Source organism: Ruegeria sp. CDSC079, assembly GCF_059610505.1.
The window spans coordinates 168424-223290 of record NZ_JBXWNT010000004.1; the positions used below are offsets into that span (position 1 = coordinate 168424).

Sequence of the window (54867 nt, forward strand, 5' to 3'; positions counted from 1 at the left end):
CAATCTGTCGGCAGGCCAGAAACGTCGATTGGGGTTGGCGCGGATGTTGGTCACCGAACGACCGATCTGGATGTTGGATGAGCCCACTGTGTCGCTGGATAAGAATGCAGTGCAGATGTTTGCTGACGCGGTGCGCGCGCATCTGGGGCAGGGTGGGTCTGCCCTGATTGCCACCCATATCGACCTTGGTCTGGACGGAGAGGTCCTGGATGTGGGGCCCAACAAGGCTAAACCGAAACCTGTCGATGATCTCGACGGAGGTTTCCTGTGATCGCCCTACTTTTACGTGATTTGAAACTGGCCTTCCGTGCGGGCGGTGGGTTTGGCCTTGGCCTGGCATTTTTTCTTATCGTCACCGTGCTGGTGCCTTTTTCAGTTGGCCCGCAATCCGCGTTGTTGTCCAAGATTGCACCTGGCGTGCTATGGCTGGGGGCGCTTTTGGCCTGCCTTCTGTCACTTGACCGGCTGCTTGCGCTGGATTGGGAGGACGGCTCGCTCGACCTATTGGCGACGGCGCCCCTGCCGTTAGAAGCGGTCGTAACGATCAAGTCTTTGGCGCATTGGCTGACTACGGGCTTGCCACTGGTTCTGGCCGCGCCCTTCCTGGGCGTTCTGCTTAATTTGCCTTTGCCCGGCTTTTTCTGGCTTGTCGTCTCACTTTTGATTGGCACGCCCGCGATGAGTGTCATCGGAACCTTTGGCGCCGCTCTTACGGTCGGCTTGAAACGCGGCGGATTGCTGCTGTCGCTTCTTGTGCTGCCTCTTTATGTACCGACATTGATCTTCGGGGCCGAGGTCGCGCGCCGCGGCGCAACCGGAATGGAAACGCAGACACCCTTGTTGATGCTGGCTGGGATCACTGCGGCGACGATTGCCCTGTTACCTTTTGCCAGCGCCGCTGTGTTGCGCATTAACCTACGGTGACACAGTGTAACTTTGACGGATGTCAATTGAGAATGAACCCGACTCGGACTAGATAAGGCCCATGTCTATCGCAGCCAAAGCCAATACCCTCTGGGAATATGCCAATCCGCGCAAGTTTCTTGCCACCAGTGAACGGGTGATGCCGTTCTTCTGGGGCGCGGCTTTGGTTTGCATCGTCATTGGTCTGGTGTGGGGATTTTTCTTCACACCCGATGATTACAAGCAGGGATCGACCGTCAAGATCATTTACCTGCATGTGCCCGCCGCACTGATGGCGATTAACTGCTGGCTTATGATGCTGGCGACCTCTCTGGTTTGGCTTGTTCGCCGTCATCATGTCAGTGCGCTGGCTGCGCGCGCGGCCGCACCTGTGGGCATCGTGATGACATTGATTGCGTTGGCAACCGGGGCGATTTGGGGGCAGCCCATGTGGGGCACCTGGTGGGCCTGGGATCCACGTCTGACCTCATTCCTGATCCTGTTCCTCTTCTATTTGGGCTATGTCGCCTTGTGGGAGGCGATCGAAGACCCTGATACGGCTGCTGATCTGACCTCGATCCTGTGTCTGGTGGGGTCGGTCTTTGCTATCCTCAGCCGTTATGCGGTGAATTTCTGGAATCAGGGGCTGCATCAGGGCGCTTCTGTCCTGCGGGCTGGTGCCGTGACTGGAGCGGATACCGAAGAGAAGGTCAGCAATATCTATTTCTATCCTCTGCTGCTCTGCATTGTCGGGTTCGTGTTGTTGTTCATCGCCTTGGTACTTTACCGCACGGGTACTGAAATTCGCACGCGTCGGACCAAGACTCTGCTGGCGCGGGAAAGGGCAAACGGATGATCCCTGATCTTGGAAAATATGCCGATACGGTGCTCTGGTCCTATGTGGTTTCCATCGGGCTTTTGCTGGCGCTGGTTCTGGTCAGCGTGATGCGGGGCCGCAAGAGCCAGGCTGAATTGGAAAAAGTTGAACAGAGGATAAAGCGCAATGGCTAAGATCTCGCCCCTGATGATTGCGCCTCCGTTGATATTTGGTGCCTTTGCTGTACTTGCCGGTATTGGCATGTTCCGTGATGATCCAAACGCTTTGCCCTCGGCCCGTGAGGGCCAAACCGCGCCACCGGTTGTATTAACAGATTTTGCAGGCAAGCCACAATTTGACGACGCAACGCTGCGCGATGGACAGATCAAGCTTGTGAATTACTGGGCCAGTTGGTGCGCGCCCTGCCGGGTAGAGCACCCGAACCTGCAGGCCCTGTCGGATGAAGGCATTCCTGTCTACGGTATCAATTATAAGGACAAGCTGGAAAATGCCGAGGCATTCCTGAACGAACTTGGTGATCCCTATACGGGTATCGGCCGGGATGAACAGGGACGCATGGCGCTGGACTGGGGCGTTTACGGCGTACCGGAAACCTATGTGGTCGACGGCGACGGAACCATTATCCTGCGCTTTGCTGGGCCGATTACCCAGCGCGTCATCGAAGGAACTATTCGGCCCGCTTTGGAAAAGGCTAAGGCCGATTAACGCGGCCGGGTGAGGGAAGAAACACCAGTCTTCTGAATGATCTGGTCACAATCATCCATCTTGGTGCTGTCACCGTAGCCCCTCTGGTTGGGCAGACCCAAGTAGGAGGTTGGTGAAAACGCCAGGCACAGCATCCTGACGCAAATGGAACGTAAAAAGGGCGCCCGACCGGACGCCCTTTTTAGTTTGCTCAGAGATCTTAGTCGGCCTTGGCCAGGTTCCGCAGCACGTAATGCAGCACGCCACCGTTTTCGATATATTCGATTTCGGGCGCGGTATCGATGCGGCACTTAAGGGTTATGGTTTTCTCAGAACCGTCACCGTAGGTGATGGTGCAGGGCACCTCTTGCAGCGGCTGGATCGTATCCAGACCGTGGATCGAGACGGTTTCATCACCCTTCAAGCCCAGCGTTTTGCGCGAGTCGCCACCGGTGAATTCGAACGGTACAACGCCCATGCCAACCAGGTTCGAGCGGTGGATACGCTCAAAGCTTTCGGCGATCACCGCTTTGACACCCAGCAGAGCCGTGCCTTTGGCCGCCCAGTCGCGCGACGATCCGGCGCCGTATTGCTCGCCACCGAATACAACCAGCGGCGTGCCCTGTTCCTGATAGGCCATCGACGCGTCATAGATTGAAGTCTGCTCGCCATCGGGGCCTTTGGTGTAACCACCTTCGACGCTGTCCAGCATCTCGTTCTTGATGCGGATATTGGCAAAGGTGCCGCGCATCATGACCTCGTGGTTACCACGGCGCGACCCGTAAGAGTTGAACTCGCGCGGTTGAACCTGACGGTCGGTCAGATACTTGCCAGCCGGTGTTGTCGTGGCAAACGAGCCTGCAGGCGAGATATGGTCAGTGGTGACCATATCGCCCAGAATGGCCAGAACCTTAGCGTCTTCGATGTTCGAAATTGTGCCCGGCTCGGTCCCCATGCCCTGGAAGTAGGGCGGGTTCTGGATATAGGTCGAGGTCGGTGGCCAGTCATAGGTTTCGGCATCGGTGGTATCGACCGCTTGCCATTTCTCGTCGCCTTTGAAGACGTCTGCATATTTCGACAGGAACGCCTCACGGGTGACCGTCTGTTCGACCAATTCCGCAACTTCTTGCTGGGTTGGCCAGATGTCTTTCATGAAGACATCGTTGCCGTCCTTGTCCTGGCCAATCGGCTCGGACGTCAGGTCGATATCCATCGTACCGGCCAGCGCATAGACCACGACCAGCGGCGGTGAGGCCAGATAGTTGGCGCGGACGTCCGGGCTGATACGGCCTTCGAAGTTGCGGTTACCCGACAAGACCGACGTGGCTACCAAATCGCCCTCGGCAATCGCCTCAGAGAGCTCTTTCTGGATCGGACCCGAGTTGCCGATACAGGTCGTGCAGCCATACCCAACAAGGTTAAACCCGATCTTGTCCAGATCTTCCTGCAGGCCAGCGGCCTCAAGATAGGCAGATACAACCTGCGATCCCGGTGCCAGCGAGGTCTTGACCCAGGGCTGACGGTTCAGGCCCAAGGCCGCGGCTTTGCGGGCCACCAGACCAGCGCCGATCATCACATATGGGTTCGAGGTGTTGGTGCAGGAGGTGATCGATGCGATCACAACTTTACCGGATTCTAGGGTATAGTCTTCGCCTTTGACGGCGACTTCCTTGCCCATGGGTCGCTTGAACGTATCGGCCATTTCCCTGGTGAACGCCGCCTTGGCACCGGTCAGAGCAACATAATCCTGGGGTCGCTTCGGGCCCGAGATCGCGGGAACGATGGTGCGCATGTCCAGCGACAGGGTGTCGGTGTAGATCGGCGCGTAATCTGCGTCGCGCCAGAAGCCGTTTTCCTTGGCATAGGCTTCGACCAGCGCGATGCGATCTTCGTCACGACCGGTGTTACGCAGATAGCGCAGCGTTTCACCGTCAATCGGGAAGAAACCACATGTCGCGCCGTATTCCGGGGCCATGTTGGCAATGGTTGCCCGGTCGGCCAGCGGCAGACGGTCCAGACCTTCGCCGAAGAATTCGACGAATTTGCCCACAACACCCTTTGCGCGCAGCATTTCGACGACCTTCAGAACCAGATCGGTGCCGGTGGTGCCTTCAACCAGATCTCCGGTCAGCTCAAAGCCGACAACCTCGGGGATCAGCATCGAGATCGGCTGACCCAGCATAGCAGCTTCGGCCTCGATCCCGCCGACGCCCCAGCCCAGAACGGCCATGCCGTTGACCATGGTGGTGTGGCTGTCGGTGCCGACCAGCGTGTCGGGATAGGCAACCTCATCCCCGTTCTGATCCGTGTCGGTCCAGACGGTCTGCGCCAGATATTCCAGGTTCACCTGGTGACAGATCCCGGTTCCGGGGGGCACAACGCGGAAGTTGTTGAAGGCACCCTGACCCCATTTCAGGAACTGATACCGTTCCATGTTGCGTTCGTATTCGCGGTCAACGTTCATCTGGAACGCGCGCGGGTTGCCGAATTCGTCAATCATGACCGAGTGGTCGATGACCAGATCAACGGGGTTCAACGGGTTGATCTTCTGCGCGTCGCCGCCCAGAGCCTTGATACCATCGCGCATGGCGGCCAGATCGACCACTGCCGGAACGCCGGTGAAATCCTGCATCAACACGCGGGCAGGGCGATAGGCGATCTCGCGGGGGTTCTTGCCACCTTTGGCGCCCCATTCGGCAAACGCCTTGATGTCGTCGACCGAGACGGAAAATCCGTCATCTTCGAACCGCAACATGTTTTCCAACACCACCTTCAGGGCGGCGGGCAGTTTCGAGAAATCACCCAGGCCGGCCTCTTGCGCGGCGGGGATCGAGTAATACGAGATGGACTTGCCATTCACGCTCAGGCTGCGGCGTGTCTTGGCGGTATCCTGTCCGACTTTGATGGGCATCTGTGGCCTCCCTCTCAAATGACGTGGAATATGGGATTCGCTGAGGGCTATCTGCATCACCCAAGCGCGCGGTTCAAGGTCCAACAGACCAGGTGCGGCAATTTTTGTATACCATTGCACACATTTTTGCGAAAACCTTGTGTCACCGGTCTCAAGAAACCTTGATTGGTGCTTGATCAGCGTTCCGTCTAAACCAGTAATGCACCCCATGAAACCCGAGAGCAAACATGTTCAAATCTGCAACCGCAACCGCGTTGGCATCCCTGTTCCTGGCTACTTCGGCCATTGCAGAAAGCGGACCCGTAGTGGTGGAGCTGTTCACCTCGCAGGGATGTTCGTCCTGCCCCCCGGCTGACCGGATCATGCACGATCTGGCCAATCGGGATGACGTCATCGGGTTGGCGTTGCATGTAGATTATTGGGACTATATCGGATGGGAGGATGAATATGCCGACCCCACCCATACTGAGCGTCAGCGCAGCTATGCCGGAAATTCCGGGCGTACGGTGATCTATACGCCTCAGATGGTAGTTAATGGTCAGCAGGATATTGTAGGGGCAGATACGGCAAAGCTGGATTACCTGATCGGCGACCATTCCAAGGCCGCTCCGCTGGCGTCGGTTTCGGCCTCGCGTACAGGAGATAACGTAACTGTCGACGTTTCCTCGATCAGTTTGCCACCGGATCAGGTCTATGACATCCGGGTGGTGCAATACACGCCAATGCGCCATGCTTCGATCCGGCGCGGAGAGTTGGCCGGACAAGAACTGGATTATGCCAATGTGGTCGAGGCCTGGACAGTAGCCGGGCAATGGGACGGGACAGCGCCTAAGACCTATAAGGTATCTTTGACGTCAGGTTTGCCGGCCGTTGTGTTGGTGCAAGGGGTTGGCCATGGGCCGATTATTGCGGCAGCACGCGTTCGCTGATCAGGGCATGTCTTTGGCTTGGACGCCTAGCCCGTTCCAGGTTTTCCAGCGACGATGAATCCAGAACCACTGACCCATATGCTGTCGGACAACCGCCTCGAGGTCATCATTGGTGAACTGGGTCATCGTCTTTGGATCCGTATGTGGGACCGGTTCGTGCAGGATGATTTCGAAATCAACCCCATTGGGCTGACGCACTGCATAGCACGGAATCAGGACGGCTTTGTATTTCATGGCCAGTTCAGCATTCAAAACCGACGTCACGGCCGGTTTGCCGAAAAAAGTCAGCTCTTCCCCGCCATGTGCGTGCAGGTCTGACACAATAGCGATGATCCCGCCTTTTTTGAGCGTCCGCACCATTTCGACCATCCCGCGACGGCCTTGTTCGAACATCGGGGCGCCGGTTTTGTAGAACGCATCGACATACATGTCGTTGAAGTAGGGGTTCGCCATTCGACGGTAGAGGCAGCCAATAGGCTGACCGCTGCGTTCTTGAAGGGCGATACGCGCGGCCAGGTAATGGCCGAAATGCGCAGTGATCATCATCACTGGTCGCCCTTCTGCCAAGGCGGAATCAAAGGCAGCAAGGCCCGTACCCGTGACTTTGGCAAAGCGTTGGCGTTCTGTGAAATCCTTGGGCGAGAAGTGCTCCATGATCGCGCGTCCGGCGTTGTCAGGAACGGCCTTGCAGATGCGTTTCACTTCGGATTCAGTCAGGTCCGGGCAGGTGAGTTTCAGATTGCTGCGTACTCTTTTCGAGAACCCGACCAACGGTGCAAGGTTTCTCGCTATGGCGCCCATTGTGGCAATGCGTGTCTCATAGGGCAGCAACCGTAACGCTTTGATAACGCCTTTCAGGAACATGCCGGATACATAGTATTTGCCAAGCTCGGACCTGCTTAGTTCAGACTTTTCAACGGGCATCAGAAGGTCTCGGCGTCTGTTGTGAATTGCCGGGTCAGACATACAAGCCGATCGCGGTAACCACAAGCTTTCTGCTCGGCCAGAGATTTAGGCGCGCTTTCTCTCTTTATTCGTCGCCGTCATCATCCCGGAGCGTGATGGTTCCCTCATCGACAAGTGTCCGGATGGCGCCAATGATCTGGGTCATCGCCTCCTCTGCATCGGGTTGTTTGATTTTTCCGACCTCATCCATTTCTTCGCGCAGGTTTTCGGCCATACGCGACGACATGTTGGACAACAGGTAGTCAACCGATGCCCTGTCTCCTTCCGTTTCTGCACCGGCGAGCGCTGTAACCAGGACGGGTTGTTCCACACCGCGTAGAATGGTCGGTACATCGCGGGGCAGAATGCGAGACGGAATATGGGCGAAGGTAAAAATGGATTGGCGAACTATGGTGGCAAAATCGGCGTCTTCTTCTTCTAATGCGCTCAGCAGGCCGTCCCGGGTCGAGGCAGCGGACTGATTCAGTATCGCGCCAACGCGGGCACCCGGTCCGTCGGCAAACGCTGTGGCAGGGCGCTGATCCATCTGAGCCGCCAGCGACCATCCGATCCGCTCGACGGCCTCTGGGCTGACATTTGCTGTTTTCGAAACCGCATAGGTAATACGCCGAGCAACTGGGCCGGGAAGGTGCCCTAGCAGTTGCGCAGCTTTGGCGGTTTCAAGTTTCGATAGCATCACGGCCGCAATCTCAGTGCTTTCGGCCTGCGCCATTTCGGCCAGATCTTCTGTAGGGATCTCTCGCAATCGCTGCCAAGGATCGCCGATCTGGCGTATGCCGGCCACTTTACGCAAACGCGCCGCAGTTGCCGGGGCGATTTTGCCGTTCACCACATCCAAAGCGCCCGCCAGACCATGTGGAAAGGACAGGCCAACACTGTCCAGCGCATCTGCAAATTCACCGGCAACAGCGTCCAAGGTAACCCGGTCGACAAGGCCCATTTTGCCCAGTTGGTGGGTTAGCTTTTCCTGTAAATCGTCGGGGAGCTCTTCCAGCGGAATGTCCGCCCCATCATTCAGCAAGAGACGCACAACCACCGCCGCTTTTTGTCGGCTGCTGAGGCTGCGGGCCACCAAGCGAAGGTCGTCATCGTTTTCTTTGGCCAGCTGGGCAGAAGCCCCCGGGGCCACCTGTACCAATGTGTTTGTGTTCTGCATCTGCCTGCGGTGCCAAAGTTCCTGTTCCACAGGCAGATTACAGAGAGTCGGGTAAAGAAAGGCTGAAGCTTAGTAGTTGTAGGTCAGTCCGGTGCGGATCGCCTCGCGCAGGGAAACCTCTGCCCAGGTTCCTTCGCCGCCGCGCGCCTTGATTTCACGCCACTGAGCAATCGCCAGATCGGTTTTGCCCTCGGCAACAAAGCCTTGCGCCATATAGGAACGTGCCAGGATATTGTCGGGATTTGCGTTAATTGCACCTTCATAGAACAGGTTCGCCAGTTCCAGCTTGCCCATCTTCCGATAGGTAAAGCCCCAATAGGTCATGACGCGATCGTCATTTTGGTCCATCACGCGCAGCACGCCTTGGGCGTTTTTGAACTGCCCGTCATAGGCCAGTTCACGCACGGCGTGGTACAGCTGATCCTGAGTGAAATTGGTGTTGCTGGGCTTTACGCATTTGCCCGCGGCCTCATCATAGACCCGTCCGAACAGACATTTCTTGGTGGTGTTTGTTGTTTTTGGCGGCGTCGATCCCCCGCCGCCACCTGCGGCATGAACCATGGGGGCAAATGTAAGGGCCTGAATTGCAATAACCGAAGCTAGGATGAGGCGCATAATTGGTCTCCGTTCGTAGGGCTGCTCAGAATAAGCATAGCGCGTTCTATACAAAAGCTAACAACTGATCGCGCGAATTTATTCACAAGTTAGAAAGCGGGAATGATCCTGCCGTGATCAAGCAAAGAAAAACCCGCACAAAAATTTTGTGCGGGTCAGTATTGCAGAGTCTTTACGAAATTTTACTCGCCAAACACCCGGGCAAAGATCGTATCGACATGTTTGGTGTGATAGCCGAGATCGAATTTCTCTTCGATCTCCTCCTTGCTCAACGCGGCGGTCACGTCAGTATCCGCCAGAAGTTCTTCTTTGAAGTCTGTGCGGTGTTCCCAGACCTTCAACGCGTTGCGTTGAACCATAGCATAAGCCTCTTCCCGGCTGACCCCTGCCTGCGTCAGCGCCAGCAGAACCCGCTGGCTCATCACTAGACCGGGGAACTTGTTCATGTTCTCCATCATGTTCTCGGGGAAGATCAGCATTTTGTCGATCACGCCCGTCAGTCGAGCCAGAGCAAAATCCAGTGTGATCGTGGCGTCCGGCCCAATCATGCGTTCCACCGAGGAGTGTGAGATGTCGCGTTCGTGCCAGAGCGCCACATTCTCCATCGCCGGGATCACCGCCGCGCGCACCATGCGCGCCAGCCCGGTCAGGTTCTCGGTCAGTACAGGGTTCTTCTTGTGCGGCATCGCCGACGACCCTTTCTGCCCCATCGAGAAGAACTCGGCCCCCTCAAGAACCTCGGTCCGCTGCATGTGACGGATTTCAATGGCAACGTTTTCGATGCTGCTGGCGATCACGCCCAACGTGGCAAAGAACGCGGCATGGCGGTCGCGGGGGATGACCTGCGTGCTGATCGGTTCGGGCACCAGTCCCAGCTTGTCGCAGACATGCTCTTCGACCTGAGGGTCGATATTGGCAAAGGTGCCGACCGCGCCGCTGATCGCACCTGTTGCAATCTCGGCCCGTGCGTCGCGCATGCGGGATAGGTTGCGATCCATCTCGGCATAAAAGCGCGCGAATGTCAGGCCCATTGTGGTGGGCTCGGCGTGGATGCCGTGGCTGCGGCCGATGCGGACAGTGTCCTTATGTTCGATCGCGCGGCGTTTCAGAGCGGCCAGCAAACCTTCGAGGTCGGCGATCAGGATGTCGGCAGCGCGGGTCAGCTGAACGTTGAAACAGGTATCCAGCACGTCCGAGCTGGTCATGCCCTGATGCACGAAACGCGCTTCATCACTGCCGACATGCTCGGCCAAATGGGTCAGAAAAGCGATGACATCGTGTTTGGTGACGGCCTCAATCTCATCAATGCGGGCCACATCGAATTCCACATCCTTTGCCTTCCACACGGCATCGGCGTTTTCACGCGGTATCACGCCCAGATCGGCCATGGCGTCACAGGCATGGGCCTCGATCTCGTACCAGATGCGGAACTTCGTCTCGGGCGACCAGATGGCGACCATGTCGGGGCGGGAATAACGTGGAATCATTGGCAGCGGCACCTTTTTATGATTTGGCAGAGGTCGTTGCGGCGCGGTTTAAACCCAGCCGCCCTACGGAACAAGGCGCGAGTGCGGTGATGAGACGGTTTGCCCTGATTTTATCCCTTTGGCCTGGTGTTGCGGCAGCGACAGAGTTCTGGCCGCTGACGGGTGATGAAATTGCCGAAGCCTTGTCGGGCAAAAAACTAACTTATGGCGACGGCATCTGGCAAACATTCGACCAAAGCGGGGTGACCCATTATTTTTCGGGTCGTCCCAGCACCGGAAAGTGGGCCGTGCAGGGCGATCAGTATTGCTCGGTTTGGCCGCCTTCGGATATCTGGGCGTGTTACGATGTTCTGCAAAGCGGTGTCATCATTCGATTTATTGACGACGCAGGCGAGATCACAGACGGGTATTATCCCGAATGACCTTTCCAAACGAACTGACCGACTTCGAAGGGGACTGGAGCCTGTCACGCACCATTCGGGATGCGCGGGCCGGGCAGGTGGTTTTGGCCGATGGCTCTGCGCGATTCATCAGGTCCAAAGACGGTCTGATCTATGACGAGACGGTAACTCTGCGCATTCCGGGCCAGCCCGAAATGATGGGAACGCGCCGCTACCTGTGGCACGACAAGGGCGAAAGCGTTGCGGTGCATTTTGATGACGGGCGCTATTTTCACACGCTCAGGCTGGGTGTGACGCAGGCTGCGGACCATCATAATTGCTCGCCAGACAGCTATGACGCAGTCTATGATTTCTCAGGCTGGCCCTGCTGGAGCGTCCGTTGGACCGTGTCCGGCCCCCGGAAATCATACGAAATGAATACGGAATACATGCTGCGGTAGCGTAATCATCTTGCAGATGCGGCGCTGACAGGGCATTCCTGTTGCAGAATCTCGGTCCGTTTAGGGAGAAACAACATGAATGCGAACGTATTGGCCAATGCATTTGGCCCACGTGAAGGGACGGCGCTGCGCGTCAAACAGGTGGTTTTGGTTGCTTTGGGCATCGTTGCCTTGGCCGTCGCCGCCAAGATCAAAGTGCCGATGTGGCCGGTTCCAATCACCATGGGTACATTTGCGGTTCTGACTATCGGCACCGCCTATGGCGCACGGCTGGGTCTGGTAACCATGATGGGCTATCTGCTGATCGGCGCGCTGGGCTTTGACGTGTTCGCGGGCTCTTCGGCTGAAAAATTCGGCCTTACTTACATGATGGGTGGCACAGGCGGCTACCTGGTCGGATATGTGCTGGCAACCCTGATGCTGGGTACGCTGGCCGCGCGCGGCTGGGACCGTTCGGTCGTGAAAATGGCGCTGGCGCTGGTACTGGCCAACGTTCTGATCTATGTCCCCGGCCTGCTGTGGCTGGGCCAGCTCTATGGCTGGGACCAGCCGATCCTGGCATGGGGCCTGACACCATTCCTGGTGGGTGATGCGATCAAGCTCGCGCTGGCCGCGCTGCTGATCCCTGGCCTGTGGAAGCTGGTGGGCGACGCCCGCACCTAAACCACAGTCAACCTGGTTGACATGAACCGCGCCCGGAGCGATCCCGGCGCGGTTTTTTGTTGCGCCAACAAGAGGCTGGACAAAACCGGTCGACACAGTTCAAGCTGTAGCAATAGAAACAACAGGTTATTCAGATATGCCTAATCTATTGAGGGCTGTAACCCTTTCCTGCGCGGTTGTTTGCGCCGGGGCAGGGAGTGCAAAAGCCGAAACACCGATCACCTATACTGATGAAGGGCGCGCCTTGTTCAGCTTTGCGGTACCAGATTTTTGGTCGGTTCGTACTGGCGGCCCGCGTGAGGTCGATGACACCGAGCTGAACGATCCCCGCGCGGTTGCCCGGGTCATGGGGATCAAACCGGTAACGGATGACAGCGTATGGATTGGATTTGTCTCGCCATCTGGTGTGTCATCCATCGACGGTGGCCTGCGATACCTTCAGGATATCGACAAGTTTCTGGTCAAAGATCCGATCGTTTCGGAAACAGTCGCAACCCGGATCGGAGGTCTGCCAGCGCGGGTTATCCGCGGTACCGGCACCCGTGATCGGCGGGGGATAAATTTCACGGCCACAGTGATTGACTTGCCGCGTGATCGCGTGGCTGTCGCAGTGGCCGTATTAAGAGACGGCGCCGATCCTGGCTATGTGGACGACCTGAATGCCGTATTCGCGTCATTCCGGTCGCTTCAGTGAGGAGGTTTGGATGACTCGTAAGCTGATGAAACGGTCGATCGCCACGCTGGTATTCGGTTTGACCAGTATCACCTTGTCTGCCTGCGACGGCGTGACGGTTGGTGTGGGATACGGATATGATCCGTTCTATGACTCGATGCTTTGGAACGACTACTATCACGACGTTGATGTGGACATTGATGTAGATCGTCCACCGCAGGGTAAGCCTCCGGTCAAACCCAAACCTCCGGTCACCAAGCCCCCGGCGCGCCCACGCCCCCCTGTCGCCAAACCCCCGGCACGTCCACCGGTTGCCCGGCCACCAGTTGCCCGGCCGCCTATTCACCGCCCGTCACCGCGGCGGCGCTGATGCGGATCACGACAGCAATTCCGTCGTGATTTTCGCTGTTCCTTCAAGTGTCCTGTGAACAGGGCACTTGTCGGCGATTTCAAGCAGACGTGCGCGCTGATCCTGATCCAAGGGGCCCTCGAGCCGGATTTTGCGGCGGAACAGATCGACCTTGTTGTCTGTGATCAGACCCGCATCCTGTGCGTGGACCTTGTTATGGCAAACATCGACAGTGATGCCTGTTAGTGGCCAGCCCTTGCGCCGCGCATACATCCGGATTGTCATCGAAGTACAGGCTCCAAGACCCGATGACACAAAGCCATAGGGCGACATACCGCGGTCGGTGCCTCCATATGAGGCCGGTTCGTCTGCTACAACATGATGCTTGGGGCCGGACTGAATGTCTTGCTGGAATCCGTTGGGATCGGCCTCAGTCACCCGCACTACGCCTTCGGGCGCACCCGGTGGTGGGGCAGGCGGGCGCAGCACCACATAGCGCGTAACCCAAGCCGCTATTACATCTGCAGCATATTCCGCATCCGCCGCGCGTGTAATCAGGTGATCAGCGTCGTCCAGCGTCACGAAGCTTTTGGGATGTTTGGCTGCCAGAAAGATCGCGCTTGCATTGTCGATACTAACCGTTTCGTCGCGTGGCGCATGAAGTATCAGCAGCGCGGCCTTCAAATCCGCAATCGCAGGGGTTAGCGCGGATTGGGCGATATCTTCGACGAACGCTTTGCCAATACGGAACGGGCGACCACCCAAAGTTACCTCGGCCGATCCCTCTTGTTGGATTTCCGACAGTGCGGCGTCGAAATGGTGCGAGACATGCCCTGGATCGGCAGGTGCGCCCAGCGTCACAACGGCCTTAACACTCGAAATACCAGCTCGGGCGCGCAGAACCGCTGCCCCTCCGAGAGAATGCCCGACCAGCAGAGACGGGGACATGTTCCGTCCAGCCAGATACCGTGAGGCGGCAATCAGATCCTCAACATTCGAGGTGAAGGTGGTGTTTGCAAATTCGCCGTCTGAATGACCCAAGCCTGTGAAATCAAACCGCAATACCGCGATACCCATCGCTGCCAGACGGGCTGCGATCCTGCGCGCGGCCGGGATATCTTTTGAACAGGTAAAGCAATGGGCAAACAATGCCGTAGCAAGGACAGGCCCGTCCGGCAGGTCGAGGCGTGCAGCCAGTTGGTGGCCGTCGTGACCGGCAAAGGTGATGCGTTCGGTGGGCATGGCAGTTCCTTACGTCATGAGGTGCCTCAATATTGTGGCTGCCAGCGAGGGGTCTCAACCCCTATGTAAGAAGCGTCACGGGAAGGTGAGACTGGGTCAGGGGCCGGCGGAGCTCTGGTGCGATAGATTGCATCAACTTTTGTGATGCATTCCCAATCAAACATTCACTTTAATAAAGCGAACGCCACCCTCATCTTGAGCCTGTCGAACACAACCAGCCACGGAGGCAACAATGGTACATCTCACTTCTCAGCCACATGGCACAAATCTTCGAGTAGATTTACTGATCGCTATCGCCGTAACTGCGGTCGTCAGTTTTGCCGCGGGTCAGAACTGGACACAGCCGACATCTTTTGCCAGCACCGAAATCGAGGACTGGCATGGGAACGTCAAACGGTCAAACTGGCCGAACTGAAGGGTCAGGCCAGCCCCATAAGCTGTGGGTCAAAGGGATAGGTGGACAGGTTTTCATACCCATCCTCAGTGATCAGAACCTGATCTTCGAGTTTGATTGAGAAATCTCCACCTACCTCGCCAACCGCAGCTTCGACGCATAGAACCATGCCCGGTTCCAGCGGATAATCATAAGCGCCGGCGACGGCCTTGTCCGGATAGGCGACCAGAGGCCACTCGTCACACAGGCCAACGCCGTGCATCAGGCAGCCGTATTTCTGGTCCTGAAACTTGCTATCCAACCTATGGCTGTTGGCGGTCAGTTCAGGGATCATAACGCCGGGTTTCAGCATCTCCATATTTGTCATGATATGCTCATGCGCGTGCTGCATGGCATAGACCATATCCGGGCGGGGTTTCTCGTCCCCGATCCACCAAGTGCGCGAGATATCGATGCAGATGCCGTAAGACCCGATCAAATCGGTATCGAAGGCGATGATTTCATTCTTTTGCGTGATCCGGGGACCACATTCCTGAAACCAAGGGTTGGTGCGCGGGCCTGACGCCAGCAGACGGGTTTCGATCCACTCACCCCCTCGCCGGATGTTTTCGGCATGCAGAATGGCCCAAATGTCGTCTTCCGAGGTTCTTCCGTTTCCCACATTGGCGCGAGCGAATGCCTCCATCTCGGCGACCGAGGTCTCGCAGGCGTGATTGGCACAACGCATCGCCAGAATTTCGTCCGGGCCTTTCACGGCGCGGGACTTTTCAGTGACTTCCTCGCCTTCCATGATCTCGAACCCCTGGGCCTCAAGGGCGCGCAAACCGTGCAGCATGATCTTGTCCACAGCCAGCCGCTTGTTACCGCCGCCATGCGCATCAATCAGCGCCCGCATTTCGTTCGAGAGTACATCCGCGGCAACATCGACCTTGTCGCCGCGATCGAAATAGAACAGGTCGGCGCCCGACCGCTGTTCCTTCACTAATGGGTTGAATTGGCTTAGAAAAGGTGAGTTTTTATAGTCCCAGATCACCATATACCCGTCGGCACATAACAGCACTGCGCGGAAGGGGTTATGCGTGTTCCAGAGCTGCATGTTGGTGCTGTCTGTGGCGTATCGAATGTTCAGAGGATCAAACATCAACAAGCCACCATAGCCACGATCAACGATGGCCTTGGTCAGACGTTTCCACCTATACTCACGCATCCTCTCAAGGTTCGGCAAGGACAGGCCGGCGGCTTCCCATTCGGCGAAGGCCAGCTGTGTGGGACCGATCTCGATCCGGTCCAAATCATTGGGAGTGCCGTCCCCAAGCGCTGTGCCTTTGGTGGGGTCGATCTTGCGGATATCTCTATGGTGACGGTTCATAGTAGCCCTCCCTGCCTGTCTATCGAGCGTGAAGAAGCATTCTTTCAGCGTCTTGATAATTTGCGACCGCCATCCGTCGCTTTTTGACCGACAAGTCGAAGTACCGATGTTAGGTCGGGCTCATGACGACCATTTTGCAGACCTCTACTCCCTATGATCCTTTGAAACCCCGCCCGCTGCCGGGTATTCAGCCCGCCAGTATGGAAACTTGGTTGCATCAGGACGAAGCGTTCGCGGCCCAGATGGAATATCGGGAAGCGTTGCTGAAAGAGCGTCACGCTGATGTTCTTGCGCTGGCGCCCGAAGCCGAACCCGCCGCACAAGAAGTCTTGGACCTGGTGTTGCAATATGCGTATCCCGGATGCTCAGACCTCGTCACGAGAGCCGATGGGCAGAAGGTCCAGATTGATCGGCAGGCCCCAATGGAAACCCTTTGCAGACTGGTGCAGGAGGATATCTGTATCTTGCAAAAGCAAGGGGACGAACATGTTTTGACTGGCGCGGTTTTGTGTTTTCCAGCCAGTTGGCGACTGTCAGAAAAATTAATGCGTCCCCTGATCGACATCCATGTACCGGTCAACAGCTACGACGAAAGCATCGCGCGCCGTGTCCAGCGGTTGTTTGATGGAATTCAGCCCGATAAGCCGCTCTGGCGGTTTAATGCGCTGTGGTATGAGGATGCCGATCTGCATCAGCCTCGAAGCGCTACAGAACCGCGCGAGGTCAGTTCACCCGGAGCCGCGTGCTATTTGCGCAGCGAGCGGCAAACATTGTTGCGGCTGCCGAAAACGCGGGCTGTGGTTTTTTCGATCCACACCTATGTTCTTGAGGCTGGAAGCCTTCGCCAAAAAGAAAACCCCACCTGACGGCGGGGCTTCCTAGGAGGGTCTTATTGGAATTAGTCTACATGCCTAAAGCAGTTGCCACACCGGCAAAGGCACCGCTGGTGCTGAGCGCTGATATTGCAACCGAATAGGCAAGTACCTGAGTATTCAGGCGGAAATCTTCACCTCGGATCAGGTTGACGGCAGCCATCGAGGCCGCGATCGGGACCGACACGCTGGCCACGGCACCCGTAAGTCCCCAACTGGTAAGTCGCAGGATATCATTGGGTTTCTCGTGGTCGAGGGGGGGAGTGTCGGTCCGATCATCCGGTTTCTGCTCGATCGGTTCTGTCCGAAAAGCAATGCTAAGCAACTGCTCGTCTGACAGCTGGATTGGCCGCGCATGTGAGGTCTGCGTTTTGTTTCTTGGCTCATCCAGATCTTCTGTCTCCGTTAATTCAAGACCTGCAAACGGCCCGGAAACGGATTCGAAAATTTGTTTTCTGTCCCGCTGTTTAACGGGCGCCAGAGTGTCAAAAGCACTCATGAATTGTTCCATGGTCAGGACTGTATTCGGAGACAGCCATTCCACGCGCTGAGTCGCACAGATATCAACCATACGATACAGGATCACAACAAGCATAAGCTCCGAGATCTCGCTGTCGTCCAGCAAGGCGGAAACAGGGGTAATTGTGACCGTCAACCGGTTTTCGGGCAGGGTCACCCGGGGTTTCGAGACGGTCCTCAGACCGGCCGCACGGTCCCGCCGTTCAAACCGGTCTTCTGTTTCAGCCAGTTGGGTATCCAGCGTAAGGCGCACAAGGTACTGACTTGAGACGATGCTCGCCTCGGTCGTGTTCAAGATCGTTTTGCGCTCAACAAGATGGCCGTAATCTTCCAGGGTCGCCGCCACGATGGCACCAAACCGCTCGATCGCGCCATTGGTCTTGCCTGTGAACTGCAGGCCGCCGTGATAGCTGTGCTTCGGAGTCACTGCGCATTCCTTTGTGCATTCCGTCAGATGACTCAAATTATCAACAGATAAGGGAAAGAATTGGGCGGAAATGGAAAAAAATGAGAAATCGGCAAGATTGATTACGCATTGGAAACCTAGGCATTTTAAGGGCTATTTAGCGTCTGTGGCGACAATGTGTCTGAATTGCGGTCGCCCTACATGACAGACCGACACAATCATCCGTCGATTCGAGCAGCCATGATTGCGATGGATTCTTGGTACACCGTCGCGGCATTCCACTGTTGAATGACCGCAAAATTCGGTTGGCCCGGTTGATATCCGCGTCCGGGCTTCCAGCCCTTTTTACGCAGGAAATTAGCGGTCGAGGCCAGCGCATCGGTCATATTGTAGAAATCGACCTGACCGTCACCCGTGGCATCCACACCGTATTCCAGGGCATTGCCCGGCAGAAACTGTGTATGTCCCAGCTCACCATGCTTGGCACCAACAGTGTTGGTCGTAATGCTGCCTTGATCGACCAGCTTCAGTGCTCCGATAGCGTGGGGGACGAAGAACTCGGATCGGCGACAATCATAGGCCAAAGTGGTTATTGCTGACACAACCTGGCTGTCACCCATGAAATTTCCAAATCCTGTTTCCATTCCGTGAATAGCGATCAGAACGCCTGCTGGCACCCCATACTGGCGCTCGAGCGTCGCATAGAACTGAGGGTTCCTGGCTTTGCGCTTACGGCCCTGCGCTACGATGGTATCCGCGCCGCGGATCTGCATGAATTTGTCCAGCGAGTATTTAAAACTCTTTTGGTTTCGGTCCGCGGCAATGGTTCGGGTGGCGTATTGGCTTTGGCTCAGCGCCTGCAATCCCTTCTTTTTTACTCCCGCGCGCCGAGCTTGCTTTGCGAAATCCCGCTTCCAGGTCTCAAATCCATTTCCGGTGTTGCCACAGGGAGCCGCTGCCGCAAAGCCAGGTAGAGAAATTGCCAAAATAAGAGCAAGCCGAAGCATCTTGTAATCCGATCCAATGAAATGACAGGGGCAGCCTAGGCAGGGAAGCCGCACACGAAAAGGGGTTAATAAAGGTCGAGTTCCCCGGTGCCCTTCAGGCTATCAAACCATTCATCCGGCGTTTTGTCGATTTTGGCGTGCTTGACCATCATGGCGTTCATATTGGGAAGCCCTGATGAATCTGGCCAGTTTTCAGGTTGCCACATATCCGACCGGATGACGCATTTAGGGCAATGTGCAAAAGCGGTCTCGATATGAATCATAAGGGCTAGCTTAGGCGCGCGATTATTCACTGCCATACTGTTCAGCAAGTCCGGGTCAATACATATGCGCGCGGTTCCTCGGATGCGCAAAGTCTCCAACTTGCCAGGCACTAGGAAGATCACACTAACACGCGGGTCCTGTATTATATTGTGAAACGTGTCAGTCCGCTTGTTGCCTGGGCGGTCGGGAATGGCGATCAGAGTGTCTGAGATCAGCCGAACAAACCCTTCGGGATCCCCACGAGGAGAAATATCCAGATAACCACCCGGATTGGCCGAAGCTATCAGGCAGAAGGTCGACTTGGCGATAAAGTCGCGGCACATGCCGTCCAGCGCGGCTTGTTCCTTGGCGATGATCTGGGGAAGGGGCGCGCCGGTGATGCGCTCCAGTCCCTCTTTCGAAGTGACGAAATCCGAGAACGGGGCGAATGCGGTTTCGGCTGACATGCGATCTCTCCTAACCGGGGTAATGGCAAGTGTGAAAGATCGGGCCAAACGAAACAAGGGGCGCCCGATGGACGCCCCTATAGAGTTATCGTCGAAAATGCTGGATTAGCAGCTGTAATACATGCCGTATTCAACCGGATGCGGCGTGTGTTCGTAGGTTTCGACTTCGTCCATCTTCAGTGCGATGTAGCCGTCGATCTGGTCTTTAGTGAACACGTCGCCCTGCAGCAGGAAGTCGTGATCCGATGCCAGGGCTTCCAGAGCTTCACGCAGTGAACCGCAAACCGTCGGGATGTCGGCCAGCTCTTCGGCCGGCAGATCGTACAGGTTCTTGTCCATGGCTTCGCCCGGATCGATCTTGTTCTTGATGCCGTCCAGACCAGCCATCAGCAGCGCGGCAAACGCCAGGTAGGGGTTTGCGGCCGGATCAGGGAAGCGGGCTTCGACGCGCTTGGCTTTCGGGCTTTCGGTCCATGGAATACGGACACAACCCGAACGGTTACGAGCCGAGTAAGCACGCAGGACGGGGGCTTCAAATCCGGGGATCAGACGCTTGTAGCTGTTGGTCGCCGGGTTGGTGAAGGCATTCAGTGTCTTGGCGTGCTTCAGGATACCACCGATGAAGAACAGTGCCTCGTCCGACAGATCAGCATACTTGTCGCCAGCAAACAGAGGCTTGCCGTCCTTCCAGATCGACATGTTCACATGCATGCCGGTACCGTTGTCGCCTGCGATTGGCTTCGGCATGAAGGTCGCCGATTTGCCGTATGCATGCGCCACGTTGTGGATGATGTATTTGAACTTCTGCAGCTCATCTGCCTGTTTGGTCAGGCTGTCAAAGATCAGGCCAAGCTCGTGCTGGCACGACGCAACCTCGTGGTGATGCTTGTCGACCTTCATGCCCAGACGCTTCATGGTCGACAGCATTTCCGAACGCAGATCCTGGGCTTCGTCGATCGGGTTGACCGGGAAGTAACCGCCCTTAACCCCCGGGCGGTGGCCCATGTTGCCCATTTCGTATTCGGTGTCGGTGTTCCAGGATGCATCAGTTGCATCAACTTCGTAAGATACTTTGTTGATGCTGTTCGAAAAACGCACATCGTCGAACAGGAAGAATTCTGCTTCTGGGCCCATATAGGCCACGTCGCCGATACCGGTTGCTTTCAAGTAGGCTTCGGCTTTCTGGGCGGTGCCGCGCGGGTCACGCTCATAAGCTTCACCGGTGTCGGGCTCGACAACTGAGCAATGCACGCAGATGGTTTTCTCTGCGTAGAACGGATCGACATAGGCGCTGTTGGTATCGACCATCAGTTTCATGTCCGAGGCTTCGATGGACTTCCAGCCAGCGATGGAAGAGCCATCGAACATGAAGCCTTCTTCGAGGAAGTCTTCATCTACCTGATCGGCCACCAGGGTGACGTGCTGCAGTTTGCCGCGCGGGTCAGTGAAGCGGACGTCGACATATTCGGCGCCTTCGTCCTTGATTAGCTGAAGAACTGCGTCCTTGCTCATTCTCTTGATTCCTCTGAATTGAAGATTTGGTCTTGTTACAGTGCGTCCGAACCGGTTTCGCCGGTACGGATGCGAATTGCTTGTTCGACGGGTGAGACAAAGATCTTGCCGTCGCCTATCTTGTCGGTTTTGGCGGCGGAAACGATGGCTTCGATGGCGGCATCGACCAGATCGTCGTCCAGCACAACCTCGACCTTCACCTTGGGCAGAAAGTCGACCACATATTCCGCGCCGCGATAAAGTTCAGTGTGACCTTTCTGACGGCCAAACCCCTTGACCTCGATCACGCTGAGGCCCTGGACTCCGACGTCCTGCAGCGCCTCTTTCACTTCGTCCAGTTTGAACGGCTTGATGATCGCTTCGATCTTCTTCATACCGGGCTCCCTTTAACTCTTGTCAGGATGGCACTGACCACGTCTAAGATCGGGCGGCAATGTGAATGAGAAAATGGCGATGCCGGGTTGCATGGAAATTGGATGGCCGGTGAAATTTTGAACAGTTTGCACAAAAAATAGTCGAAATTGAATCGCGCGAGGGTTCAGCATGACAGACTTACTGACTGCAGCACAGATGCGGGCGATCGAACAAGCGGCCATTGAGTCCGGTGATGTGACCGGTCTTGAGCTGATGGAACGGGCTGGGCAGGGTGTTGTCGAGGCGATTTTCGAGGAGTGGCCAGAGTTGGACAAGCGAGGGGCCAGCCCCTCGCGTTCCCTGACGTATCCGCGGCCAGATGAAGAGGATCCGTTGCGGGCAGTTGTCTTGTGTGGGCCAGGAAACAACGGTGGGGACGGGTTCGTCGTGGCCCGGCTTTTGCGGGAGCAAGGGTGGGAGGTCGCGGTGTTTCTGTATGGTGACCTAGAGAAGCTGCCGCCGGATGCGCGGGTGAATTATGAGCGGTGGCTGGAGCTGGGGGAAGTTATACCTCTGACTGAAAAGGACATGCGCAAGGGTGGTTCTGCCGATCTTTACGTTGATGCTCTGTTTGGGACGGGGCTGAAGCGCGGCTTGGACGGAGAATTGTTCAAGGTCGTTCGGCATCTTTCTGGTGTGAACGGGGAGCACTATACCGACCGCCTGGTCAGCATAGATGCCCCATCCGGCTTGTGTTTGGACAGTGGGCGGGTGTTGCATCAAGAGCCATTGAACCTATGGCCTCGCGAATTTTTGGACGGTGTACCCGCAGAGATGCGAAACAAGGTAGCTCCTGCGGGCGGCGCGCGTGCTTTGCATGACCGTTTTGCTTGGTTGACAGTGTGTTTCGACAGCCCAAAGCCTGGGCATTTTCTGGCGCAAGGACCGGATTTGTGTGGCAAGCTTGTTGTGAAAGACATCGGTATTTCCACACAGCGTTGCCGCTTTAACGGTGAACCATACGACAGTGCGTTCACATTAGGTCCCAAGCCTTTTCGCAGGGCGAGCCGACCTGCTTTTCTAACCCTTGCCGAGGCACCTGGCCGCGTGAAGGACGAGCGAACATGGGTTGGGTTGCCGCTTTATCGCTTGCCCAAATTCAAACAACAACACAAGTATTCCCATGGACATGCGCTGATCCTGTCCGGTGGTTCTGGCAAGACCGGCGCGGCGCGATTGGCGGCGCGGGGTGCTTTGCGGATTGGGGCCGGGTTGGTGACATTGGGTGTTCCTCCGGCGGCACAGATGGAAGTTGCGGCGCAGGTAACCGCGATCATGTTGCAGCGGGTTGAAGATGATAATGCACTGTCGGAAACCCTTGAAGATGAGCGCTTGAATGCTTTGTGTCTTGGCCCCGGTTTAGGTCTGGAGCGAGCACGGCATTTGGTGCCTGTTGCCTTGGCCTCAAAACGAGCGACAGTTCTGGATGCGGGCGCACTGACGGCGTTTGCAGACGACCCGCTGACGTTGTTCGACATGCTGCATGACGGTTGCGTGTTGACCCCGCACGGGGGCGAGTTCGCGCGGCTGTTCCCGGATATCTCGGAAAAACTGAAAGCGGTTCCCATCAAGGGTCCGGCCTATTCCAAAGTGGACGCCACCCGAGAGGCTGCCAGGCGGGCAGGGTGCGTGGTTTTGTTCAAGGGACCCGATACCGTGATTGCGGAGCCGAACGGGCAATGCTCAGTGAATTCGGCCGTTTATGAACGTGCGGCGCCCTGGTTGGCGACAGCCGGGGCCGGGGACGTGTTGGCGGGGTTTATCACCGGGTTGCTGGCGCGGCGGTTCTCGTCCTTGCAGGCCGCGGAAACTGCGGCATGGCTGCATGTGGAATGTGCGCGATCCTTCGGGCCGGGGTTGATCGCCGAAGATTTGCCCGAACAGTTGCCACGGGTTTTGCGGGAAGTAGGTCCTTAATCGCCTCGGCGAAAATCCGCCGCTGCAGTATTCGATGTCCCAAAATGAGCGTATGGTGAAATTCAGGTCAGGCGTCAGTATTGCGGCAAGCGGTCTGGGTGACTTGGATGACATATATTCTATCGTTTTGAAGTAGATCAAATTAACACCCTTCAGCTGCGGTTATATTCGCACAAGATGCGTGAGCTGAATGGGCCCGAGACAGGGGATCATAGAGAAATCGCGCACAAGCGAGCAGTGCCCGTAAATAGATCCATTATGGTGAATGACTATGACCCAGAAAGTATCGATAAGCACGATTGCGACTTGCCTGACCGCTGCATCGGCCATCCCAGCAGCGGCGGAGCTTAGATATAACAACAACAGCGGCGGTTATGTTGAGCTGTATGGCCAGTTTAACCCCGTAATTGTCTCAGTTGACGACGGGGATGAGACGGAAACCCGTTTGCTGGACAATGATCTGTCCAACAGCCGTGTAGGGCTGTTTTTGATGCAACCCTACGGTAGCAATGAGTTTACCTTCCGTTTCGAATCCGGTCTGGGCCTGCCGAGCACGGGGAGCGCCAACCAGGATGGGACAAATGCCGATGGTTGGAACCGTGAAGATATTCGGCACGTCGATTTTGCGTTGAAGGGTGGCTATGGTAAATTTTCTGCCGGGCAGGGCAGCATGGCCTCGGATGGAGCGGCCGAATCCGATCTATCCTATGTTGGCACGGCGCTCTATTCGTTCACCAATGATGAGAATGGCGCCTTCTTTTATCGTGAGTCTGATGGAATGCTAAGCGGCATTACCGTTGGTGACACATCTGATAACTTCGATGGTTCAAGGCGCGGGCGCATTCGCTATGACACGCCAGATTTCAACGGGTTTTCGGCAGCGATAGCCTATGGTCAGAACATCCTGTCCAGCAGCGATGACGATGATTACTACGATGTGTCGGTGTCCTATGGAAATACCTTATCCAACGGGGTGGAGATTGCTGCATCCCTCGCCTACGCCGTGCGCGATTACGATAGCGGATCCGGGGAGAGAAAAGACACAATCGGGTCCGCCTCGGTTCTGCTGCCCAGTGGTTTCAGCGTAACCGCAGCTTTGGGTTCAAGAGATGACACTTCCAGCGGTACCAGTGACCCGAATTACTGGTATGCGAAGCTTGCGTATGAAGACGATTGGGTGTCATGGGGTAAGACTGGTATCGGCATCGACTATTTCGACGGATCTGATTTCTCGATCGACGGCTCGAGTACTAAGGCCTGGGGTATCGCTGTCGTACAGCGCATCGACAGTATCAATACCGATGCCTATTTGAAATACCGTAACCATGATTTCGATGACACCACGAGTTTCGATGACAACGAGGCTTGGGTGCTGGGTGCGCGCTGGAAGTTCTGATCCCGCGAACAATTCCTCAAGAACGCTCCGGCCAGGTCCGGGGCGTTTTTTTGGTCAAATCGGCGGCAAAACAAGGCTGATCCGGGCTTTGCCCCTTGCACGCGGGCGGCTGGGCAAATAGAAGGCCTCAAATTTGCCCGGCGCGCCGTTTTGCGCGCCCCGAATCCTATGGGGACTACCATAATGCAGGTTACCGAGACGCTGAACGAAGGTCTGAAACGCGGCTATAACATTGTCGTATCCGCAGCTGAGCTGGACGACAAAGTTAACGAGAAACTGATCGAAGCACAGCCTGAAGTCGAAATGAAGGGCTTCCGCAAAGGCAAGGTACCGATGGCACTGTTGAAAAAGCAGTTCGGTCAGCGTCTGCTTGGCGAGGCGATGCAAGAAAGCATCGACGGTGCAATGAACCAGCATTTCGAAGACAGCGGTGAGCGTCCGGCACTTCAGCCTCAGGTGAAGATGACCAATGAGGATTGGAAAGAAGGCGACGACGTACATGTCGAGATGTCTTATGAGGCCCTGCCTGCCATCCCTGAGGTCGACCTGAAATCGGTTGAATTGGAAAAGCTGGTTGTCAAAGCCGATGACGCGGCCGTTGAAGAAGCGCTGGGCAACCTGGCCGAAACTGCGCAGGATTTCAAATCCCGCCGCAAAGGCTCGAAAGCCAAGGACGGCGACCAGATTGTGTTCGATTTTGTTGGCAAGGTTGATGGCGAAGAGTTCGAGGGCGGATCCGCTGAAGACTATCCGTTGGTTCTGGGTTCCAACAGCTTCATCCCCGGTTTTGAAGAGCAGCTGGTTGGCGTAAAGGCCGAGGAAGAAAAAGACGTGAACGTCACCTTCCCCGAAGAGTACGGTGCCGAGCATCTGGCCGGCAAAGACGCTGTGTTTACCTGCACCGTCAAGGATGTGAAAGAACCCGTCGCCGCCGAGATCAACGACGAGCTGGCCACCAAATTTGGTGCAGAAGACTTGGAAGCGCTGAAAGGCCAGATTTCAGAACGTCTGGAAGCGGAATATAGCGGTGCTTCGCGGGCGGTGATGAAGCGTGCTCTGTTGGACGCATTGGACGTGAAGGTTTCGTTTGATCTGCCACCGTCGCTGGTAGATGCCGAGGCCAAGCAGATCGCACACCAGCTGTGGCACGAAGAAAACCCGGAAGTGGAAGGCCACGACCACGATGAGATCGAGCCGACTGACGAGCACAACAAGCTGGCCGAACGCCGCGTGCGTCTGGGCCTGTTGCTGGCCGAACTGGGCCAGAAGGCCGAAGTTGAAGTCACCGATGCAGAGATGACCCAAGCGATCATGAACCAGGCGCGCCAATACCCTGGTCAGGAACGCCAGTTCTTTGAGTTCGTGCAGCAGAACGCTCAGATGCAGCAGCAACTGCGCGCGCCGATCTTCGAAGACAAAGTCATCGACTATATCGTCGAGCTGGCCCAGGTTGCGGATAAAGAAGTCAGCAAAGACGACCTGCAGAAAGCCGTTGAGGCATTGGAAGAGGAGTAATCCTCTTCTGCCCATAGAATTCTTATGGGCACAAAAAACGGAGCCGTCTGAAAAAGACGGCTCCGTGTGGGTGGCTTTATGCTATGAGGTGAGGGGGTCAGGCCTCATGAGCAAAAGCACGGGGGGTCCTTAGCAGAGCAGTTTTCTGCTCTGGGGTGAACCGATCCGAAACTGCTTCGATCAGGTTCAATACAGCTTCGACTTCGGCTTTTGTGGTTGCCGAATTCATCTGTTCGACAAAGTACTTTTCCATCTGGCTTAGTGGTTGGTGGTCGTAGTTCGCCACACCTGTATCTGCCGGTGTTTTGTTTCTGGCATACAGATCTATTGCCTGCTCGTCCGTCAGGAATACATCGTGAGCGATGTTCGCATATTCCCGAATTCCGGAAATTCTCTCATCTGAGCAGTCCATCAAAGCGGCCATGGCGACGACTTTACCCATGGGCTTAGCACTGCCGAGGTAGTCATAAGGCGCGTTACCGGACCTTTGCAGAACGCGGTTCATAACTGGATCAATCACCGCGATCGAGTCAAGAACGCCAGCCGCTTTGGCATATTCGAAAGAGCCAATCATAACTTCGCTGGTCACATAGGATACAGAATTTTCACCGCGCCCTCGGCCCAGTTTTTTAGTATCGACACAGAACCGGGTGGCTTCCCAGACTTGCGCGCTCCGAATTGGAGGTTCTCCATCCAGGATCGAATGGAAAACATCGGACAGCATATGCGGTCCTTTGGTTTGCAGTAGTCTCATGCACCCGACAACGTCCCCCTCGTCGTCGATGCTGACTACATGTGCTGGATGCAGATCATCGAAGTGGTCGCGCTCGCGCCCATCCTCAATATTGACCTCCCAACCAAGGCGATCGCCGAAAACACGAGCGCGCAGTTTGAACATGTCATCCAAGACATCTTTGAACTTATGTTGATTAATACCATCAATAACGATGATCATTTCCATCCCCCTACAGTCTGGTTACCGTAGGGTTTAGGTTAACCAAGAAATAAGCGCAGACTATTAGGGATTTCCCGTAGAAGTGCTTTTTTTTGATTAACCAGGGGCAATTAGGCCCAGGCCGATCGCACGACCAATAGCCTGTGAGGTGGTCAGTGCGCCCAACTTTTCACGCCCGGACCGCATATGAACTTCGACGGTACGGTGTGAAATAGACAAAATATCACCGATATCTTGTTGCGACTTTCCGTCAGCTACCCATTGGAGGATTTCCTGTTCGCGTGTGGACAGCGTGGGCAGGTAAAGAGCTTTGGCCAGCAAGCCAGATTGCATAACAGTATCGTGGGCTTGAACGGCAGCAAGTTGCAGATCACCCATGACATGTTTCTTTAGCTTATCCCATTCGGAATCCGAACAGTCCCGGGTAACGTTTAACAGTCCGCATTCACCATAAGGTCCACGAACAGGAACGGTTAACCCCCTGGAACTAATGCCAAAATCATGGGCGTCACGGAATACCGCGTTGAACTTCTCGTCCTGATCAAAGCGTCCCCAATCAACGGGTGCAATGCTTAGGACAGATTGATAAAGCGTCGGATCGAAGTGATGAAAGCCCTGGCTGCCATAGTGGATTTTCCACTCATCTGGATAGTTTGCATAGCCCTGCACATCACCTTTCACAGGGTTAAAGGTGGCATAAGACGCATAGTCGAAGCCAAGCTCTTCGCAGACGGCGTTTATAACGTCAGCGGCCGACTTCTCTGTGTGGTCGACCGCGGCCAAATCTATAAGTTTCACCTGTCCAACCCTTGTGGCGGCATATCTCTCCCCCAAGACATGCCAGACTTGTCCTTAGGGGTATACGTTGCGTCAACCACAGGGCATTGTGCAAGCAAATTGTTCGCCTTGTGTAGTCATATTGCGATGTAATGGCAACAGAATGGTCCGAAACAGCATGTCTCAGATGATTCGTTTCGGGGTAAATCCGGTTATTCCGGACGTAGCCCTGTTTCGACCAGCATCCCACGTGCCTTTGCTTCGGGATAGAACCCTTTTGCGTAAAGGAATATGGCGCGTTGCTGGTCCCCGTCGGACAATAGCCAAGCGCCCCGCAGATATTTCCCGGCAAATTCGAGATTTGTGTCTGCATCCAAAAGGCCTTTGGCGTTTCCAGTATACCCCATAGAACGAGCTGTGGCTGGCAGGATTTGCAGCAAGCCATAATAGGGCCGATTCACAGCCCAAGGTCGGTGAGTGCTTTCGCGAATTGCTAGCTTGTGCACCAGTTCGCGCGGCACTTCGTAGTGGTCGGCCCATTTGTTTATGGAGGCCCGCAGTTCCGGTGTTTCGTTGGGATAGAGCGGAGGATCAAACGTGTTCTGGGTTGGGGTATCGGGCCCTCCGCACGCCGCAAAGGGTGCAATTATCAATAATGCCAATACACTGCGGCGCAGAAGAAATGTCATTGATCGTCTCCGAATAGTTATTATGCGATGATAGGAAACCTATTGATGACCGCAAGCAAAGGCCGGGGCCCAAGCTGGATTTCGCCGGGCGGAGGCATAAAAAAGGCCGCACAGATCGTGCGGCCTTTCTTGTTCAATTCGAAACCCGAGGATCAGGCTTTGGCTTCGTCTTCTTCGGCCGAAGCATCCTGAGCAACCAGATCGTCGTCGTCGGAAGCGGCGGAACCGATATCGTCGAACAGCTCGGCGATTTCGAATTCTGCGGCGGCTTCTTCTTCGGCGGCCAGTTCCTGAATCGATTTGCCCGATGCCTGTAGTTCGGCTTCTTCTTGCGAACGGGCAACGTTCATTTCGATTTTCACTTCAACCTCGGGGTGCAGTTTAACTGCGACTGTGTGCAGACCCAGGTCCTTGATCGGTGCGATCAAGGCAATCTGCTTCTTGTCGACGGTGAAACCTGCTTCGGTTGCGGCGTCTGCGGCGTCACGCGGGGTGACCGATCCGTACAGTGCGCCGGCATCCGAGGCCGAGCGAATCACGATGAATTGCTGTCCGTCCAGCTTTTCAGCCAGCGCTTCAGATTCTTTCTTGGATTCCAGGTTGCGGGCTTCAAGCTGCGCTTTCTGGGCTTCGAACGACGCGATGTTGGCGTCCGATGCGCTCAGCGCTTTGCCCTGAGGCAACAGGAAGTTGCGGGCATACCCGGACTTGACGTCAACGACGTCGCCCATCTGACCCAGTTTCGCAACGCGTTCCAGCAGGATAACTTGCATGTCAGTATCTCCTTACTTAACGGCGTAGGGCAGCAGGGCGAGGAAGCGGGCGCGCTTGATAGCACGGGCCAGTTCACGCTGCTTTTTCGCCGAAACGGCGGTGATGCGCGAAGGTACAATCTTGCCACGCTCAGAGATGTAACGCTGCAGCAGACGAGTGTCTTTATAGTCGATCTTCGGCGCGTTCTCACCCGAGAACGGGCAGACCTTGCGGCGGCGGAAAAATGGTTTTGCGGCCATGGTTTAGTGTCCTTTCTTCAGGCGTTAATCAACGGCGCTCGCGGCGGCCTTCGCGCTCGTCGCGCTTCTGCATCTGGACCGAAGGGCCCTCGTTGTGCTCGTCGACCTTGATGGTCAGAACGCGCATAACGTCGTCATGCAGGCGCATCAGGCGTTCCATTTCCTGAACGGCGCCAGCGGGAGCGTCGGTCTTGAGGAAGGAATAGTGACCCTTGCGGTTCTTGTTGATCTTGTAGGCCATCGTTTTGACACCCCAGTACTCGCTGTCGATGACGTTGCCGCCATTGTCAGTTAGAACGGTGCCGAAATGTTCGACGAGGCTTTCTGCCTGCGCGTTGGACAAATCCTGACGCGCGATCATTACATGCTCATATAGTGGCATGTGCACTCCTGTTTCTATCAAGGCGCATTTCATAGGCGGGGCCGTTTCGTCCTTCGCGACCCTGCCACGAGAGGCTGCGCGATTCATGTCGTTTGCGAAGGATGGCCCGATATACACGTTTGTACGCTGGGGGCAAGGCCTGCCACAGATGCCTTTGTGAAGTCGCGCTATTTCCTCTGCGCTGCCCAATTCCTGACGCTTTTCGGCTCAAAGTTGTTTTGTATACCGGAAATTAACCGGACTGACAAAAGTTGGAACGGCAACCTGAGAAACAGGGTACTGAAAATGACCGCGATTAACACAAATACCTTCGAGAAATCCGCCACAGGCGTAAGTTTTGAAAAGTCAGTGCCGGTGCTCATTAGCTTTGCACCAAATTGGAAAGCTCGGATGGTTCTGGCCCGTCTGGCCGGTGCGCTACTGATAGTTTCTGCCTTTTCCATGTGGTTGATGCCCAGCACGGCAATGGCCGCCGAAGTCTGGCCGATCAAATTGGCGGCCTCGCTGATGTTCCTTCTAGTAGGTGTCAGCCTTCTGACCATCGAAGTTCTGGACGCGCGTCCTGATGCGTATTTTGACCCGATCCGCCGCGAGGTCCGGGTATTGCAAAAGAATGAAAATGGCCGCCCGCAGACAGTTTTGCGCCGGAGCTATGACAGCCTGGGTGGTGCCCGTTTCATTGAAGACCAGATCGAGTTGTTCGATGTGGATGGCAGCCTGTTGATGAAATTGCCGCTTGAATCGGCGGATGTCAGCCGAGCGCTCAAAGGTCAACTTAGCGGAAGTGTAACAATTTTCGCCTGAGTTTTATTCTGTTCAATTAAGAACAGATATTGTGAAATAATATTACTTGTGTGCTGCCCTAGGGCAGCACATTTTCGTTGTCGAGCAACCCAAGAGGTTTGCATCTACAAAATTGCGGAGATTATCATGAAATCCACCCTTCTTGCAGCAGCGCTCGCGGTTTCGGCCACAACGGCATTTGCCGGCGCCGAAAAATACGTTCTGGACTCCAGCCACAGCCAAGTTCTTTTCAGCTATAACCACCTTGGCTTCTCGACCACCCATGGCATGTTCTCGGGGTTTGAAGGCGAGATCATGTTCGATCAGGAAAACCCGGCTGCATCCAGTGTTACAGTATCCATGCCAGTGGTCGAGATGATTACCGGTTGGAAGCCACGTGAAGACCACTTTATGTCCGAGGATTTCTTTGGTGTGACCGAAGGAGAAATGGTGACCTTTACCTCTACTGGTATCGAAGTCACGGGCGAAAACACTGCCAACATCACTGGCGATCTGACTATGAACGGCGTGACCAAATCGGTTGTTCTGGATGCCAAGCTGAACCAGGTGGGTGAACATCCTATGGCAGGAAAGCCCTGGGCCGGTTTCGACGCAACCACCACCTTGGTGCGTAGTGAGTTCGACCTTGGTCAGTTTGCGCCATTCGTAAGCGACGAAGTTGAACTTCAGATTTCAGTCGAAGCCCAGAAGGCCGACTAATACGATTACAACGAGTTGAAACGAGGCCGCCGGAGTAACCCTTCGGCGGCCCATTTTCTTAGTTGCCACGTTTTGCTGTAAGATCAACTGATACTGTAACAGCAAAACCCAGCGAATCCTCGGTCGACTGCGAAGTGCCGATGTCGAAATCCAGCCGGTTCAGTTCAAGCTGTCCTGAAATAGATGCGCTGTCACCCTGAAGGTCGAGGGTAAATGGCAACACTACGTCCACACTCTTGTCGCGAATGGTCAACGCGCCGCGCGCTTCGTACCCGTCCTCAGTTTTGAAGAGATCAGCTTTGAATTGAGCGGTTGGAAATTGCGCACTGTCGAAGAAATCAGCACCCATTGCCTGATCTGTGACTGTCCCGAGTTTGAGCGACGTTATCGCGATTGTGACATCTGCTGATCCGGCTAAGCCCGGCGTGGGCGGATCTTCGAAAGCGATTGCAGCGGTCCAATCGGAAAAGCTGCCGGTTACCGGGCTGCCCAACTGGGTGATGGTAATGCTTAGATTGCCTTCCTGGACGTTCCAGTCGGACTGTACCTGGGTCAGTTCTGCGACTTCTGTGCCAGCTGTAGATTGGTGGTCAAACGCGCCGATTGACCATCCTCCGACCAGAACGGCACACCAAATGGCCAAAGAGGCCAATGCGGGCGTCATTGAATGGCTTTGCTCTGGCGGTTCCGGTGCATCCGAGGTGCCCGGCATCATTCGGCGCAGCGTGCTGTCTTTATCTATAATGTGGTGTTTTAGCGCCCCGGCGACGTGCAGCGCGACTGACCCGGCCAGTGTCCAGACGAACAGCCAATGTAGGCTTCCGGTCAGCTCTGCCAAATACTCGGATTTTGGTACAAGGGGTAGGCCCTGTCCGAAGGGCCACAAAATCGGAGCGAAACCTTCGGCGGCAGCGTGATGGGTCCACCCGGTTAGTGGGGCCAGAACCAAAGATGCGTAAAGCAGCCAATGCACGGTTTCAGCTGCAAAGGCCTCGGGCTTGTTCTCGGCGTTCAATAGGCCGGGTTTGGTCTGTGTTATCGCCCACAAGATACGCGCGAGCGCGACGAAGAAAACAGTGACCCCGACGGTTTTATGGAGAGAAAAGAGGCTGGCGGCGCGTGCAATGTCATCTTCGGTTGTGGCTATAGCAGGATCATAAATCGCATGAGCCAATCCGTTGGCGACCCACCCCAGAGGGAATGCGGTGAAGATAAGTAACGCGGTCAGCCAGTGAAAAGTCTTGGTTATGCTTCCATAGCTTGAGAAGGTGTTTGACGAAGGCATCTGAGGCTCCGGAAGGTGGATCGTATGCAACAACCTACCGCTACAAGCCTAGGACACAATAGCAAGGGATGCACAGAGCCGGTGCCAAAGTGCAGAGATCAGGCAAAGCTTGTGCCGCGCGGTCTGTCGGTTTACACCCCGCGGCAACCTAACGTCATCCAAGAGGTTGCAATGACACGCGCATTTGTTTTCCCGGGGCAAGGTGCCCAGACTATCGGTATGGGCAAGGCTCTGGCCGAGGCCTATCCGGCTGCACAGGCTGTATTCGACGAGGTGGACGAGGCGCTTGGGGAAAAGCTGAGCGATCTGATCTGGGAAGGTGATATTGCGGACCTGACCCTGACCCAGAACGCGCAGCCAGCACTAATGGCGACCTCGATGGCTGCGATGCGGGCCCTGGAGGCCAATGGGATTTCGATTGCGGATGCTGGTTTTGTCGCTGGGCATTCGCTGGGGGAATACTCCGCGCTCGCTGCGGCAGGGGCATTGTCGGTCGCTGATACGGCGCGCCTTTTGCGCACCCGCGGGCAAGCGATGCAGAGTGCGGTTCCCGTTGGAGAGGGCGCAATGGCCGCTATTCTTGGATTGGATCTTGATGCTGTGCGCGCTGTTGCAGACCAAGCTGCGCAGGGTCAAGTTTGTCAGGCTGCCAATGACAATGATCCCACACAAGTCGTGGTATCAGGCGCAAAGGCTGCCGTGGAACGCGCCGCCGAAATCGCCAAAGAAAAAGGCGCCAAGCGCGCGGTCATGTTGCCCGTCAGCGCACCTTTCCACTGTGCATTGATGCAACCTGCCGCTGATGTCATGGCCGAAGCCCTGGCAAATGTCGAAATCAAAGCTCCTGCCGTGCCATTGATTGCCAATGTGCGGGCCGAGGCTGTCACAGATCCCGATCTGATCCGTGGGTTGCTGATCGAGCAGGTCACAGGTTCGGTTCGCTGGCGCGAAAGCGTATTGTACATGGTTGCGCAAGGCGTGAGTGAAACTTGGGAAATCGGGGCGGGCAAAGCTCTGTCCGGTATGATTCGCAAAATTGACCGTGCGATCGTTGGTAAAGCTGTCGGTACGCCTGATGACGTGCAGAATGTGACACAGGCCGAATCGTAAGACACCGAGCATCAAGAGGAAAACCGAATGTTTGATTTGACAGGTAAGAATGCACTGATCACCGGTGCATCGGGCGGGATCGGTGGCGAAATTGCGCGAAGTTTGCATGCGGCCGGTGCAACTGTGGCTTTGTCTGGAACGCGAGTTGAGCCGCTACAGGCTCTGGCCGACGAATTGGGTGAACGCGCCCATGTTCTGCCCTGCAACCTGAGTGATGCCGAGGCGGTGACAGCCCTTCCGAAGCAGGCTGCTGAGGCAATGGGATCGGTTGATATTCTGGTGAATAATGCAGGGATCACGCGAGACAATCTGTTCATGCGCATGTCCGATGAAGAATGGCAGAGCGTGATCGACGTCAACCTGACATCTACTGCCCGTCTGTGCAAAGGCGTTTTGAGGGGCATGATGAAAGCGCGCTGGGGCCGGATCATTAATATCTCATCGGTGGTGGGTGCGACAGGGAACCCGGGACAGGCCAACTATGCTGCATCCAAAGCAGGCATGGTGGGCATGACCAAATCGTTGGCCTATGAGGTTGCCAGCCGTGGAATCACCGCCAATGCGGTGGCACCCGGTTTCATTACGACTGCGATGACCGACAAACTGACCGAGGATCAGAAATCTGGGATTTTGACGCAGGTTCCTGCCGGTCGTATGGGTGACCCCTCGGAAATTGCTGCGGCTGTGCTGTATCTTGCAAGTGCCGAAGCCGGATATGTTACCGGAACCACCTTGCATGTGAACGGCGGTATGGCCATGTTGTGAGCGCGGATCGAGGTGGGCGCGAAAGCGTTTGCCTCGGGCGTTGTCTGTGTTATAGGCGGCGCACATATGCAGGGGCTGGCCGGATGGTCAACCTTCTACTTACCCGGTAATCGGGGACCTAAACCGCCCAGAACGGGCACATCAAGGCCAGCCTGAGCGGGCAAGGGCAGAACCGGGCACTATGCCCTGAAATGAAATGAGGAATAGACATGAGCGACGTCGCAGATCGCGTTAAAAAGATCGTTGTTGAGCACTTGGGTGTTGAAGAAGATAAAGTGACCGAAAACGCGTCCTTCATCGACGATCTGGGTGCAGACAGCCTGGACACTGTTGAGCTGGTTATGGCCTTCGAAGAAGAGTTCGGCATCGAGATTCCTGATGACGCAGCCGAAACCATCCAAACTTTTGGCGACGCCGTCAAATTCATCTCTGAAGCGTCTTAAGACCTTCTTTATCCGCTAAAACGGCGCTTCCGGGCAACGGAGGCGCCGTTTTTTTTGCCCAGCCGGAATTCGCGCTTGCCAGATAGCTATTGACCCGCAACCATTTACGCGAGGCAGGAAATTCTGAGCGGGCAGGGCATGCTACGATCCACCCCGATGATAAATACGGCACGTCTGATGCTTTGCGCTATGCGTCCCGACGACTTTAGTCGTTACGCTGAGATTTGGCGGAACCCTTGTGTTGTGCGCCATCTTGGCCGGGAACCGCTATCGCGGGGCGAAGCGTGGGAATCCTTTCTGAGGAATGCCGGCCACTGGCAGATGGCCGGTTTTGGCCAATGGGCCGTCTTTCGACAGTCGAATCGTCAGATGATAGGTCAAGCTGGCTTTTTCTATCGTAACCGAGGGTTAGGCGACGACTTCGACAGCTTTCCCGAGGCCGGATGGCTATTGGCACCAGAAGCCCAGGGGCAGGGATTTGGTTTTGAAGCGGCACAGGCCGCACATGACTGGTTTGACAGAATAATGCCTGGACCACTGGTTTCCCTGATTGATGCTGAAAACCACGCGTCGCAGAATCTGGCGGCAAAGCTGGGTTATGAGCTCATGGCCGAGCGCGACTATATGGGAAGTCAGGTGAACCTGCTGAAAAGAAACGGGCCGCCCAAACTGGCTTAACCTTTCTCTTTGATCGTGCCGCAAATTGCCTTTGGTTTGCCGAAACTGGAAATTCTCACCGATAGGGTTGAGGGTATGGTATCCTCTATTGACGTTGCGATTGAGCGGAGGAGCAAGCTCATGAGGATTTACCCTACGATGGAACTGCAGAACGGCCGCTGTGTCACACTGGACAAGGGTCGTCTGGATGAGGCCATGATTTGGCACGTGAATCCCGCAGAAACGGCACGCAGTTGGGCCGATGCTGGAGCCGAGTGGATGCACTTGACCGATTTTGACGCGATTGAAGGGCGCGATACCAATTCGGAGATGGTTGAAGAGATCATCCGTTCTGCCGAAATCCCTGTGCAGTTGGCAGGTGGTATGAGAACGCGCGAGCAAGTCGAGCACTGGATCGACAAGGGCGCAGGCCGGATTGTTATCGGCACTATGGCTGCGTGGGATCCAAATCTTGTGAAAGAATTGGCCAAACTCTATCCGGACCAAATCGTTCTGGCCGTAGACGTTTGGCAAGGCTTAGTGATGACCGACGGTTGGCGTAGTCAAAGTGCGTTTACACCAGAGGCCTTTATCGAAGCGTTTTCAGAGACGCCGTTTGCGGCAATTCTGGTCACTGATATCGATAGCGACATGGAAGACGTTGAGGCACAGCTGGGCCTGATCTCGGGGCTGGCAGAGACATCTCGCACACCGATCATCGCAAGCGGTGTGGTCCGCACGACAGATGATATCTCGCGGTTGGCTTATATCCCGAATATTTCGGGCGCCTTGGTTGGCCGCGCGCTGTTCAGAAAGACGCTTGAGCTTTCAGATGCGCTGAATGTTGCCAGCACAGCGCACGAACCGGTTGCGGCGTTTCAGTAAGATTTCTTCCAAAACAACAGGTTCCGCCCTTTCATGTCCAGTGAAAGGGCGGGCTTTCATCTGGCCAGGAGCCGCATTGCAAGAGTGTATACTGTAGGTGTTCCGCTCAATCTGCTTGTGTGATGATTGCGCCTTGCTCTTGCCCCCGCACCCCGGCCCGGGGTAAGAGCGTTTCTCAAACAGGAAGCAGGCAAGAGGCATTTTATGCGCAGAGTCGTTGTAACCGGTCTTGGGTTGGTCACTCCATTGGCCAGCGGGGTCGAGGAAACATGGTCGCGGTTGCTGGATGGGGAATCCGGTGCAGGCCCGATCACGCAATTTGATGCTGAGGCAAGTGGGGTCACCACAACGTATGCCTGCGAAGTTCCGCGAGGCGACGGCACCGACGGGACATTCAATCCTGACGACTGGATGCCGCCGAAAGAGCAGCGCAAGATCGAAGACTTCATTCTGTACTCGATTGCAGCTGCTGAAATGGCCTGCAAGGATTCCGACTGGCTGCCCGAGGATGAAGAGGCGCGCTTGCGCACTGGCGTTCTTATCGGTTCAGGTATCGGTGGGCTGGGTTCCATCGCGGCAACGGCTAACCTGATCCGCGACAAGGGCCCTCGACGGGTGTCGCCTTTCTTTATTCCAGGCGCGCTGATTAACCTGGCCTCGGGTCAGGTGTCGATCCGCCATGGATTCAAAGGCCCGAACCATTCGGTTGTGACTGCATGTTCGACCGGTGCTCACGCTATTGGTGACGCAAGCCGCATTATCCGTGCCGGTGACGCTGACGTAATGGTTGCCGGTGGTGGCGAAGGGTGCATTTGCGAAATCGGTATCGCTGGATTCAACGCTTGCAAGGCGCTGTCGACCAAATACGCGGATAACCCCAAAGCAGCCAGCCGCCCCTATGACGTCGACCGAGACGGTTTTGTCATGGGTGAAGGTTCGGGCATCGTTGTTCTGGAAGAGTACGAGCATGCAAAAGCGCGTGGCGCGAAAATCTATGCCGAAGTTCTGGGCTATGGCATGTCCGGTGATGCCTATCATATCACCGCCCCCAGCGAGGACGGCGACGGCGCAGAGCGTTCGATGAACGCGGCACTGCGCAGCGCGGGGCTGGAGCCGAAAGACCTAGATTATATCAACGCGCATGGCACATCTACCATGGCCGATACCATCGAATTGGGTGCGGTCGAGCGTATGTTGGGCGAGCATTCCGCGAATGTGACGATGAGCTCGACCAAATCGGCCACTGGCCACCTGTTGGGCGCTGCAGGCGCGATCGAAGCCATTTTCTCGATCCTCGCAATCCGCGATCAGGTTGCGCCACCGACGATCAATTTGGACAACCCAGCGGTCGAGACGCAGATTGATCTGGCTCCGAATGCTAAGCGTGAGCGCAAGATTGATGTGGCGTTGTCAAACTCGTTTGGATTTGGCGGCACCAATGCAAGTGTGATCTTCGGAAAGGCCAGCTAAATGTGGCGCGCTTTGGCCTCCAACATGCTGACCATCCTGGTGGTCGGCCTGTTTCTTGCCGGTGGACTGATTTTGTGGGGGCAGGCGCGATACAAGAATGCGGGCCCTCTGGAAGCTGCGATGTGTTTGCAGGTCGAACGTGGCTCGAACATGACGCAGGTCAGCCGACAGCTGGAGGATCAGGGCGCGATCAGCAGCGCTACGATATTCCGTATGGCGGCGGATTATACCGACAAGGCACCTCAGCTGAAGGCAGGCAGCTTTCTGGTCCGCGAGGGTGCTTCGATGGAGCAGATCATTGATGAGATTACGCGGAGCGGGGCCAGTACCTGCGGATCCGAGATTGAGTACCGGATCGGTGTAACCCGCATACAAACCCGTGTACGCGAATTGAACCCCGCAACATTGGACTTCGATGAAATCGCATCGTTCGATGTAGCGGAAGAAGAAATACCCGCGGCTTATACCCAAAAGCGCGAAGACTCAGACACACGGTACCGGGTCTCGATTGCTGAAGGTGTTACATCCTGGCAGGTGGTCGAGGGTCTTAAGCAGATCGACGCGTTGACGGGAGATATCCCTGAAATACCGGCCGAAGGGGCGCTGGCACCGGACAGCTATGACATTGTGCGAGGTGCCGATCGGGCGGCAATCCTGCAGTCGATGCAGGATAAGCAGCAACTGCGCATTAACGCCGCCTGGGAAGGGCGGCAGGATGATTTGCCAATCAATACCCCCGAAGAGATGCTGATTTTGGCGTCAATCATCGAAAAGGAAACTGGTGTTCCGCATGAGCGTGGACAGGTTGCCAGCGTATTTGTAAACCGGCTTGAGCGAGGCATGAAGCTGCAGACGGACCCGACAGTAATCTACGGTGTCACCAAGGGGCAGGGCGCGTTGGGACGAGGCCTGCGCCGCAGCGAACTGCGCCGTGCAACGCCTTGGAACACTTATGTGATTGATGGGCTCCCGCCAACACCTATCGCAAATCCTGGTCTTGCAAGTCTTGAAGCCGCAGTTTCGCCCGAAGCGACTGATTTTGTCTTCTTTGTTGCAGATGGCACCGGCGGACATGCTTTTGCCGAGACACTGGATGAGCACAATCGAAACGTCGCCAAATGGCGTGAGATTGAGGCCGAGCGCCAAAGCACCGGAAACTAAAAAAGGCGCCGCGAATAGCGGCGCCTTTTAGATTTAGGCGGCGGAGGATCGACGCGGTCGCCGACGTTTTGGGCCTCCGGGATTGCCCGACTTGTTAGCTGCTTGCGGCTTTGGACCACGGCGACGGAACCCTCCGCCTTTCCGCGATTTTGCGGGTTCGGCGAACTCGGGCATTGTGCCGCTGGCGACCGGAACCTCAATTTTCATCAGTTTCTGAATCTGCTTCAGTTGATCCAGTTCATCCGGTGCACAGAAAGCGATCGCTTCGCCTTCGCGACCGGCACGGGCGGTTCGGCCAATGCGGTGGACGTAGTTATCCGGCACTTCGGGTAGGTCGTAGTTGATGACATAGGCAACGCCCGGGATGTCGATGCCGCGAGCGGCCACGTCTGTTGCCACCAAGACATTTATCTCGCCTGCGCGGAAAGCTTTGATCGCCCGGTCACGCTGTCCCTGACTTTTGTTGCCATGGATCGAGGCGGCGTTGAAGCCGTCGGCTACGAGGCCCTTCATCAGCTTCTCGGCGCCATGTTTTGTACGCGAAAACACCAGCGTCAGAGCTTCTTTATCCGCAGATAAAATCTCCCGCAGTTTGCTCGGTTTTTCCGCGCGGCTCAGGAAATGAACCGATTGGGTGATTTTGTCGGCGGCTTTACCCGGAGGGGACACTTGAATGCGTTGCGGGTTTGTCAGGTAGGCCTGGCTGAGTTCTTCCATCTGCTTGGGCATAGTGGCAGAAAACAGCATCGTTTGGCGGGGCGTGCCCAACTGCGGTGCAATCCGGCGCAGAGCATGAATAAAGCCCATGTCCAGCATCTGATCGGCTTCGTCCAGTACCAGATGACGTACCGAGCCGAGGTCGACCGCTCTGCGTTCCATCAGGTCGATCAAACGACCAGGGGTGGCAACCAGAATGTCTGTGCCGCGTGCCAGAAACGAAATCTGCCTACTGATGGACTGACCGCCAACAACTGTCGCCACGCGCAGCTTCGTATTCGTGGTCAAATTGCGCAGGCTATCTGCGATTTGGTTGACCAGTTCACGGGTCGGGGCAAGGATCAGAGCCTTGGCGGTTTTCGGCGCAGGCTTGCCGGTCTGAGCCAGCAGGTGGTCGATCAGGGGTAGGCCAAAAGCCAGCGTCTTGCCGGTGCCGGTCTGGGCAAGGCCGAGAATATCGTGCCCCTGCAATGCCATGGGGATTGCCTGGTTCTGAATCGGAGTGGGTTGTGAAAAATTGGCGCGTTTCAAAGCGTCGTTCAGGGCCGGGGCCAGGCCCAGCATATCAAAGTCGAACAAATATCATTCCTTTTTTGCCCCTGGTGAATGCATCACCACGGACGACATAAATCAGCAGCGCAATATGCGATGCCAACAGGGTTACGCTAAGACTCTGGATGCACAGGCGTTTCCTGCGGCATCCGGCCGTCGCATTCAGAACCCTGCGTGAAGGGGAACTATGGGGTGAATCGAGCGCTGTGGAGCAGGTCGGACCTGCCAATGCTCACGCGTCAGCGCTTTGTTAAGGCGCTCATGCAGGTTGCGGGGCGGAATGTCAAGCTGTGCGTTATAGATCACATCCGGCGAAAAGGATCGTTGTGGGCTGTCTGCAACCTTTAAGCAGTGAGATTGACCGCTTGGTTGATCGCAAAACCTGTTCTTACAGCTCGATATGTAGGGAAGGGCATCCGCGCGGCAGTTTCAATGTCCCGCCGGATCCAGTCGAGCGCCTCTAGCTGTTGAAGGGACGACGACAGCGCCCGATCCGTGATCGATACCAAATCCGATTTGATGGCGGAAAAGCGGTGCGGAGTGCCGGTGAGTGCCAGGATCGGGACGGTCCAGGATTTACGGACGAGCTTGAACTTGGTGTCATCCGGAACGGCGTTTACGATTGCGCTGGCCATACTGGCGGCTTCGATCCCCGGCAGGGTTAATCGGAATTCAGGGCGCAATGGGTGCCCGTGGCCCGGATTCCTTTCGATCAGGTCAAGGCGTATGAGATGGTCCAGGCTTGCCGCGAAGGCAGTTCTTCCTGCGCTGGTGGCAGCAAGCAGAGCGGCCTGCCTGCCAGGAGTGCCGGAATGCATGAGGGCCAGAATATTCAGCGACCAAGCTCGGGAGGTCAGCTTGACAAGCAAATTAATGTCCATAAAGTATAGTTAATATAATTTAGCTCAAAAGGAAAGATTGATGCCCCTTGTTTCTTTGAAAAACACGATCACACTCGCGATCTCGGTTCGGGATCGCCATGCCAGCGCTAAATGGTTCAATGACAAACTGGGGTTTGAACTTGCCCACCACATAGATGAAGCGGGTTGGAGTGAGATGCACACCAATGTGGACGGTGTCACATTGGGTTTAGGAGAGCAGGCCGAGCCGTCGCCGGGGAATTGCGTTCCCGTGTTTGAGGTCGCCGACATCACCACCGCCCGCGCCGCGCTAGAGGGAGCAGGGGTGGCCTTCGATGGGGCGACAGAAACGATCGAAGGGATGGTCAGCACGGCCACGTTTTATGATCCGGATATGAATGCGCTGATGCTGGCGCAGGATTTGACTGGCAGCGGTTAAAGGCACCTGCAGGGAAGAAAATATTAACCTGCACCGCACGTTCCCTGTTGCGTGGGTGTTGCGCAAATCATTGACATTTCGGACTTAATTTGGTACGAACTGTGTCATGCTAGAAGAAGTGGGCAACGGCCTCGGGGTAACACCCGGCGGCCGTTTTTCGTTTCTCTCGTGCGGAGAAAACTCACGCATGAGGTCAATACGCAAACATGACTTTAATTACCCCGGAAGAGCGGATTTCCCAGACGGCTGACTTGTTGCAGTCACTTGAGACATCCATTCGCGATCTGCGCAAAGCAGCGGAAGAACTGCGCAGGCAGATCGGTGCCGGGGAGGATGCAGATCTTGCTGGTGCAGGCAAGCAACTGGGTCAGCTTGAGGGGCTGATCCGAAGTTGCCAAAAAGTGGAGACAAGCTTTGTCGAACAACATCACAGACAAGCCGGAATTGCCCAAGGGGGCTATGCGCTCGACCTTGATCGGGCACGATCTGAGATCGGGTGCAGGCTGGCTCGCCTCCGCGCCTGCTGCGGTGCAGGACAGATTTCTGAGTGAGATCGGGGAGGGGGGGCTATGCGCCCTCCCTTTCCTGTTTGAGTTCTGGGCTCTGCCGCATCAATTGCCGCCCGAGGGCGATTGGCGGTCGTGGGTGATCATGGGGGGGCGTGGGGCCGGTAAGACCCGGGCCGGAGCTGAGTGGGTGCGGTCTGTGGTCGAGGGGTCATTGCCGTTGGACAAGGGGGCGGCCTGTCGTGTGGCCTTGGTCGGCGAGACCTTTGATCAGGTGCGCGATGTGATGATTTTTGGCGATAGCGGGATTTTACAATGCTCGCCACCGGATCGTCGGCCTATCTGGAAGGCGTCGGAACGCAAGCTGATCTGGCCCAACGGAGCCGAGGCGCAGGCGTTTTCAGCGCATGACCCCGAGGGATTGCGGGGGCCGCAATTCGATGCAGCCTGGGTGGATGAGCTGGCTAAGTGGAAAAAGGCGGGCGAGACCTGGGACATGTTGCAATTTGCGCTGCGGTTGGGGGATCAGCCCCGGGTCTGTGTGACGACCACGCCGCGCAATGTGAAGGTTTTGAAGGATCTGCTGGCGTCGCCGTCCACGGTGCAGACCCATGCGCCGACCGAGGCGAACCGGGCCAATTTAGCGGGGTCGTTTCTAGCCGAGGTGCGCGCGCGCTATGCCGGTACACGGCTAGGGCGGCAGGAGTTGGACGGGGTGCTGCTGTCGGATGCCGAGGGGGCACTGTGGACGGGTTCTATGCTAGAGGCAGCGCGCTGTGCGCATGTGCCGGAGTTGGATCGCATCGTGGTGGCGCTGGACCCGGCGGTGACGGCGGGGGCAGATGCGGATGCTTGCGGGATTGTCGTCGTTGGGGCGTGCTTGCAAGGGCAGCCCGAGGAGTGGCGCGCCTATGTGCTGGCTGACCGGACGGTGCAGGGCGTGGGCCCGGCGGGCTGGGCGCAGGCGGCGATTGATGCGATGGATGAATTTGGGGCCGAACGGCTGGTGGCTGAGGTCAATCAGGGTGGCCAGCTGGTGGAAGAGGTCGTGCGGCAGGTGGACCCTTTGGTCCCGTACCGCGCGGTGCGAGCGTCACGCGGCAAGGTCGCGCGGGCCGAGCCTGTGGCGGCTTTGTACGAACAGGGGCGGATAAGCCATGTGGCTGGGCTGGGCGCGCTGGAGGAGCAGATGTGCCAGATGACCGCGCGGGGGTTCGAGGGTCAGGGCTCACCCGACCGGGTCGACGCACTGGTCTGGGCGTTGCATGAGTTGGTTGTGGGGCCTGCGGGGGCGTTTCGGCGGCCGAGGGTGCGGGCGTTGTGAGAGTAAGGGCATGAAATCCACACTTTTGAGGTGGCTTGAGGACTGTTAGGCTACCTTCATCTACAAGGTGTTTGTTTCGACACGTAAACAGCTTTTGATTTAACTGGGTTTGGCAATCTTGAGTTTTGATCTTAAAAATCAAATTGAAACAAGATCTTATAGTTCCTTCTCGTAAGTCCACTGAGGCGTCCATGAAGAAAAAATTGTATTTGTTGGCAATTAGTGCGGGCATACTTTTCTTTTTTCTCGCCCTCTATTTCCTCGGCCACGCGATGTGGGACTACCACGATGACGTCAATAATTCTGGCCTAGCCTACAAGTTCTTCGCGGCAAAAGTTTGCGCATTTATTGCCTTGTTGCTCATGACATCAGCCTTGTTCAGCTTTACTGAAAAGATTATTTTTGCACCGCTTATAATCTTAATAGTCGGGGCAATGGTGCTGCTAGTCGGCTATCATGTGGTCAAAGACGAACCTTGGCGGTTCCAGCATATTGGCAGCGAAGGATACAGAGTCCCTCGGGCATATGCCGCCGGCTTGGACTATGGGCCGCCGGGGGGTGGGTTGCAGGCAGTATATTGCGCCAATACCTTTAGCGGGGCCCGGAGACCGGGTGGCAAAAGATGCGAGCGTCAGTTTTTTCATGTCGCGCATGCGAGTTCTCCCTTTTATCGAGAGCTCAGCCAGCAACGTGAAGTTTCGTGTACAACATACAGCGATGGGGAAAGGTGTCGCGTCAGAACCGACACCGAGCTTGGCCAGCTCAACTACGCAATCAAATCCCAATTTATCACCCTCGAGGACGCCGAAGAACTTGAACGCCGTTTGCTAAATCTATTGCGCGACTGGCGGATCGAAGGTGAAGTTAGCAATACACAAAATTGATGCTCGCGATCCGTTGCCCACCCTCCGTACGCCCCATTCCCAAGGCTTAAACTTCTTTCCGTCATAACTCCTTTCAACAAGCCGGGCAGAGCGGCGGCAGAAAGGAGCACAGATGGTATTCGATTTCTTGCGTCGTGGATCGGCTGATGAGGCGCCCGAGGCGAAGGCGAGCGCGGCGGGGCCTGTGGTGGCGTGGCAGACCGGGGGGCGCGTAGCGTGGAGTCCGCGGGATGCGGTGTCGCTGACGCGGACGGGGTTTGCGGGGAACCCGGTGGGGTTTCGCTCGGTCAAGCTGATTGCCGAGGCGGCGGCGGCGTTACCTTTGGTGCTGCAGGATCAGGCGCAGCGCTATGATGTACATCCGATCCTGTCCCTGATGCGCCGTCCGAATGCCGCACAGGGGCGGGCAGAGTTGATGGAGGCCTTGTTTGCGCAGTTGCTGCTGTCGGGCAATGCCTATGTTGAGGCGGTTCAGGCCGAAGAAGGGCTGCCGGTTGAGCTGCATGTCTTGCGATCCGACCGGATGAGCGTGGTGCCGGGAGCGGATGGCTGGCCCAAGGCGTATGATTACGCTGTGGGCGGCAAGAAACACCGGTTTGCGGCGGAAAACATCTGTCATATCAAATCGTTCCACCCGCAAGATGATCACTACGGGTTCTCGCCGATGCAGGCTGCGGCGATGGCGATTGATGTGCACAACAGCGCGTCTCGGTGGTCAAAATCGCTGCTCGACAATGCAGCGCGACCTTCGGGGGCGCTGGTTTGGAAGGGCGGTGATGGCCAAGGGGTGATGGCCGAGGATCAGTTCCGGCGTCTTTCCGATGAGATCGAGCAGAACTATCGCGGGGCGCGCAATGCTGGTCGTCCGATGGTTCTTGAAGGGGGGTTGGATTGGAAGCCGATGGGCTTTTCGCCCTCGGACATGGAGTTTCAAAAGACCAAGGAAGCCGCCGCCCGCGAGATCGCGCTGGCCTTTGGGGTCCCGCCGATGTTGCTGGGGATCCAGGGCGATGCGACCTATTCGAACTATCAGGAGGCCAACCGGGCGTTTTACCGCCTGACCGTGCTGCCCCTGGTGACGCGGGTGGCGGCGGTGGTGTCGGCGTGGTTGGCCGGCTTTATCGGCGAAGAGCTTATGCTGAAGCCCGATCTGGATCAGGTTCCAGCGTTGTCCTCCGAGCGGGATGCGCTTTGGGCGCGGGTCAATGGGGCTGAGTTCCTGACTGACGCAGAAAAGCGTGCTTTGCTGGGGCTGCCGGAGCGTGCGGATGGCTGAAGGATATCCGCCATTCGATTGCGCGCCAGGCTTGCGGCTGGCCGCGCATGAGCGGGTGGCCGAGATTCAGCATGCGCATTTGTGCCAGCGGCTGGATCAGATCGAAGAGATGATGGAGCGGCTGGAGAGGCGGTTGTGGTTGACGGTGTATGGCGTGGCAGCGGTGATCCTAGCGCAGGCGTTTCAGTCATTCCTTTCAGTAACGCCATGAATTCAGAGAGTTACATGGAGAAGTTTATGGATTTGGAGCATAAGTTCGCACGGTTCGGAGAGGGTCTTTCGGTGACCGAGGACGCGGTGATCGAAGGTTATGCCAGCCTGTTTGGACAGGTGGATCAGGGCAGTGACGTGGTGCAGAAAGGTGCGTATCGCGGTTCGCTTGAGAGGCTGGGCACAGCGGGTCAACGGGTCAAGATGCTCTGGCAGCATGACCCGGCGCAGCCCATTGGTGTCTGGGATGAGGTGCACGAAGATGACCGGGGCTTGTGGGTCAAGGGACGTCTGCTGGAAAGCACTCAGAAAGGTCGCGAGGCGGCCGAGTTGATCCGGGCGGGCGCAATGGATGGCCTGTCGATTGGCTATCGTACCAAGCGCGCCGTGAAGAATGACATGGGCCAGCGGGTCCTGACCGAACTGGAGCTGTGGGAGGTGTCGCTGGTGACGTTCCCGATGCTGCCCAGTGCGCGGGTGGCGGCAAAGGGAGTGGACCCCGAGGCCGAGAACACCTGGTGCAGTATTGCCGAGGTGTTTGATCACGCCCGGCAGGAGCTGGCGCGAACCTAGCGCGCCGAAACCTCACCCCCAAAAAGGAAGTGCTGATGAGCAAGACCGAAACCCCGGCCTTGACCGGAGAGGGTGTGCCCCTGGTTCAGGAGGTGAAGCAGGCGATGACTGGCTTCGTGAACGAATTCAAGGGCCTCAAGGCTGAAGTTAAGACAAAATTGCAACAGACAGAAGAGCGACTGACCATGCTGGATCGTAAATCAACCATCGCGGCACGTCCGCATCTTGCGGCCTCAATCGAGGACGGCGCACCGCATCAGAAGGCCTTTGATGCCTATGTGCGTTCGGGTGAGGATGACGGCCTGCGTGGGCTTGAGATGGAGGTGAAATCCCTCTCGAGCGCTGTGAACAGTGACGGTGGGTACCTGATTGACCCGCAAACCGCCGAGATCATCAAATCGGTGCTGAAATCTACGGCCTCTATCCGCTCGATTGCTTCGATCGTAAATGTCGAGGCGAACTCGTTCGATGTTTTGATCGACCACACGGATGTCGGTGCGGGCTGGGCAGATGAAAATGCTGCGGCGAGCGAAACCAGCACCCCGTCGATTGACCGGATCTCGATCCCGCTGCACGAGCTGAGCGCACTGCCCAAAGCCTCGCAGCGACTGCTGGATGACAGCGCGTTCGATGTCGAGGGTTGGCTGGCCGGTCGTATCGCGGACAAGTTTGCACGCGCTGAGGCCTCGGCCTTTATCAACGGCGACGGTGCGGACAAACCCAAGGGTATTCTGAACCACGCCAAGGTCGACAACGATGTCTGGGATTGGGGTAACATTGGTTATATCCCCACCGGCATCGATGGCGGTGTCGAGGCGGATGCCATTGTGGACGTGGTTTATGCGCTGGGTGCGCAGTACCGGGTCAACGGGACCTTCGTGATGAACTCGAAAACTGCTGGTCTGATCCGCAAGCTGAAAGACAGCGATGGCCGCTTCTTGTGGTCGGACGGTCTGGCTGCTGGTGAGCCGGCGCGGCTGATGGGGTATCCGGTGCTGATCGCCGAAGATATGCCGGATGCGGGAACCGACAGCTTTTCGATTGCTTTCGGTGACTTCCAGGCGGGCTATACCATCGCCGAGCGTCCGGACCTGCGCGTATTGCGCGATCCCTTCAGCGCCAAACCGCATGTTCTGTTCTATGCGACCAAGCGCGTCGGCGGCGATGTCAGCGACTTTGCTGCGATCAAACTCGTGAAATTCGGCACCGCCTAAAGCGGGCTGAATCCCGGGGGGCCTTCGCCCCTCGGGGCGGCGGGCGCGGGTCGGGGTGAGACCCCTGCGTTGTCTAGCTGCTCCCCTCCGTCCGAGCAACGTGGGGCGGCGCGTGCCCGTCAATTCCTGAAGTTACGGCCCCGGAGGGGTCCGAGATTGCGGAGTGAATGGATGATGTTGATCGAAGAAACCGCCATCGCGGATGCGGCGCTGCCGGTGGATCAGTTCAAGGCGCATTTGAGGCTGGGAACAGGCTTTACTGGTGCCAGCGTGCAGGATGAAGTGCTCAAGGGCTTCTTAAGGGCGGCGATTGCTGCGATTGAGGCGCGTACCGGGAAGGTACTTATCACGCGTGAGTTTTCCTGGAGCCTTAACAGTTGGCGTGACCCTGCGGGCGAAGTGCTGCCTGTGGCGCCGGTCTCGACCATCAATACGGTCAGTTTGACGGATGCAGCGGGTACTGAAACCGCCGTTTCGTCTGACAGATACAGATTGGATCGCGATAGCCAGCGCCCGCGGATACGCCCTGCCGGGGCTGTCTTGCCCGCTATTTCGACCGGCGGATCCGTGAAGATCGCGTTTATCGCCGGTATTGCCGGGGAATGGTCAAGCTTGCCGGCAGATCTTGGGCAGGCGGTTCTGCTGTTGGCCGCGCATTACTATGAATACCGGGATGAGACCACGTTGGGTGCCGGCTGTATGCCCTTTGGCGTGACCAGCCTGATCCAACGCTATCGTGTGGTTCGTTTTGGTGCAGGGGTGGCCCAATGAAGGCGCCCCGGCTGAATAGAAAACTGTTGCTTGAATCCTCCGTGCGCACCGCTGATGGCGCCGGTGGGTATCTGGAAACATGGGTCGCCTTGGGCTCGGTTTGGGCCGAAGTCACTGCGCGCAGCGGGTCAGAGCGAAATGTTGCAGGGTTGCCGGTTTCGCGTGTCGGCTACCGGATTGTGGTTCGTGGCGCGCCCGAAGGATCGACCATGCGCCCCTCGCCGGATCAGCGGTTTGCGGAAGGCACACGCCGTTTCGTTATCCGCGCCGTCGCCGAGCGGGACCTGCGCGGCCAGTACTTGATCTGCTTTGCGGATGAGGAGGTGGCGGTATGAGCTATGGCGTTTCAGCCGCGTTGCAGGCGGCAATTTACCAGAAATTGTCGGAAGACACACAGATCAGCACTCTTTCAGGTGGAGCGATCTATGACGCCGTTCCAGCGGGTTCAGTTCCGCAAACCTATGTGACGCTGGGCCCGGAAGAGGTGCGCGATGCCTCGGACCGGTCGGGGACCGGTGCGGTGCATCGGTTCACGGTGTCCGTCGTGTCCGAAGCTGCCGGGTTCGGTGCAGCAAAAACGTTGGCGGGGGCGGTTTGTGACACCCTGGACAGTGCGGGGCTGACCCTGGATCGAGGCCGATTGGTCGGGCTGTGGTTCGAACGTGCCTCGGCCCGTCGGACCGGAACGGGCGGCGCGATCCGCCAGATCGACCTGAAATTCCGCGCCCGCGTGGAAGACGATTAAGCAATCAACGGAGAGAGCAAATGGCTGCCCAGAACGGAAAAGACCTGTTGGTCAAAGTGGATATGAACGGCTCAGGCCTGTTCGAGACCATTGCGGGGCTGCGTGCCACGCGGGTCAGTTTCAACGCGGAAAGTGTCGATGTGACCAGCCTGGAAAGCCAGGGTGGCTGGCGCGAGCTTTTGTCTGGCGCGGGGGTCAAGTCGGCCTCGATTTCGGGCTCGGGCGTATTCAAGGACGCGGGAACGGATGAGCGCGCGCGACAGCTGTTCTTTGACGGTGAGACACCGGGTTTCCAGATCATCATCCCGGATTTCGGGATTGTTGAGGGTGCGTTCCAGGTGACCGGCATCGAATATGCGGGCTCTCACAATGGCGAAGCGACCTATGAAATGAGCATGGCAAGCGCCGGTGCTCTGACCTTTACGGCGCTGTAACGATGGCCAATCCGTGGACAGGAGAGGTGGCACTGACCATCGATGGAGAGCAACGGGTTCTGAAGCTGACCTTGGGCGCTTTGGCGGAACTGGAACGGGAATTGGGCACAGGGACACTGGTTGAACTGGTGCAAAGGTTCGAAGGCGGCGCCTATTCCAGCGGTGATGTTCTGGCGCTTATCGTCGCCGGGCTGCGGGGGGGCGGGGCCAATGTCACCCGCGCCGATCTGCTGAGTGCCGAGATTGAGGGCGGGCCAATGCACGGCGCGTGTGCTGCGGCCGAGTTGTTGGCAAGGGCCTTCATGGTGCCGGGGCAGGCATGAGCGGGTTCGACTGGCCCGCATTGATGCGGGCCGGATACCTCAGCCTACGCCTGACACCGGATCAATTCTGGAGCCTTACCCCGGCCGAGTTGCGGCTGATGCTGGGGCATGGCGCGGGCATGCCTTCGATGAACAGAATGGGTTTGGATGCGTTGCTGACGGCCTATCCGGACAAGACAATAGGAGAGCGTGATGACGGATCGTAACGGGTTGGAAGACCTGCAGGAGCGGGGCGAGGCGCTTGGCGACTCGCTGGGTGATGCGGCGTCGATGGCCGCGGCATTTGATGGGCAGATGAAGCGCATCAAGGCGGCATTTGAGGAAACGGGCAAGGATGTTGCCACGCTGGAGCGTGGCATGTCCGGCGGCCTGCGGCGGGCGTTCGATGGCGTCGTGATGGACGGGATGAACCTGTCCGATGCGCTGGACGTGCTGAAGAACTCGATGATCCGCACCGCGTATTCGGCGGCGATCAAACCGGTCACGGATCATTTCGGAGGCCTTTTGGCCAATGGGATCGGCGGCTTTGTGAAGGGCATCCTGCCTTTCGCGGATGGCGGCAGTTTTAGTCAAGGGCGGGTGATGCCCTTTGCCAACGGTGGAGTGATCAGCGGTCCAACCACGTTTCCGATGCGTGGCGGCACCGGGCTGATGGGCGAGGCTGGCCCCGAGGCCATTATGCCGCTGGCCCGCGGAACTGACGGGAAATTGGGCGTGCGCATGTCTGGCGGCGGCTCTGCGGTGAACGTGGTGATGAACATCACGACCCCGGACGTACAGGGTTTCCGTCGAAGCCAAAGCCAGATCGCGGCCCAGATGAGCCGCGCGCTGGGCCGTGGCAATCGCAATAGGTAGATCAGGGAGCAGACCATGAATTTCCACGAGGTGAGATTTCCGGCCAGCCTGAGTTTTGGTTCGGTGGGTGGGCCCGAGAGGCGCACGGATATTGTGACGCTGGCGAACGGGTTCGAAGAGCGCAATACCCCCTGGGCGCATTCGCGGCGTCGCTATGATGCCGGTCTGGGGATGCGATCCTTGGATGACATCGAAACGTTGATCTCGTTCTTCGAGGCGAGGCAGGGCCAGATGTTTGGATTTCGCTGGAAAGACTGGTCTGATTTCAAATCTGGTACGGCCACGGCCGAGGTTGCCAAGGGTGACCAGATCATTGCGCAAGGCGATGGCGTTGCGACAGAGTTCCAGTTGGTAAAGACCTATTCCTCGGGTGGATTCAGCTATGTAAGGCCGGTCGTCAAACCCGTATTGGGAACCGTCCGCGTGGGCGTCGAGCAGGATGAGATGCGTGAAGGTGTCGACTTCGAGGTGGATCTGAACTCGGGGTTGGTCACGTTCTATTCGCCTCCGCCTGAACGGGTTGATATCACCGCCGGCTTTGAATTCGATGTGCCAGTGAGGTTTGACACCGACAAGATCCAGACAAGTGTCGCGAGTTTTCAGGCAGGGGACGTTCCGAACGTGCCAGTGGTCGAGGTGCGTGTCTGATGGCGGGTGACAAACAGGCACTGCAGGCCCATCTGCAGAGTGGTCTGACAACGACCTGTCGGTGTTGGGCGATTACGCGCACAGACGGTGTTCAGTTTGGCTTTACCGACCATGACCTGAAGCTGAGCTTTGAAGGCCTGGACTTCAATGCAAGTTCGGGTCTGACAGCAGCCGCGATCGAGCAGGCAACGGGGCTGTCCATTGATAACTCGGAAGCAATGGGTGCGTTATCGGATGTCGCAGTAACCGAAGAGGATATCGAATCCGGTCGCTTCGACGGGGCCGAGGTGCGGGCATGGCTTGTGAACTGGGCCGATCCATCGCAGCGAATGTTGCAGTTCCGCGGATCAATCGGTGAATTGCGACGGGCAGGTGGGGCTTTTCATGCCGAACTGCGGGGCCTGACAGATAAGTTGAACCGACCTTTGGGCCGGATTTACCAAAAGCCCTGCACAGCCGTGCTGGGCGACAAGGCGTGCGGGTTCAACACCGATGCCCTGGGATACTCGGCCGAAGCTGAGATCGTCGGTTTGACGGGTGGCAGTATTTTGCAGCTGCGAGGGGCGGAAACTCACCTTGAGACATGGTTCGAACGTGGTCGGCTTGATGTGCTGACAGGCCGTGCGGCTGGGCTGTGGGGGGCGGTCAAGAAAGACCAAAAGACCGACACAGGTCGATCGGTCGTTCTGTGGTCTGCAATCAGCGGTGGATTGGCCGAGGGCGACAGGGTGAGGCTGACCGCAGGTTGCGACAAGCGCATGACGACCTGCCGCTTGAAGTTCAATAATATCACGAATTTTCAGGGCTTTCCTGACCTGCCTTCCGAAGATTGGGTGATGGCGGTTCCCAAGAAAAACGGGGCAAACAGGGGGGGAAGCAGACGATGATCCCGACAAAGCAAAGCATTGTTGATGAGGCCAGAAGCTGGCTAGGCACCCCGTATGTCCATCAGGCGTCGGTCAAAGGCGCCGGAACGGACTGTCTGGGGTTGCTGCGTGGCGTATGGCGCGCGGTGCTTGGGCACGAACCTGAGGCCGTCCCGATCTATAGCATGGATTGGTCTGAGCCGCAGGGCGAAGAGCGCATGTGGGCCGCAGCACGTCGCCATCTTGTCGAGAAAGATCCAACGCGGTTTTCGGTCGGGGACGTGTTGCTGTTTCGCATGCGCGAAAGTGGCGTTGCCAAGCATTTGGGGATTGTCAGCACTTGCGGCGACATCCCCCGTTTCATTCACGCGTATTCCGGACATGGCGTCGTCGAAAGCGCTCTAAGCGACCCGTGGCGACGGCGGGTTGTTTCTTGTTTTGAGTTTCCCACGGAGGATATCTAAATGGCGACGATATTACTGTCTGCGGCGGGTGCCGCTGTTGGCGGGGCCATTGGCGGCACGGTTGCGGGTCTGTCCACGGCAGTTATCGGCCGTGCCATTGGCGCGACTCTTGGCCGGGTCATCGACCAGCGGCTGATGAGCCAATCGGTGATGGGCAGCGGCAGCGAAGTTGTGGAAACCGGCCGGTTGGACCGTTTTCGCCTGACCCAAACGGGTGAGGGCGCTGCTGTCGCCAATATCTTTGGTCGAATGCGTGTTGGCGGGCAAGTCATCTGGGCTTCGGATTTTCTGGAAACCCGCAGCACCAGCTCTACCACGCAGTCGGTTGGGGGTGGCAAAGGCTCGCCGAAACAGCCCGAGGTTACGACGACCACCAACAGCTATAGCTATTCAGTTTCGTTGGCGGTTGCGTTGGGTGCGGGGCAGATCTCTGACGTGCCGCGTGTCTGGGCGGATGGCGAAGAGATTGAGCGCAGTAGCTTGAATATGCGCGTTTATCCCGGCACCGACGATCAGCTGCCCGATCCGTTGATCGAAGCGATCGAAGGGACTGGAAACGTCCCGGCCTATCGTGGCACCGCCTATATCGTGATCGAAGATCTAAAGCTGGGCGCATTTGGAAACCGTGTCCCGCAGTTCTCGTTCGAGGTTGTGCGGCAAGAGCAGCCCGGATTGCCCGATACCGAGAATGCGCTGTCACATATCGTACGGGGCGTGGCGCTTATGCCCGGGACCGGTGAATATGCACTGGCGTCCCAGCAGGTGAATTACACAAAAGGCCGCGGCCGCAGTTGGGCGGCCAATGTGAATTCAACCTCTGGTTTGCCTGATCTCGTGACGTCCACACAAGCCTTGAAAAGTGAACTTCCGGGCTGTGAAGCCGCCTCTTTGGTTGTGTCCTGGTTCGGAAGTGATCTGCGATGCGGTCAATGCAAGATACAACCAAAGGTTCTGCAAAATGGTATCGAAGGCAAAAATATGCCCTGGGGTGTCGCGGGGCTGACAAGGGCAACCGCCCAGATCGTTCGTCAGGAAAATAACGAGCCCGTCTATGGCGCGACACCAGCGGACGCGTCGGTCATTCAAGCGATCCAACACCTTAAGCAAGAGGGGAAGCGGATCATGTTCTACCCGTTTATTCTGATGGATCAGATCGGTGGAAACGGATTGCCCGACCCGTGGTCAGACGCCAGCGATCAGCCGCACCTTCCCTGGCGCGGTCGCATCACTCTGAGCGTTGCGCCTGGGCGGGACGGGTCTCCGGACCAGATGGCAGAGGCCGATGTTCAGGTGTCCGATTTCTTTGGTCAGGCGCGAGCGGATGATTTTGTTATCGGAAACGGCACGGTTTCCTACTCTGGCCCGCAGGAATGGGGGTTGTGCCGATTTATTCTTCACTACGCTGCCTTGTGTAAGGCGGCAGGTGGGGTGGACTCCTTCTGTATCAGTTCGGAAATGCGTGGTCTTACCCAGATTCGTGGCCTAAACGGATTTCCCGCCGTTGAGCAGCTGCGCGTTTTGGCAGGGCAAGTGCGTAGTATTCTGGGGCCAGACACAAAGATCGGTTATGCGGCCGACTGGAGCGAGTATTTCGGCTACCAGCCAAATGATGGCAGTGGGGATCGCTACTTCCACCTCGATCCGCTTTGGGCGGATAACAACATAGATTTCGTCGGTATCGACAACTACATGCCTCTGTCCGACTGGCGGGACGGCGAAGATCACGTGGATGCGGATGCCGGGGCAAAATCCATCTACGATCTTTCCTATCTGCGTGGGAACATCGAAGGTGGCGAAGGCTATGACTGGTATTATGCCTCGCC

65 protein-coding genes (2 of these 65 cut by a window edge) are annotated in these 54867 nt (G+C 56.8%); 44 read left to right on the plus strand and 21 right to left on the minus strand.

Annotated features, from left to right (window positions below; genetic code table 11):
• The 5 genes from ccmA to AC2FIC_RS08915 all read left to right on the plus strand — a co-directional run.
• Nucleotides 1-271, plus strand: the 3' portion of a protein-coding gene (gene ccmA, locus AC2FIC_RS08895; RefSeq protein ID WP_496692361.1) for a heme ABC exporter ATP-binding protein CcmA. The gene continues 344 nt to the left of window position 1, outside the view; the window shows 271 of its 615 coding nt (coding positions 345-615); its start codon lies off the left edge, out of view; the stop codon is at nt 269-271.
• Nucleotides 268-924, plus strand: coding sequence for a heme exporter protein CcmB (ccmB, locus tag AC2FIC_RS08900; RefSeq protein ID WP_496692360.1), 657 nt, complete (start codon nt 268-270; stop codon nt 922-924). The genes ccmA and ccmB overlap by 4 nt, the downstream gene beginning before the upstream one ends.
• A 61-nt stretch (nt 925-985) precedes the next feature.
• A complete protein-coding gene (locus tag AC2FIC_RS08905) occupies nt 986-1759 on the plus strand; it encodes a heme ABC transporter permease (protein ID WP_142633092.1) in 774 nt (257 codons plus the stop codon).
• Nucleotides 1756-1914, plus strand: a complete 159-nt coding sequence (gene ccmD / locus AC2FIC_RS08910) for a heme exporter protein CcmD (RefSeq protein ID WP_185956600.1) — start codon at nt 1756-1758, stop codon at nt 1912-1914. The genes AC2FIC_RS08905 and ccmD overlap by 4 nt, the downstream gene beginning before the upstream one ends.
• Nucleotides 1907-2446: a DsbE family thiol:disulfide interchange protein gene (locus AC2FIC_RS08915; RefSeq protein ID WP_142633094.1), complete on the plus strand. Its 540-nt coding sequence runs from the start codon at nt 1907-1909 to the stop codon at nt 2444-2446. Before ccmD ends, AC2FIC_RS08915 begins: the two co-directional genes overlap by 8 nt.
• A 199-nt stretch (nt 2447-2645) precedes the next feature.
• Here the strand turns inward: AC2FIC_RS08915 and acnA are convergent, their stop codons facing one another.
• A complete protein-coding gene (acnA, locus tag AC2FIC_RS08920) occupies nt 2646-5336 on the minus strand; it encodes an aconitate hydratase AcnA (RefSeq protein WP_496692359.1) in 2691 nt (896 codons plus the stop codon).
• 227 nt (nt 5337-5563) lie between these two features.
• Between acnA and AC2FIC_RS08925 the strand changes: the two genes are divergently transcribed.
• A complete protein-coding gene (locus AC2FIC_RS08925; RefSeq protein WP_281971901.1) occupies nt 5564-6265 on the plus strand; it encodes a DUF1223 domain-containing protein in 702 nt (233 codons plus the stop codon).
• Here the strand turns inward: AC2FIC_RS08925 and AC2FIC_RS08930 are convergent, their stop codons facing one another.
• The 4 genes from AC2FIC_RS08930 to purB all read right to left on the minus strand — a co-directional run bounded on the left by AC2FIC_RS08930 (nt 6266) and on the right by purB (nt 10489).
• Entirely contained in the window at nt 6266-7189 is a 924-nt protein-coding gene (locus AC2FIC_RS08930) for a lysophospholipid acyltransferase family protein (RefSeq protein ID WP_496692358.1), read from the minus strand. It lies immediately after the preceding gene.
• Between the two features lie 106 nt (nt 7190-7295).
• Nucleotides 7296-8387, minus strand: coding sequence for a flagellar motor switch protein FliG (locus AC2FIC_RS08935; RefSeq protein WP_496692357.1), 1092 nt, complete (start codon nt 8385-8387; stop codon nt 7296-7298).
• A 69-nt stretch (nt 8388-8456) separates the two neighbouring features.
• Nucleotides 8457-9002 carry a tetratricopeptide repeat protein gene (locus tag AC2FIC_RS08940; RefSeq protein WP_142633104.1) on the minus strand — a complete coding sequence of 182 codons (546 nt, stop codon included), beginning with the start codon at nt 9000-9002 and terminating at the stop codon, nt 8457-8459.
• Between the two features lie 182 nt (nt 9003-9184).
• The gene (gene purB / locus AC2FIC_RS08945; protein ID WP_142633106.1) at nt 9185-10489 is read right to left on the minus strand and encodes an adenylosuccinate lyase; all 1305 of its coding nucleotides are present in this window, start codon (nt 10487-10489) and stop codon (nt 9185-9187) included.
• Here purB and AC2FIC_RS08950 point away from each other — a divergent pair.
• The 5 genes from AC2FIC_RS08950 (at nt 10480) to AC2FIC_RS08970 (ending at nt 13036) form a co-directional block, all read left to right on the plus strand.
• Nucleotides 10480-10911 (plus strand): hypothetical protein, encoded by a 432-nt coding sequence (locus AC2FIC_RS08950; RefSeq protein ID WP_496692356.1) that lies wholly within the window; start codon nt 10480-10482, stop codon nt 10909-10911. The genes purB and AC2FIC_RS08950 overlap by 10 nt on opposite strands.
• Nucleotides 10908-11330 carry a DUF6314 family protein gene (locus AC2FIC_RS08955; protein ID WP_496692355.1) on the plus strand — a complete coding sequence of 141 codons (423 nt, stop codon included), beginning with the start codon at nt 10908-10910 and terminating at the stop codon, nt 11328-11330. Before AC2FIC_RS08950 ends, AC2FIC_RS08955 begins: the two co-directional genes overlap by 4 nt.
• 75 nt (nt 11331-11405) lie before the next feature.
• Nucleotides 11406-11993 (plus strand): biotin transporter BioY, encoded by a 588-nt coding sequence (locus AC2FIC_RS08960; protein WP_142633110.1) that lies wholly within the window; start codon nt 11406-11408, stop codon nt 11991-11993.
• Nucleotides 11994-12129: 136 nt separating this feature from the next.
• The gene (locus AC2FIC_RS08965) at nt 12130-12687 is read left to right on the plus strand and encodes a hypothetical protein (RefSeq protein WP_496692354.1); all 558 of its coding nucleotides are present in this window, start codon (nt 12130-12132) and stop codon (nt 12685-12687) included.
• A 10-nt stretch (nt 12688-12697) separates the two neighbouring features.
• The gene (locus AC2FIC_RS08970) at nt 12698-13036 is read left to right on the plus strand and encodes a hypothetical protein (RefSeq protein WP_496692353.1); all 339 of its coding nucleotides are present in this window, start codon (nt 12698-12700) and stop codon (nt 13034-13036) included.
• Nucleotides 13037-13042: 6 nt separating this feature from the next.
• On the opposite strand, the gene AC2FIC_RS08975 is transcribed toward AC2FIC_RS08970, so the two are convergent.
• Nucleotides 13043-14257 (minus strand): bifunctional alpha/beta hydrolase/OsmC family protein, encoded by a 1215-nt coding sequence (locus AC2FIC_RS08975; RefSeq protein WP_496692352.1) that lies wholly within the window; start codon nt 14255-14257, stop codon nt 13043-13045.
• A gap of 232 nt (nt 14258-14489) precedes the next feature.
• On the opposite strand from AC2FIC_RS08975, the gene AC2FIC_RS08980 reads away from it, so the two are divergent.
• Nucleotides 14490-14672 (plus strand): hypothetical protein, encoded by a 183-nt coding sequence (locus tag AC2FIC_RS08980; protein WP_496692351.1) that lies wholly within the window; start codon nt 14490-14492, stop codon nt 14670-14672.
• A gap of 4 nt (nt 14673-14676) precedes the next feature.
• Here the strand turns inward: AC2FIC_RS08980 and dddP are convergent, their stop codons facing one another.
• Entirely contained in the window at nt 14677-16020 is a 1344-nt protein-coding gene (dddP, locus tag AC2FIC_RS08985) for a dimethylsulfonioproprionate lyase DddP (RefSeq protein ID WP_496692350.1), read from the minus strand.
• 122 nt (nt 16021-16142) lie between these two features.
• On the opposite strand from dddP, the gene AC2FIC_RS08990 reads away from it, so the two are divergent.
• Nucleotides 16143-16886: a heme-dependent oxidative N-demethylase family protein gene (locus AC2FIC_RS08990; RefSeq protein ID WP_496692349.1), complete on the plus strand. Its 744-nt coding sequence runs from the start codon at nt 16143-16145 to the stop codon at nt 16884-16886.
• Between the two features lie 37 nt (nt 16887-16923).
• On the opposite strand, the gene AC2FIC_RS08995 is transcribed toward AC2FIC_RS08990, so the two are convergent.
• The 5 genes from AC2FIC_RS08995 to AC2FIC_RS09015 form a co-directional block, all read right to left on the minus strand.
• Nucleotides 16924-17838: a hypothetical protein gene (locus AC2FIC_RS08995; protein WP_246097123.1), complete on the minus strand. Its 915-nt coding sequence runs from the start codon at nt 17836-17838 to the stop codon at nt 16924-16926.
• A 197-nt stretch (nt 17839-18035) separates the two neighbouring features.
• Entirely contained in the window at nt 18036-18824 is a 789-nt protein-coding gene (locus tag AC2FIC_RS09000; RefSeq protein WP_496692348.1) for a lytic murein transglycosylase, read from the minus strand.
• A 65-nt stretch (nt 18825-18889) separates the two neighbouring features.
• Nucleotides 18890-19534 carry an MSMEG_1061 family FMN-dependent PPOX-type flavoprotein gene (locus AC2FIC_RS09005; RefSeq protein ID WP_496692347.1) on the minus strand — a complete coding sequence of 215 codons (645 nt, stop codon included), beginning with the start codon at nt 19532-19534 and terminating at the stop codon, nt 18890-18892.
• Between the two features lie 105 nt (nt 19535-19639).
• Complete coding sequence (gene glnA, locus AC2FIC_RS09010) at nt 19640-21046, minus strand: type I glutamate--ammonia ligase (RefSeq protein ID WP_142633127.1); 1407 nt, start codon at nt 21044-21046, stop codon at nt 19640-19642.
• Between the two features lie 35 nt (nt 21047-21081).
• Nucleotides 21082-21420 carry a P-II family nitrogen regulator gene (locus AC2FIC_RS09015; protein ID WP_142633129.1) on the minus strand — a complete coding sequence of 113 codons (339 nt, stop codon included), beginning with the start codon at nt 21418-21420 and terminating at the stop codon, nt 21082-21084.
• Between the two features lie 169 nt (nt 21421-21589).
• Between AC2FIC_RS09015 and AC2FIC_RS09020 the strand changes: the two genes are divergently transcribed.
• The 3 genes from AC2FIC_RS09020 (at nt 21590) to tig (ending at nt 26288) form a co-directional block, all read left to right on the plus strand.
• Nucleotides 21590-23377 (plus strand): NAD(P)H-hydrate dehydratase, encoded by a 1788-nt coding sequence (locus AC2FIC_RS09020; protein ID WP_496692346.1) that lies wholly within the window; start codon nt 21590-21592, stop codon nt 23375-23377.
• 271 nt (nt 23378-23648) lie between these two features.
• A complete protein-coding gene (locus AC2FIC_RS09025; RefSeq protein ID WP_496692345.1) occupies nt 23649-24773 on the plus strand; it encodes a porin in 1125 nt (374 codons plus the stop codon).
• Between the two features lie 183 nt (nt 24774-24956).
• Entirely contained in the window at nt 24957-26288 is a 1332-nt protein-coding gene (tig, locus tag AC2FIC_RS09030; protein WP_496692459.1) for a trigger factor, read from the plus strand.
• A gap of 97 nt (nt 26289-26385) precedes the next feature.
• Here tig and AC2FIC_RS09035 read toward each other — a convergent pair whose 3' ends face one another.
• The 6 genes from AC2FIC_RS09035 to rpsF all read right to left on the minus strand — a co-directional run bounded on the left by AC2FIC_RS09035 (nt 26386) and on the right by rpsF (nt 30104).
• On the minus strand, nt 26386-27243 hold the full coding sequence (locus AC2FIC_RS09035) for an acyl-homoserine-lactone synthase (RefSeq protein WP_496692344.1): 858 nt from the start codon (nt 27241-27243) through the stop codon (nt 26386-26388).
• 96 nt (nt 27244-27339) lie between these two features.
• The gene (locus tag AC2FIC_RS09040; RefSeq protein ID WP_185956601.1) at nt 27340-28041 is read right to left on the minus strand and encodes a helix-turn-helix transcriptional regulator; all 702 of its coding nucleotides are present in this window, start codon (nt 28039-28041) and stop codon (nt 27340-27342) included.
• 191 nt (nt 28042-28232) lie between these two features.
• Complete coding sequence (locus AC2FIC_RS09045) at nt 28233-28709, minus strand: transglycosylase SLT domain-containing protein (RefSeq protein WP_281994455.1); 477 nt, start codon at nt 28707-28709, stop codon at nt 28233-28235.
• 152 nt (nt 28710-28861) lie between these two features.
• Complete coding sequence (rplI, locus tag AC2FIC_RS09050) at nt 28862-29482, minus strand: 50S ribosomal protein L9 (protein ID WP_142633139.1); 621 nt, start codon at nt 29480-29482, stop codon at nt 28862-28864.
• Nucleotides 29483-29494: 12 nt separating this feature from the next.
• On the minus strand, nt 29495-29722 hold the full coding sequence (gene rpsR, locus AC2FIC_RS09055) for a 30S ribosomal protein S18 (RefSeq protein ID WP_005608650.1): 228 nt from the start codon (nt 29720-29722) through the stop codon (nt 29495-29497).
• Nucleotides 29723-29750: 28 nt separating this feature from the next.
• Nucleotides 29751-30104, minus strand: coding sequence for a 30S ribosomal protein S6 (rpsF, locus tag AC2FIC_RS09060; protein ID WP_496691046.1), 354 nt, complete (start codon nt 30102-30104; stop codon nt 29751-29753).
• A gap of 285 nt (nt 30105-30389) precedes the next feature.
• On the opposite strand from rpsF, the gene AC2FIC_RS09065 reads away from it, so the two are divergent.
• Together AC2FIC_RS09065 and AC2FIC_RS09070 are read left to right on the plus strand one after the other, a co-directional pair.
• Nucleotides 30390-30908, plus strand: a complete 519-nt coding sequence (locus AC2FIC_RS09065) for a hypothetical protein (protein WP_496691047.1) — start codon at nt 30390-30392, stop codon at nt 30906-30908.
• A gap of 126 nt (nt 30909-31034) precedes the next feature.
• Complete coding sequence (locus AC2FIC_RS09070) at nt 31035-31607, plus strand: YceI family protein (RefSeq protein WP_281971916.1); 573 nt, start codon at nt 31035-31037, stop codon at nt 31605-31607.
• Between the two features lie 58 nt (nt 31608-31665).
• Here the strand turns inward: AC2FIC_RS09070 and AC2FIC_RS09075 are convergent, their stop codons facing one another.
• Complete coding sequence (locus AC2FIC_RS09075; RefSeq protein WP_496691048.1) at nt 31666-32892, minus strand: cytochrome b/b6 domain-containing protein; 1227 nt, start codon at nt 32890-32892, stop codon at nt 31666-31668.
• A 171-nt stretch (nt 32893-33063) separates the two neighbouring features.
• Between AC2FIC_RS09075 and fabD the strand changes: the two genes are divergently transcribed.
• The 7 genes from fabD to mltG all read left to right on the plus strand — a co-directional run bounded on the left by fabD (nt 33064) and on the right by mltG (nt 39383).
• Complete coding sequence (gene fabD / locus AC2FIC_RS09080) at nt 33064-34002, plus strand: ACP S-malonyltransferase (protein ID WP_496691049.1); 939 nt, start codon at nt 33064-33066, stop codon at nt 34000-34002.
• A gap of 27 nt (nt 34003-34029) precedes the next feature.
• Complete coding sequence (gene fabG / locus AC2FIC_RS09085) at nt 34030-34767, plus strand: 3-oxoacyl-[acyl-carrier-protein] reductase (protein WP_142633152.1); 738 nt, start codon at nt 34030-34032, stop codon at nt 34765-34767.
• A gap of 209 nt (nt 34768-34976) precedes the next feature.
• Complete coding sequence (locus AC2FIC_RS09090) at nt 34977-35210, plus strand: acyl carrier protein (protein WP_005982462.1); 234 nt, start codon at nt 34977-34979, stop codon at nt 35208-35210.
• A 177-nt stretch (nt 35211-35387) separates the two neighbouring features.
• Nucleotides 35388-35888 (plus strand): GNAT family N-acetyltransferase, encoded by a 501-nt coding sequence (locus AC2FIC_RS09095; RefSeq protein ID WP_496691339.1) that lies wholly within the window; start codon nt 35388-35390, stop codon nt 35886-35888.
• Nucleotides 35889-36008: 120 nt separating this feature from the next.
• Nucleotides 36009-36752, plus strand: coding sequence for a 1-(5-phosphoribosyl)-5-[(5-phosphoribosylamino)methylideneamino]imidazole-4-carboxamide isomerase (locus tag AC2FIC_RS09100; RefSeq protein WP_496691050.1), 744 nt, complete (start codon nt 36009-36011; stop codon nt 36750-36752).
• 204 nt (nt 36753-36956) lie between these two features.
• Nucleotides 36957-38222 carry a beta-ketoacyl-ACP synthase II gene (gene fabF / locus AC2FIC_RS09105; protein ID WP_496691051.1) on the plus strand — a complete coding sequence of 422 codons (1266 nt, stop codon included), beginning with the start codon at nt 36957-36959 and terminating at the stop codon, nt 38220-38222.
• A complete protein-coding gene (mltG, locus tag AC2FIC_RS09110) occupies nt 38223-39383 on the plus strand; it encodes an endolytic transglycosylase MltG (protein WP_496691052.1) in 1161 nt (386 codons plus the stop codon).
• Between the two features lie 33 nt (nt 39384-39416).
• Here the strand turns inward: mltG and AC2FIC_RS09115 are convergent, their stop codons facing one another.
• Both AC2FIC_RS09115 and AC2FIC_RS09120 read right to left on the minus strand, forming a co-directional pair.
• Nucleotides 39417-40679, minus strand: coding sequence for a DEAD/DEAH box helicase (locus AC2FIC_RS09115; protein WP_142633162.1), 1263 nt, complete (start codon nt 40677-40679; stop codon nt 39417-39419).
• 317 nt (nt 40680-40996) lie between these two features.
• Nucleotides 40997-41533 (minus strand): winged helix-turn-helix transcriptional regulator, encoded by a 537-nt coding sequence (locus AC2FIC_RS09120; RefSeq protein WP_142633164.1) that lies wholly within the window; start codon nt 41531-41533, stop codon nt 40997-40999.
• A 40-nt stretch (nt 41534-41573) separates the two neighbouring features.
• Here AC2FIC_RS09120 and AC2FIC_RS09125 point away from each other — a divergent pair, with 40 nt between their 5' ends.
• The 19 genes from AC2FIC_RS09125 to AC2FIC_RS09215 form a co-directional block, all read left to right on the plus strand.
• The gene (locus AC2FIC_RS09125; RefSeq protein ID WP_496691053.1) at nt 41574-41951 is read left to right on the plus strand and encodes a VOC family protein; all 378 of its coding nucleotides are present in this window, start codon (nt 41574-41576) and stop codon (nt 41949-41951) included.
• Nucleotides 41952-42157: 206 nt separating this feature from the next.
• Nucleotides 42158-42502, plus strand: coding sequence for a hypothetical protein (locus tag AC2FIC_RS09130; protein WP_496688435.1), 345 nt, complete (start codon nt 42158-42160; stop codon nt 42500-42502).
• The gene (locus tag AC2FIC_RS09135) at nt 42411-43781 is read left to right on the plus strand and encodes a DNA-packaging protein (protein ID WP_496691054.1); all 1371 of its coding nucleotides are present in this window, start codon (nt 42411-42413) and stop codon (nt 43779-43781) included. Before AC2FIC_RS09130 ends, AC2FIC_RS09135 begins: the two co-directional genes overlap by 92 nt.
• A 191-nt stretch (nt 43782-43972) precedes the next feature.
• Entirely contained in the window at nt 43973-44665 is a 693-nt protein-coding gene (locus tag AC2FIC_RS09140; protein WP_496691055.1) for a hypothetical protein, read from the plus strand.
• Nucleotides 44666-44777: 112 nt separating this feature from the next.
• A complete protein-coding gene (locus AC2FIC_RS09145; protein ID WP_496691056.1) occupies nt 44778-45941 on the plus strand; it encodes a phage portal protein in 1164 nt (387 codons plus the stop codon).
• Nucleotides 45934-46152, plus strand: coding sequence for a GTA head formation protein, RCAP_rcc01685 family (locus AC2FIC_RS09150; protein WP_496691057.1), 219 nt, complete (start codon nt 45934-45936; stop codon nt 46150-46152). Before AC2FIC_RS09145 ends, AC2FIC_RS09150 begins: the two co-directional genes overlap by 8 nt.
• Nucleotides 46153-46166: 14 nt before the next feature.
• Nucleotides 46167-46724 (plus strand): HK97 family phage prohead protease, encoded by a 558-nt coding sequence (locus AC2FIC_RS09155; protein ID WP_496691058.1) that lies wholly within the window; start codon nt 46167-46169, stop codon nt 46722-46724.
• A 35-nt stretch (nt 46725-46759) separates the two neighbouring features.
• Nucleotides 46760-47938: a phage major capsid protein gene (locus AC2FIC_RS09160; RefSeq protein WP_142633179.1), complete on the plus strand. Its 1179-nt coding sequence runs from the start codon at nt 46760-46762 to the stop codon at nt 47936-47938.
• A 171-nt stretch (nt 47939-48109) separates the two neighbouring features.
• Complete coding sequence (locus AC2FIC_RS09165; protein ID WP_496691059.1) at nt 48110-48709, plus strand: head-tail connector protein; 600 nt, start codon at nt 48110-48112, stop codon at nt 48707-48709.
• Entirely contained in the window at nt 48706-49044 is a 339-nt protein-coding gene (locus tag AC2FIC_RS09170; protein ID WP_142633184.1) for a phage head closure protein, read from the plus strand. The genes AC2FIC_RS09165 and AC2FIC_RS09170 overlap by 4 nt, the downstream gene beginning before the upstream one ends.
• Nucleotides 49041-49454 carry a DUF3168 domain-containing protein gene (locus tag AC2FIC_RS09175; protein WP_496691060.1) on the plus strand — a complete coding sequence of 138 codons (414 nt, stop codon included), beginning with the start codon at nt 49041-49043 and terminating at the stop codon, nt 49452-49454. The genes AC2FIC_RS09170 and AC2FIC_RS09175 overlap by 4 nt, the downstream gene beginning before the upstream one ends.
• A gap of 20 nt (nt 49455-49474) precedes the next feature.
• Nucleotides 49475-49888 (plus strand): phage major tail protein, TP901-1 family, encoded by a 414-nt coding sequence (locus tag AC2FIC_RS09180; protein ID WP_142633188.1) that lies wholly within the window; start codon nt 49475-49477, stop codon nt 49886-49888.
• 2 nt (nt 49889-49890) lie between these two features.
• Nucleotides 49891-50211 (plus strand): gene transfer agent family protein, encoded by a 321-nt coding sequence (locus AC2FIC_RS09185; protein ID WP_142633190.1) that lies wholly within the window; start codon nt 49891-49893, stop codon nt 50209-50211.
• Nucleotides 50208-50417 carry a rcc01693 family protein gene (locus AC2FIC_RS09190; RefSeq protein ID WP_142633192.1) on the plus strand — a complete coding sequence of 70 codons (210 nt, stop codon included), beginning with the start codon at nt 50208-50210 and terminating at the stop codon, nt 50415-50417. The genes AC2FIC_RS09185 and AC2FIC_RS09190 overlap by 4 nt, the downstream gene beginning before the upstream one ends.
• On the plus strand, nt 50404-51066 hold the full coding sequence (locus AC2FIC_RS09195; RefSeq protein ID WP_271947594.1) for an RcGTA-type gene transfer agent tail tape measure protein: 663 nt from the start codon (nt 50404-50406) through the stop codon (nt 51064-51066). Before AC2FIC_RS09190 ends, AC2FIC_RS09195 begins: the two co-directional genes overlap by 14 nt.
• 15 nt (nt 51067-51081) lie before the next feature.
• A complete protein-coding gene (locus AC2FIC_RS09200) occupies nt 51082-51714 on the plus strand; it encodes a phage distal tail protein, Rcc01695 family (RefSeq protein WP_496691061.1) in 633 nt (210 codons plus the stop codon).
• Complete coding sequence (locus tag AC2FIC_RS09205; RefSeq protein ID WP_496691062.1) at nt 51714-52601, plus strand: phage/gene transfer agent baseplate hub protein; 888 nt, start codon at nt 51714-51716, stop codon at nt 52599-52601. Before AC2FIC_RS09200 ends, AC2FIC_RS09205 begins: the two co-directional genes overlap by 1 nt.
• On the plus strand, nt 52598-53044 hold the full coding sequence (locus tag AC2FIC_RS09210; protein WP_496691063.1) for an NlpC/P60 family protein: 447 nt from the start codon (nt 52598-52600) through the stop codon (nt 53042-53044). Before AC2FIC_RS09205 ends, AC2FIC_RS09210 begins: the two co-directional genes overlap by 4 nt.
• Nucleotides 53045-54867: the start of a baseplate multidomain protein megatron gene (locus tag AC2FIC_RS09215; protein ID WP_496691064.1), read on the plus strand. It continues 2140 nt past the right edge of the window; the window shows 1823 of its 3963 coding nt (coding positions 1-1823); the start codon lies at nt 53045-53047; the stop codon falls past the right edge of the window.

Coding starts and splice junctions, on each gene's coding strand:
- AC2FIC_RS08905 (WP_142633092.1), top strand. CDS start 986: ATGTCTATCGCAGCCAAAGCCAATACCCTCTGGGAATATGCCAATCCG.
- ccmD (WP_185956600.1), top strand. CDS start 1,756: ATGATCCCTGATCTTGGAAAATATGCCGATACGGTGCTCTGGTCCTAT.
- AC2FIC_RS08915 (WP_142633094.1), top strand. CDS start 1,907: ATGGCTAAGATCTCGCCCCTGATGATTGCGCCTCCGTTGATATTTGGT.
- acnA (WP_496692359.1), bottom strand. CDS start 5,336: ATGCCCATCAAAGTCGGACAGGATACCGCCAAGACACGCCGCAGCCTG.
- AC2FIC_RS08925 (WP_281971901.1), top strand. CDS start 5,564: ATGTTCAAATCTGCAACCGCAACCGCGTTGGCATCCCTGTTCCTGGCT.
- AC2FIC_RS08930 (WP_496692358.1), bottom strand. CDS start 7,189: ATGCCCGTTGAAAAGTCTGAACTAAGCAGGTCCGAGCTTGGCAAATAC.
- AC2FIC_RS08935 (WP_496692357.1), bottom strand. CDS start 8,387: ATGCAGAACACAAACACATTGGTACAGGTGGCCCCGGGGGCTTCTGCC.
- AC2FIC_RS08940 (WP_142633104.1), bottom strand. CDS start 9,002: ATGCGCCTCATCCTAGCTTCGGTTATTGCAATTCAGGCCCTTACATTT.
- purB (WP_142633106.1), bottom strand. CDS start 10,489: ATGATTCCACGTTATTCCCGCCCCGACATGGTCGCCATCTGGTCGCCC.
- AC2FIC_RS08955 (WP_496692355.1), top strand. CDS start 10,908: ATGACCTTTCCAAACGAACTGACCGACTTCGAAGGGGACTGGAGCCTG.
- AC2FIC_RS08960 (WP_142633110.1), top strand. CDS start 11,406: ATGAATGCGAACGTATTGGCCAATGCATTTGGCCCACGTGAAGGGACG.
- AC2FIC_RS08965 (WP_496692354.1), top strand. CDS start 12,130: ATGCCTAATCTATTGAGGGCTGTAACCCTTTCCTGCGCGGTTGTTTGC.
- AC2FIC_RS08970 (WP_496692353.1), top strand. CDS start 12,698: ATGACTCGTAAGCTGATGAAACGGTCGATCGCCACGCTGGTATTCGGT.
- AC2FIC_RS08975 (WP_496692352.1), bottom strand. CDS start 14,257: ATGCCCACCGAACGCATCACCTTTGCCGGTCACGACGGCCACCAACTG.
- AC2FIC_RS08980 (WP_496692351.1), top strand. CDS start 14,490: ATGGTACATCTCACTTCTCAGCCACATGGCACAAATCTTCGAGTAGAT.
- dddP (WP_496692350.1), bottom strand. CDS start 16,020: ATGAACCGTCACCATAGAGATATCCGCAAGATCGACCCCACCAAAGGC.
- AC2FIC_RS08990 (WP_496692349.1), top strand. CDS start 16,143: ATGACGACCATTTTGCAGACCTCTACTCCCTATGATCCTTTGAAACCC.
- AC2FIC_RS09000 (WP_496692348.1), bottom strand. CDS start 18,824: ATGCTTCGGCTTGCTCTTATTTTGGCAATTTCTCTACCTGGCTTTGCG.
- AC2FIC_RS09005 (WP_496692347.1), bottom strand. CDS start 19,534: ATGTCAGCCGAAACCGCATTCGCCCCGTTCTCGGATTTCGTCACTTCG.
- glnA (WP_142633127.1), bottom strand. CDS start 21,046: ATGAGCAAGGACGCAGTTCTTCAGCTAATCAAGGACGAAGGCGCCGAA.
- AC2FIC_RS09015 (WP_142633129.1), bottom strand. CDS start 21,420: ATGAAGAAGATCGAAGCGATCATCAAGCCGTTCAAACTGGACGAAGTG.
- AC2FIC_RS09020 (WP_496692346.1), top strand. CDS start 21,590: ATGACAGACTTACTGACTGCAGCACAGATGCGGGCGATCGAACAAGCG.
- AC2FIC_RS09025 (WP_496692345.1), top strand. CDS start 23,649: ATGACCCAGAAAGTATCGATAAGCACGATTGCGACTTGCCTGACCGCT.
- tig (WP_496692459.1), top strand. CDS start 24,957: ATGCAGGTTACCGAGACGCTGAACGAAGGTCTGAAACGCGGCTATAAC.
- AC2FIC_RS09035 (WP_496692344.1), bottom strand. CDS start 27,243: ATGATCATCGTTATTGATGGTATTAATCAACATAAGTTCAAAGATGTC.
- AC2FIC_RS09045 (WP_281994455.1), bottom strand. CDS start 28,709: ATGACATTTCTTCTGCGCCGCAGTGTATTGGCATTATTGATAATTGCA.
- rplI (WP_142633139.1), bottom strand. CDS start 29,482: ATGCAAGTTATCCTGCTGGAACGCGTTGCGAAACTGGGTCAGATGGGC.
- rpsR (WP_005608650.1), bottom strand. CDS start 29,722: ATGGCCGCAAAACCATTTTTCCGCCGCCGCAAGGTCTGCCCGTTCTCG.
- rpsF (WP_496691046.1), bottom strand. CDS start 30,104: ATGCCACTATATGAGCATGTAATGATCGCGCGTCAGGATTTGTCCAAC.
- AC2FIC_RS09065 (WP_496691047.1), top strand. CDS start 30,390: ATGACCGCGATTAACACAAATACCTTCGAGAAATCCGCCACAGGCGTA.
- AC2FIC_RS09070 (WP_281971916.1), top strand. CDS start 31,035: ATGAAATCCACCCTTCTTGCAGCAGCGCTCGCGGTTTCGGCCACAACG.
- AC2FIC_RS09075 (WP_496691048.1), bottom strand. CDS start 32,892: ATGCCTTCGTCAAACACCTTCTCAAGCTATGGAAGCATAACCAAGACT.
- fabD (WP_496691049.1), top strand. CDS start 33,064: ATGACACGCGCATTTGTTTTCCCGGGGCAAGGTGCCCAGACTATCGGT.
- fabG (WP_142633152.1), top strand. CDS start 34,030: ATGTTTGATTTGACAGGTAAGAATGCACTGATCACCGGTGCATCGGGC.
- AC2FIC_RS09090 (WP_005982462.1), top strand. CDS start 34,977: ATGAGCGACGTCGCAGATCGCGTTAAAAAGATCGTTGTTGAGCACTTG.
- AC2FIC_RS09095 (WP_496691339.1), top strand. CDS start 35,388: ATGCTTTGCGCTATGCGTCCCGACGACTTTAGTCGTTACGCTGAGATT.
- AC2FIC_RS09100 (WP_496691050.1), top strand. CDS start 36,009: ATGAGGATTTACCCTACGATGGAACTGCAGAACGGCCGCTGTGTCACA.
- fabF (WP_496691051.1), top strand. CDS start 36,957: ATGCGCAGAGTCGTTGTAACCGGTCTTGGGTTGGTCACTCCATTGGCC.
- mltG (WP_496691052.1), top strand. CDS start 38,223: ATGTGGCGCGCTTTGGCCTCCAACATGCTGACCATCCTGGTGGTCGGC.
- AC2FIC_RS09120 (WP_142633164.1), bottom strand. CDS start 41,533: ATGGACATTAATTTGCTTGTCAAGCTGACCTCCCGAGCTTGGTCGCTG.
- AC2FIC_RS09125 (WP_496691053.1), top strand. CDS start 41,574: ATGCCCCTTGTTTCTTTGAAAAACACGATCACACTCGCGATCTCGGTT.
- AC2FIC_RS09130 (WP_496688435.1), top strand. CDS start 42,158: ATGACTTTAATTACCCCGGAAGAGCGGATTTCCCAGACGGCTGACTTG.
- AC2FIC_RS09135 (WP_496691054.1), top strand. CDS start 42,411: ATGCGCTCGACCTTGATCGGGCACGATCTGAGATCGGGTGCAGGCTGG.
- AC2FIC_RS09140 (WP_496691055.1), top strand. CDS start 43,973: ATGAAGAAAAAATTGTATTTGTTGGCAATTAGTGCGGGCATACTTTTC.
- AC2FIC_RS09145 (WP_496691056.1), top strand. CDS start 44,778: ATGGTATTCGATTTCTTGCGTCGTGGATCGGCTGATGAGGCGCCCGAG.
- AC2FIC_RS09150 (WP_496691057.1), top strand. CDS start 45,934: ATGGCTGAAGGATATCCGCCATTCGATTGCGCGCCAGGCTTGCGGCTG.
- AC2FIC_RS09155 (WP_496691058.1), top strand. CDS start 46,167: ATGGAGAAGTTTATGGATTTGGAGCATAAGTTCGCACGGTTCGGAGAG.
- AC2FIC_RS09160 (WP_142633179.1), top strand. CDS start 46,760: ATGAGCAAGACCGAAACCCCGGCCTTGACCGGAGAGGGTGTGCCCCTG.
- AC2FIC_RS09165 (WP_496691059.1), top strand. CDS start 48,110: ATGATGTTGATCGAAGAAACCGCCATCGCGGATGCGGCGCTGCCGGTG.
- AC2FIC_RS09170 (WP_142633184.1), top strand. CDS start 48,706: ATGAAGGCGCCCCGGCTGAATAGAAAACTGTTGCTTGAATCCTCCGTG.
- AC2FIC_RS09175 (WP_496691060.1), top strand. CDS start 49,041: ATGAGCTATGGCGTTTCAGCCGCGTTGCAGGCGGCAATTTACCAGAAA.
- AC2FIC_RS09180 (WP_142633188.1), top strand. CDS start 49,475: ATGGCTGCCCAGAACGGAAAAGACCTGTTGGTCAAAGTGGATATGAAC.
- AC2FIC_RS09185 (WP_142633190.1), top strand. CDS start 49,891: ATGGCCAATCCGTGGACAGGAGAGGTGGCACTGACCATCGATGGAGAG.
- AC2FIC_RS09190 (WP_142633192.1), top strand. CDS start 50,208: ATGAGCGGGTTCGACTGGCCCGCATTGATGCGGGCCGGATACCTCAGC.
- AC2FIC_RS09195 (WP_271947594.1), top strand. CDS start 50,404: ATGACGGATCGTAACGGGTTGGAAGACCTGCAGGAGCGGGGCGAGGCG.
- AC2FIC_RS09200 (WP_496691061.1), top strand. CDS start 51,082: ATGAATTTCCACGAGGTGAGATTTCCGGCCAGCCTGAGTTTTGGTTCG.
- AC2FIC_RS09205 (WP_496691062.1), top strand. CDS start 51,714: ATGGCGGGTGACAAACAGGCACTGCAGGCCCATCTGCAGAGTGGTCTG.
- AC2FIC_RS09210 (WP_496691063.1), top strand. CDS start 52,598: ATGATCCCGACAAAGCAAAGCATTGTTGATGAGGCCAGAAGCTGGCTA.